At 68.7% G+C, this 55,483-nt stretch carries 57 protein-coding genes (2 of these 57 cut by a window edge); 15 read left to right on the top strand and 42 right to left on the bottom strand.

Annotated elements, in window-relative coordinates; translation table 11 throughout:
- From miaB to recA, 3 genes are all read right to left on the bottom strand, one after another.
- On the bottom strand, positions 1–303 hold the 5' portion of the coding sequence (miaB, locus tag AC5Y30_RS15185) for a tRNA (N6-isopentenyl adenosine(37)-C2)-methylthiotransferase MiaB (protein WP_499919819.1). Its footprint begins 1,251 nt before the window's first position; 303 of the gene's 1,554 nt are visible here — the first part of the coding sequence; the start codon lies at positions 301–303; its stop codon lies off the left edge, out of view.
- A gap of 61 nt (positions 304–364) precedes the next feature.
- Positions 365–886, bottom strand: coding sequence for a recombination regulator RecX (gene recX, locus AC5Y30_RS15180; protein ID WP_499919341.1), 522 nt, complete (start codon positions 884–886; stop codon positions 365–367).
- A complete protein-coding gene (gene recA, locus AC5Y30_RS15175; RefSeq protein ID WP_007774959.1) occupies positions 852–1,892 on the bottom strand; it encodes a recombinase RecA in 1,041 nt (346 codons plus the stop codon). The genes recX and recA overlap by 35 nt, the downstream gene beginning before the upstream one ends.
- Positions 1,893–2,068: 176 nt before the next feature.
- Here recA and AC5Y30_RS15170 point away from each other — a divergent pair, with 176 nt between their 5' ends.
- Both AC5Y30_RS15170 and AC5Y30_RS15165 read left to right on the top strand, forming a co-directional pair.
- Complete coding sequence (locus AC5Y30_RS15170; RefSeq protein WP_499919339.1) at positions 2,069–2,728, top strand: (2Fe-2S)-binding protein; 660 nt, start codon at positions 2,069–2,071, stop codon at positions 2,726–2,728.
- Positions 2,729–2,786: 58 nt separating this feature from the next.
- Positions 2,787–3,413, top strand: a complete 627-nt coding sequence (locus AC5Y30_RS15165) for a flavodoxin family protein (protein WP_499919337.1) — start codon at positions 2,787–2,789, stop codon at positions 3,411–3,413.
- A gap of 1 nt (position 3,414) precedes the next feature.
- Here the strand turns inward: AC5Y30_RS15165 and AC5Y30_RS15160 are convergent, their stop codons facing one another.
- The 3 genes from AC5Y30_RS15160 to AC5Y30_RS15150 are packed head-to-tail and all read right to left on the bottom strand — an operon-like array spanning position 3,415 to position 5,145.
- On the bottom strand, positions 3,415–3,609 hold the full coding sequence (locus tag AC5Y30_RS15160; protein ID WP_431602678.1) for a DUF3046 domain-containing protein: 195 nt from the start codon (positions 3,607–3,609) through the stop codon (positions 3,415–3,417).
- A 47-nt stretch (positions 3,610–3,656) separates the two neighbouring features.
- Positions 3,657–3,929 carry a hypothetical protein gene (locus tag AC5Y30_RS15155; protein WP_499919336.1) on the bottom strand — a complete coding sequence of 91 codons (273 nt, stop codon included), beginning with the start codon at positions 3,927–3,929 and terminating at the stop codon, positions 3,657–3,659.
- A 49-nt stretch (positions 3,930–3,978) separates the two neighbouring features.
- Entirely contained in the window at positions 3,979–5,145 is a 1,167-nt protein-coding gene (locus tag AC5Y30_RS15150) for a glycosyltransferase (RefSeq protein WP_499919335.1), read from the bottom strand.
- Positions 5,146–5,195: 50 nt separating this feature from the next.
- On the opposite strand from AC5Y30_RS15150, the gene AC5Y30_RS15145 reads away from it, so the two are divergent.
- Positions 5,196–5,627 (top strand): limonene-1,2-epoxide hydrolase family protein, encoded by a 432-nt coding sequence (locus AC5Y30_RS15145; RefSeq protein WP_499919334.1) that lies wholly within the window; start codon positions 5,196–5,198, stop codon positions 5,625–5,627.
- A 21-nt stretch (positions 5,628–5,648) separates the two neighbouring features.
- On the opposite strand, the gene pspM is transcribed toward AC5Y30_RS15145, so the two are convergent.
- The 4 genes from pspM to pgsA all read right to left on the bottom strand — a co-directional run bounded on the left by pspM (position 5,649) and on the right by pgsA (position 8,462).
- Positions 5,649–6,479 carry a phage shock envelope stress response protein PspM gene (gene pspM / locus AC5Y30_RS15140; protein WP_499919333.1) on the bottom strand — a complete coding sequence of 277 codons (831 nt, stop codon included), beginning with the start codon at positions 6,477–6,479 and terminating at the stop codon, positions 5,649–5,651.
- Entirely contained in the window at positions 6,469–7,296 is an 828-nt protein-coding gene (gene pspA, locus AC5Y30_RS15135; protein ID WP_499919332.1) for a phage shock protein PspA, read from the bottom strand. The genes pspM and pspA overlap by 11 nt, the downstream gene beginning before the upstream one ends.
- A 133-nt stretch (positions 7,297–7,429) precedes the next feature.
- Positions 7,430–7,756 (bottom strand): transcriptional regulator ClgR, encoded by a 327-nt coding sequence (gene clgR / locus AC5Y30_RS15130; protein WP_499919331.1) that lies wholly within the window; start codon positions 7,754–7,756, stop codon positions 7,430–7,432.
- A gap of 115 nt (positions 7,757–7,871) precedes the next feature.
- Complete coding sequence (pgsA, locus tag AC5Y30_RS15125; RefSeq protein ID WP_499919330.1) at positions 7,872–8,462, bottom strand: CDP-diacylglycerol--glycerol-3-phosphate 3-phosphatidyltransferase; 591 nt, start codon at positions 8,460–8,462, stop codon at positions 7,872–7,874.
- A 38-nt stretch (positions 8,463–8,500) separates the two neighbouring features.
- Between pgsA and AC5Y30_RS15120 the strand changes: the two genes are divergently transcribed.
- Complete coding sequence (locus AC5Y30_RS15120; protein ID WP_499919329.1) at positions 8,501–9,034, top strand: amino-acid N-acetyltransferase; 534 nt, start codon at positions 8,501–8,503, stop codon at positions 9,032–9,034.
- A gap of 77 nt (positions 9,035–9,111) precedes the next feature.
- Here the strand turns inward: AC5Y30_RS15120 and AC5Y30_RS15115 are convergent, their stop codons facing one another.
- Entirely contained in the window at positions 9,112–11,610 is a 2,499-nt protein-coding gene (locus AC5Y30_RS15115) for a DNA translocase FtsK (protein WP_499919328.1), read from the bottom strand.
- 170 nt (positions 11,611–11,780) lie between these two features.
- Here AC5Y30_RS15115 and AC5Y30_RS15110 point away from each other — a divergent pair, with 170 nt between their 5' ends.
- From AC5Y30_RS15110 to AC5Y30_RS15100, 3 genes are read left to right on the top strand one after another with little or no spacing between them, the layout of a single operon-like run.
- A complete protein-coding gene (locus AC5Y30_RS15110) occupies positions 11,781–12,095 on the top strand; it encodes a putative quinol monooxygenase (protein WP_499919327.1) in 315 nt (104 codons plus the stop codon).
- Positions 12,095–12,925, top strand: a complete 831-nt coding sequence (locus AC5Y30_RS15105) for a mycofactocin-coupled SDR family oxidoreductase (protein ID WP_499919326.1) — start codon at positions 12,095–12,097, stop codon at positions 12,923–12,925. Before AC5Y30_RS15110 ends, AC5Y30_RS15105 begins: the two co-directional genes overlap by 1 nt.
- Before the next feature lie 5 nt (positions 12,926–12,930).
- Complete coding sequence (locus AC5Y30_RS15100; protein ID WP_499919325.1) at positions 12,931–13,803, top strand: SAM-dependent methyltransferase; 873 nt, start codon at positions 12,931–12,933, stop codon at positions 13,801–13,803.
- 100 nt (positions 13,804–13,903) lie between these two features.
- Here AC5Y30_RS15100 and AC5Y30_RS15095 read toward each other — a convergent pair whose 3' ends face one another.
- The 7 genes from AC5Y30_RS15095 to AC5Y30_RS15065 form a co-directional block, all read right to left on the bottom strand.
- Entirely contained in the window at positions 13,904–15,580 is a 1,677-nt protein-coding gene (locus tag AC5Y30_RS15095) for a ribonuclease J (RefSeq protein WP_499919323.1), read from the bottom strand.
- A gap of 19 nt (positions 15,581–15,599) precedes the next feature.
- Positions 15,600–16,502, bottom strand: coding sequence for a 4-hydroxy-tetrahydrodipicolinate synthase (gene dapA, locus AC5Y30_RS15090; RefSeq protein WP_499919322.1), 903 nt, complete (start codon positions 16,500–16,502; stop codon positions 15,600–15,602).
- A 58-nt stretch (positions 16,503–16,560) separates the two neighbouring features.
- Positions 16,561–17,313 (bottom strand): FAD-dependent thymidylate synthase, encoded by a 753-nt coding sequence (thyX, locus tag AC5Y30_RS15085; RefSeq protein WP_499919321.1) that lies wholly within the window; start codon positions 17,311–17,313, stop codon positions 16,561–16,563.
- Positions 17,314–17,343: 30 nt separating this feature from the next.
- Complete coding sequence (locus AC5Y30_RS15080) at positions 17,344–18,567, bottom strand: winged helix-turn-helix domain-containing protein (protein WP_499919320.1); 1,224 nt, start codon at positions 18,565–18,567, stop codon at positions 17,344–17,346.
- Positions 18,568–18,602: 35 nt separating this feature from the next.
- Complete coding sequence (locus AC5Y30_RS15075) at positions 18,603–19,274, bottom strand: cell division protein DivIVA (protein WP_499919317.1); 672 nt, start codon at positions 19,272–19,274, stop codon at positions 18,603–18,605.
- Positions 19,275–19,382: 108 nt separating this feature from the next.
- Positions 19,383–19,901: a dihydrofolate reductase gene (locus tag AC5Y30_RS15070; RefSeq protein WP_499919316.1), complete on the bottom strand. Its 519-nt coding sequence runs from the start codon at positions 19,899–19,901 to the stop codon at positions 19,383–19,385.
- Between the two features lie 50 nt (positions 19,902–19,951).
- On the bottom strand, positions 19,952–20,752 hold the full coding sequence (locus AC5Y30_RS15065) for a thymidylate synthase (protein WP_499919315.1): 801 nt from the start codon (positions 20,750–20,752) through the stop codon (positions 19,952–19,954).
- Between the two features lie 154 nt (positions 20,753–20,906).
- Here AC5Y30_RS15065 and AC5Y30_RS15060 point away from each other — a divergent pair, with 154 nt between their 5' ends.
- Positions 20,907–21,656: a dienelactone hydrolase family protein gene (locus AC5Y30_RS15060; RefSeq protein ID WP_499919313.1), complete on the top strand. Its 750-nt coding sequence runs from the start codon at positions 20,907–20,909 to the stop codon at positions 21,654–21,656.
- On the opposite strand, the gene AC5Y30_RS15055 is transcribed toward AC5Y30_RS15060, so the two are convergent.
- Genes AC5Y30_RS15055 through AC5Y30_RS15040 form a run of 4 tightly spaced genes read right to left on the bottom strand, consistent with a single transcriptional unit; the run spans position 21,645 to position 25,954 of the window.
- Positions 21,645–22,859, bottom strand: coding sequence for a glycosyltransferase (locus AC5Y30_RS15055; protein WP_499919312.1), 1,215 nt, complete (start codon positions 22,857–22,859; stop codon positions 21,645–21,647). The two genes, AC5Y30_RS15060 and AC5Y30_RS15055, sit on opposite strands and share 12 nt — an antisense overlap.
- A 25-nt stretch (positions 22,860–22,884) precedes the next feature.
- Positions 22,885–23,988, bottom strand: coding sequence for an acyl-CoA dehydrogenase family protein (locus AC5Y30_RS15050; RefSeq protein WP_499919311.1), 1,104 nt, complete (start codon positions 23,986–23,988; stop codon positions 22,885–22,887).
- Complete coding sequence (locus tag AC5Y30_RS15045; protein ID WP_499919310.1) at positions 23,985–25,175, bottom strand: acyl-CoA dehydrogenase family protein; 1,191 nt, start codon at positions 25,173–25,175, stop codon at positions 23,985–23,987. The genes AC5Y30_RS15050 and AC5Y30_RS15045 overlap by 4 nt, the downstream gene beginning before the upstream one ends.
- The gene (locus AC5Y30_RS15040; RefSeq protein WP_499919309.1) at positions 25,172–25,954 is read right to left on the bottom strand and encodes an SDR family oxidoreductase; all 783 of its coding nucleotides are present in this window, start codon (positions 25,952–25,954) and stop codon (positions 25,172–25,174) included. Before AC5Y30_RS15040 ends, AC5Y30_RS15045 begins: the two co-directional genes overlap by 4 nt.
- Positions 25,955–26,089: 135 nt before the next feature.
- Between AC5Y30_RS15040 and AC5Y30_RS15035 the strand changes: the two genes are divergently transcribed.
- On the top strand, positions 26,090–26,407 hold the full coding sequence (locus AC5Y30_RS15035) for a PE-PGRS family protein (protein WP_499919308.1): 318 nt from the start codon (positions 26,090–26,092) through the stop codon (positions 26,405–26,407).
- Positions 26,408–26,419: 12 nt separating this feature from the next.
- On the opposite strand, the gene AC5Y30_RS15030 is transcribed toward AC5Y30_RS15035, so the two are convergent.
- Positions 26,420–29,656 carry a carboxyl transferase domain-containing protein gene (locus tag AC5Y30_RS15030; RefSeq protein ID WP_499919307.1) on the bottom strand — a complete coding sequence of 1,079 codons (3,237 nt, stop codon included), beginning with the start codon at positions 29,654–29,656 and terminating at the stop codon, positions 26,420–26,422.
- Complete coding sequence (locus AC5Y30_RS15025; RefSeq protein ID WP_499919306.1) at positions 29,653–31,185, bottom strand: class I adenylate-forming enzyme family protein; 1,533 nt, start codon at positions 31,183–31,185, stop codon at positions 29,653–29,655. Before AC5Y30_RS15025 ends, AC5Y30_RS15030 begins: the two co-directional genes overlap by 4 nt.
- Positions 31,186–31,229: 44 nt before the next feature.
- On the opposite strand from AC5Y30_RS15025, the gene AC5Y30_RS15020 reads away from it, so the two are divergent.
- Positions 31,230–32,063: an acyl-CoA thioesterase domain-containing protein gene (locus AC5Y30_RS15020; protein WP_499919305.1), complete on the top strand. Its 834-nt coding sequence runs from the start codon at positions 31,230–31,232 to the stop codon at positions 32,061–32,063.
- 45 nt (positions 32,064–32,108) lie between these two features.
- Positions 32,109–32,600, top strand: a complete 492-nt coding sequence (locus AC5Y30_RS15015; RefSeq protein ID WP_499919303.1) for a hypothetical protein — start codon at positions 32,109–32,111, stop codon at positions 32,598–32,600.
- On the opposite strand, the gene AC5Y30_RS15010 is transcribed toward AC5Y30_RS15015, so the two are convergent.
- From AC5Y30_RS15010 to AC5Y30_RS14995, 4 genes are all read right to left on the bottom strand, one after another.
- Positions 32,597–33,052 (bottom strand): flavodoxin family protein, encoded by a 456-nt coding sequence (locus AC5Y30_RS15010; RefSeq protein WP_499919301.1) that lies wholly within the window; start codon positions 33,050–33,052, stop codon positions 32,597–32,599. The genes AC5Y30_RS15015 and AC5Y30_RS15010 overlap by 4 nt on opposite strands.
- Positions 33,049–33,513: a tetratricopeptide repeat protein gene (locus tag AC5Y30_RS15005; protein WP_499919300.1), complete on the bottom strand. Its 465-nt coding sequence runs from the start codon at positions 33,511–33,513 to the stop codon at positions 33,049–33,051. Before AC5Y30_RS15005 ends, AC5Y30_RS15010 begins: the two co-directional genes overlap by 4 nt.
- Positions 33,510–34,247, bottom strand: a complete 738-nt coding sequence (gene dapB / locus AC5Y30_RS15000) for a 4-hydroxy-tetrahydrodipicolinate reductase (RefSeq protein WP_499919299.1) — start codon at positions 34,245–34,247, stop codon at positions 33,510–33,512. Before dapB ends, AC5Y30_RS15005 begins: the two co-directional genes overlap by 4 nt.
- An 81-nt stretch (positions 34,248–34,328) precedes the next feature.
- Positions 34,329–34,886, bottom strand: a complete 558-nt coding sequence (locus AC5Y30_RS14995) for a hypothetical protein (RefSeq protein ID WP_499919298.1) — start codon at positions 34,884–34,886, stop codon at positions 34,329–34,331.
- Between the two features lie 229 nt (positions 34,887–35,115).
- Here AC5Y30_RS14995 and AC5Y30_RS14990 point away from each other — a divergent pair, with 229 nt between their 5' ends.
- Positions 35,116–36,480 (top strand): HNH endonuclease signature motif containing protein, encoded by a 1,365-nt coding sequence (locus AC5Y30_RS14990; RefSeq protein WP_499919297.1) that lies wholly within the window; start codon positions 35,116–35,118, stop codon positions 36,478–36,480.
- Here AC5Y30_RS14990 and AC5Y30_RS14985 read toward each other — a convergent pair.
- A complete protein-coding gene (locus AC5Y30_RS14985; RefSeq protein WP_499919296.1) occupies positions 36,448–37,530 on the bottom strand; it encodes an NAD(P)H-dependent amine dehydrogenase family protein in 1,083 nt (360 codons plus the stop codon). The genes AC5Y30_RS14990 and AC5Y30_RS14985 overlap by 33 nt on opposite strands.
- The gene (locus AC5Y30_RS14980; protein WP_499919295.1) at positions 37,527–38,534 is read right to left on the bottom strand and encodes an aromatic ring-hydroxylating dioxygenase subunit alpha; all 1,008 of its coding nucleotides are present in this window, start codon (positions 38,532–38,534) and stop codon (positions 37,527–37,529) included. Before AC5Y30_RS14980 ends, AC5Y30_RS14985 begins: the two co-directional genes overlap by 4 nt.
- Positions 38,535–38,651: 117 nt before the next feature.
- On the opposite strand from AC5Y30_RS14980, the gene AC5Y30_RS14975 reads away from it, so the two are divergent.
- Positions 38,652–39,302 (top strand): TetR/AcrR family transcriptional regulator, encoded by a 651-nt coding sequence (locus AC5Y30_RS14975; RefSeq protein WP_499919294.1) that lies wholly within the window; start codon positions 38,652–38,654, stop codon positions 39,300–39,302.
- Between the two features lie 2 nt (positions 39,303–39,304).
- Here the strand turns inward: AC5Y30_RS14975 and AC5Y30_RS14970 are convergent, their stop codons facing one another.
- From AC5Y30_RS14970 to AC5Y30_RS14950, 5 genes are all read right to left on the bottom strand, one after another.
- On the bottom strand, positions 39,305–40,381 hold the full coding sequence (locus AC5Y30_RS14970) for a PDR/VanB family oxidoreductase (protein ID WP_499919293.1): 1,077 nt from the start codon (positions 40,379–40,381) through the stop codon (positions 39,305–39,307).
- 12 nt (positions 40,382–40,393) lie between these two features.
- Positions 40,394–42,151 (bottom strand): SDR family oxidoreductase, encoded by a 1,758-nt coding sequence (locus tag AC5Y30_RS14965; protein WP_499919292.1) that lies wholly within the window; start codon positions 42,149–42,151, stop codon positions 40,394–40,396.
- Entirely contained in the window at positions 42,151–43,059 is a 909-nt protein-coding gene (locus AC5Y30_RS14960; RefSeq protein ID WP_499919291.1) for a metal-dependent hydrolase, read from the bottom strand. Before AC5Y30_RS14960 ends, AC5Y30_RS14965 begins: the two co-directional genes overlap by 1 nt.
- A gap of 139 nt (positions 43,060–43,198) precedes the next feature.
- Positions 43,199–44,662 (bottom strand): flavin-containing monooxygenase, encoded by a 1,464-nt coding sequence (locus AC5Y30_RS14955; RefSeq protein WP_499919290.1) that lies wholly within the window; start codon positions 44,660–44,662, stop codon positions 43,199–43,201.
- A 22-nt stretch (positions 44,663–44,684) separates the two neighbouring features.
- Positions 44,685–45,146: an SRPBCC family protein gene (locus AC5Y30_RS14950; RefSeq protein WP_499919288.1), complete on the bottom strand. Its 462-nt coding sequence runs from the start codon at positions 45,144–45,146 to the stop codon at positions 44,685–44,687.
- Positions 45,147–45,236: 90 nt separating this feature from the next.
- On the opposite strand from AC5Y30_RS14950, the gene ald reads away from it, so the two are divergent.
- Positions 45,237–46,352 (top strand): alanine dehydrogenase, encoded by a 1,116-nt coding sequence (ald, locus tag AC5Y30_RS14945; protein WP_499919287.1) that lies wholly within the window; start codon positions 45,237–45,239, stop codon positions 46,350–46,352.
- Positions 46,353–46,360: 8 nt separating this feature from the next.
- On the opposite strand, the gene AC5Y30_RS14940 is transcribed toward ald, so the two are convergent.
- The 5 genes from AC5Y30_RS14940 to AC5Y30_RS14920 form a co-directional block, all read right to left on the bottom strand.
- Positions 46,361–47,386, bottom strand: a complete 1,026-nt coding sequence (locus AC5Y30_RS14940) for a nitronate monooxygenase (RefSeq protein ID WP_499919818.1) — start codon at positions 47,384–47,386, stop codon at positions 46,361–46,363.
- A gap of 75 nt (positions 47,387–47,461) precedes the next feature.
- Positions 47,462–48,844 carry a M16 family metallopeptidase gene (locus tag AC5Y30_RS14935; RefSeq protein ID WP_499919286.1) on the bottom strand — a complete coding sequence of 461 codons (1,383 nt, stop codon included), beginning with the start codon at positions 48,842–48,844 and terminating at the stop codon, positions 47,462–47,464.
- Entirely contained in the window at positions 48,822–51,086 is a 2,265-nt protein-coding gene (locus AC5Y30_RS14930; RefSeq protein ID WP_499919285.1) for a polyribonucleotide nucleotidyltransferase, read from the bottom strand. Before AC5Y30_RS14930 ends, AC5Y30_RS14935 begins: the two co-directional genes overlap by 23 nt.
- Positions 51,087–51,441: 355 nt before the next feature.
- A complete protein-coding gene (rpsO, locus tag AC5Y30_RS14925) occupies positions 51,442–51,711 on the bottom strand; it encodes a 30S ribosomal protein S15 (RefSeq protein ID WP_007775081.1) in 270 nt (89 codons plus the stop codon).
- A 144-nt stretch (positions 51,712–51,855) separates the two neighbouring features.
- Positions 51,856–52,830, bottom strand: coding sequence for a bifunctional riboflavin kinase/FAD synthetase (locus AC5Y30_RS14920; RefSeq protein ID WP_499919283.1), 975 nt, complete (start codon positions 52,828–52,830; stop codon positions 51,856–51,858).
- Positions 52,831–52,944: 114 nt separating this feature from the next.
- On the opposite strand from AC5Y30_RS14920, the gene mntR reads away from it, so the two are divergent.
- Complete coding sequence (gene mntR / locus AC5Y30_RS14915) at positions 52,945–53,637, top strand: manganese-binding transcriptional regulator MntR (protein ID WP_067127210.1); 693 nt, start codon at positions 52,945–52,947, stop codon at positions 53,635–53,637.
- A gap of 81 nt (positions 53,638–53,718) precedes the next feature.
- On the opposite strand, the gene AC5Y30_RS14910 is transcribed toward mntR, so the two are convergent.
- Together AC5Y30_RS14910 and AC5Y30_RS14905 are read right to left on the bottom strand one after the other, a co-directional pair.
- Positions 53,719–54,966, bottom strand: coding sequence for an acyl-CoA dehydrogenase family protein (locus AC5Y30_RS14910; RefSeq protein ID WP_499919282.1), 1,248 nt, complete (start codon positions 54,964–54,966; stop codon positions 53,719–53,721).
- Between the two features lie 7 nt (positions 54,967–54,973).
- Positions 54,974–55,483: the 3' end of a lipid-transfer protein gene (locus AC5Y30_RS14905; RefSeq protein ID WP_499919281.1), read on the bottom strand. The gene runs 681 nt beyond the window's last position; the window shows 510 of its 1,191 coding nt (coding positions 682–1,191); its start codon lies beyond the right edge, outside the window; its stop codon occupies positions 54,974–54,976.

The raw sequence follows: 55,483 nt of genomic DNA, 5'->3' as shown, positions 1-55,483 counted from the left end.
GCAGCCGCCGACGGCGATCTGCATCTCGGGATTGCCGCGCTTGCGCGGAGCCAGATGGCTGAGGTTGCCGTACAGCTTGTTGTCGGCGTTCTCCCGCACCGCGCAGGTGTTGAACACCACCACGTCGGCGTCTCCAAAATCCGAGCCCTCGGCGGCGCGCCGATAGCCGGCCGCTTCCAGCAGGCCGGCCAACCGCTCCGAGTCGTGGACGTTCATCTGGCAGCCATAGGTGCGGACTTGGTAGGTGCGCGCGGACACGGCATCGGCCGGCGTGTGTGCGGTCCCGGCGTCCCGCGCCACCATCGAAGTCACCCGGCCATGGTACGGCGACGGGTTGGCGCGGGAGAAACCGCACGTCAAGGGCCTAGACCCGGCGGCGCTCCCGCTCGGCGGCCAACTCGGCGAAAACGACCTCGCATGCCAAGTTCTGGCTGTAACCACGGCGCGCCAGCATCCCCACCAGCCTGCGAGTCACCCGCGCGTCGTCGCCGTCCAGCGTCTCCCGGCGCAGCTTGGACCGCACCAGCTGCTCCGCCCGGTCCCGTTCGGCACCGGCATCGATCCCGGCCAGCACCGAGGTGATCACGTCGTCGCCGACGCCCTTGGTGTGCAACTCGGCGGCCAAGGCGCGCTTGCTCTTGCCGGCGTGCGCCCGGCGGGAATGCACCCACTGCTCGGCGAAGTCGGCGTCGTCGATCAAGCCGACGGAGGCCAACCGGTCGAGCACGCGCCCGCTGACGTCGTCGGGATAGCCACGTTTGGTCAGCTGGCCGTGCAGCTCGGCCCGGGTGCGCGCTCTCGCGGTGAGCAGGCGCAGGCACAGCGCCCGCGCCTGCTCCTCGCGGGAGGGCTCAGAAGTCGACGGGGGCGGGCAAGACGTCGTCATCGGTCACGACCGCGCCAATGCCGAGCTTTTCCTTGATCATCTTCTCGATCTCGTTGGCGACTTCGTCGTTTTCCTTCAGGAAGGTGCGGGCGTTCTCCTTGCCCTGGCCGAGCTGCTCGCCCTCGTAGGTGAACCAGGAACCGGACTTGCGGATGAAGCCCTGCTCCACACCCATGTCGATCAGCGAGCCCTCCCGGCTGATCCCCTGGCCGTAGAGGATGTCGAACTCGGCCTGCTTGAAGGGTGGCGCCACCTTGTTCTTGACGATCTTGACCCGGGTGCGGTTACCGACCGCGTTGGTGCCGTCCTTGAGCGTCTCGATCCGGCGCACGTCCATGCGCACCGACGCGTAGAACTTCAAAGCCTTTCCACCCGTGGTGGTTTCGGGGCTGCCGAACATCACCCCGATCTTCTCGCGCAGCTGGTTGATGAAGATCGCGGTGGTGCCCGAATTGTTCAGCGCGCCAGTCATTTTCCGCAGGGCCTGGCTCATCAGCCGGGCCTGCAGTCCGACGTGACTGTCGCCCATCTCGCCTTCGAGCTCGGCGCGCGGCACCAGCGCGGCCACCGAGTCGATGACCAGGATGTCCAGGGCGCCGGAGCGGATCAGCATGTCGGCGATCTCGAGGGCCTGCTCCCCCGTGTCAGGCTGACTGACCAGCAGGGAATCGGTGTCCACGCCGAGCTTCTTGGCGTACTCCGGGTCCAGGGCGTGCTCGGCGTCGATGAAGGCGGCGACGCCGCCGGCGGCCTGGGCGTTGGCCACCGCGTGCAGGGCGACGGTGGTCTTACCCGAGGATTCCGGGCCGTAGATCTCCACGACCCGGCCGCGGGGCAGCCCGCCGATGCCCAAGGCCACGTCCAGTGCGATGGATCCGGTCGGAATGATCGAGATCGGCTGACGCGTCTCGTCGCCGAGACGCATCACTGAGCCTTTGCCGTAGCTCTTTTCGATCTGGGCCATCGCCAGTTCGAGAGCCTTCTCGCGGTCGGGGGCTTGCGCCATGGTGTCTCTCCTATAGTCGGTGTTCGTCTGACCGGTATCGGTCGGTTGGCGGTGACATTAGAGAAAGCCACCGACAAGTTGACTGGCCGAACGTTCACCACAGTAGCCGAACAGGTGTTCGATTCAAGTTCGACACGCCGCGCGCACCACATTGCGAAAGGCCGGCCCCAGAACAGATGGACATTTCGGCAGAGTTGTCCGAAATCTCGTCTTATGGCGGATTCTTCGCGCTAACCGTGGGTGGTGACGCGGCGGGATGGCATCCGGTCAGGCGGTCCTACGCCGACGGCTGCGCCGACCTCATCGACGCCACCGTCCGGCGCTACCGCACGAACGACCTGCGGATCGGCGCCTCGCTGGTGCACCTCGGCCACGCCGCCCGGCTGTGGTCACCGGTGCTCGCGTGCGCGGTAGGTCACGGCGTGCTGCCCGACCTCGACGATCTGCAACGCGCCGATAGCGGCGCGCAGCTACGGCTGCCCCATCCCGCCGGGGAATCCATCACCTCGCCGGCGCCCGAGGAGCTGTATCGCATCGTCGTGACCGAACACATGCGGCCGCTCGCCGCCGGCCTTCCGGTCAAGCTGGCGCCCGCCCTGCTGGCCGGCAACGTCGCCTCCGCGCTGGTCGGTGCCGCCCAGGCCCTGCTTGTGGCGCGGCCCGACCTGCGGCCGGCGATCGTGCAGACGACCCGGTCGCTACTGGACACCGGCATGATGGCCGGATCCGGGGTCCTCACCGGCCTGGACTTCAGGCGCCGCAGCTGCTGCCTTTTTTATCGTCTGCCCGGGGGCTCGTTATGCGGCGACTGCGGGCTGCACCGGACGCGGCGATAGGGCCGGTCGGACGACGCGGGCGCCGTTTGGCGTCGACGTGTCCGGGTATCTGACCGGCATGTCCTCAGCCGCAACGCAATCCTTGCGCGCCATCGCCTTGGTCTGCTCATTGAAGAAAAGCCCGGCGCCGTCCAGCAGCGAGCTGCTCGCCGATCAGCTGCTCGATCAGCTGCGAAGCGCGGGCGTCGAGGGCCAAAAGGTGCGGTGCGTCGACCTGAACCTGCTGCCGGGCGTCGAAGCCGACATGGGGCCGGGCGATGAGTGGCCGGCGCTGTTGGACAAGGTCAAGGCGGCCGACATCGTGATCGTGTCGACGCCGACCTGGGTGGGTCATATGTCCAGCGTGGCGCAGCGGGTGCTGGAGCGCCTCGACGCCGAGCTGTCCGACACGGACGACGAGGGAAGACCACGGATGGTGGGCAAGGTGGCCCTGGCCGCGGTCGTGGGCAACGAGGACGGCGCGCACAAGATCGTCGCCGACCTCTTTCAGGCGCTCAATGACATCGGATTCTCGATCGCCGCGCAGGGATGCACCTATTGGAACGGCGAGGCCATGCAGGGCAAGGACTACACCGACCTGGACGACGTGCCGGAAGCCGTCGCATCCGCTACCGGCAATGCGGTCCGTAACGCCGTGCACCTCGCCACCGTGTTGCGGCAGAACACTTACCCGGCATACGAATAGCTCACCACTGATCCCGGGGCACGTCGAAGTCCACGCACAACGCCCGCCAGACGTCGCGGGGCTCGATGCCCGCCTCGATGGCCTGAGCGGCCGTGCGTCCGTCGAAGCCGGTCAGCACGTGATCCACCAGCACCGAGGACCCATAGGTGGTGCCGAAGCGCAGTACTACCCGCTCGTGAAACTCCGTCAGCCGCACGCCAGTCAACATACCCAGCCCGCGTACATGGGACACCTGAGCGGCCGCTACCTCCAGCTGGCCGGCAGGTCGATGATGTGATTCGGGCAGTCCTCATGCACCGCAATCGACATCACGTCGCGCGCGCGTTGAGCAGACATGGTGGCGCGCAATTGCATGAAGGCGTACTCGGCAGGCGCTAGTCCCTGCTGGGCGGCGGCCGGATCGTCCATCAACTGGCACGCCTGCTGTTCCTCGGGGCTGTCGGCGTGCGCCACGGTTGCACCGCCCAGCGTCCCCGCCAGCAGGGCGCCGGCGGCGATTGTCGTGATGATCTTCATCGGCTGCCTCCCGCCGAAGCATAGGTCGGCCGGGACCGCGAGCGGCGGATCATCCGGTCACCGCGAGCGCGTCGCGGCACACCCGGACCGGATCGGCGACGTCGGCGATGCCGGCGGCCGCCGTCCGCGCCGCCGCCCGGTAGCGGGGCGATGACAGCACCTCGTTCACGGCGGCCACCAGCGCGTCGGCGGTCAGCGGCCGGATCAGCCGCGCGCCGCCCTGGCGCAGCACCCGGTTGGCGATCTCCCACTGGTCGCCGCCGCCGGGCACCACCACCAGCGGCACGCCGGCCAGCAGCGTCTTGGCCACCATGCCGTGGCCGCCACCGCAGATCACCAGGTCGGCATGCGCCAACAACTCGTCCTGACGTCCCAGCCCTACCGTCGCCCACGGCGGCACCGTCAGCTCCGGTCCGTCCAACCGCGACACCAGCAGGCGCGATCCCGCCGGCAGGGTCTCCCCCGGCGTCAAGCACCCCAGCGCGACCTCGGCGAGGCCCTCGGTCCCGATCACGGCGGTCGAGGGCGCGACGACCACGACCGGCCCGGAGCCGGCCGGGACCTCGAGGATCCGGTCGGTCGGCTCGAAATGCAGCGGCCCGACCACGACGGCCTCGGCTGGCCAGTCGGGGCGGGATACTTCCAGCGCGGGCAGCGTCGCAATCAGCCGCCGCAGCGGCCCCGGGTCGCGCGCCGGCAGCCCGATCTCGACGCGCGCGTCCGCGCGCTGCTGCAGGCCGGTGCGCACGGATCGCGCCGTCAGCGCGCGCATCGTGGCGTCGCGCAGCCGGCCCCGGATGCCGGTGCCCGGCGCCAGCCCGCTGCCAATCGGCGGCAGGCCCTTCGACGGCAGGTACAGCGGATGCGGGTTGAGCTCGATCCACGGGATGCCCAGCAGTTCGGCGGCCATGCCGCCGCCGGCGGTGATGACGTCCGACACCACCAGGTCGGGCGCCAGGTCGCGCAGCGCGGGCACGTTGAGCACGGCCATCCGCGCGGCGCGCCGGTGGATGCGGGCCCCGGCGTCGACGTCTTCGTCGGTGGCCACCAACCCGTCCAGCTCGACGGCCTTCACGCCGGCGGCACGCGCGGTGTCGAGCCATTCGGGGCCGGTGAACAGCGTGGGCTCGTCTCCGGCTGCGGCGAAGCGCCGGCACAGCGCAATGGCCGGGAACGAATGCCCGGGATCCGGCCCGGCGACCACGGCGAGGCGCATCGTGCTCACCCTGCCACAGCGCCCGATCGCCCCGCGCCTACGCTGGCAAGATGACCGAGCTGACTGGCACAACCGTTGCGAACACCCGTACGGTCGAAGGATTCCTGTACGCCCTGCAGGACGCGGATTACGACGCCGCCGACGCCGCGCTGGCCGACGACCTCGTCTACGAAAACGTCGGCCTGCCCACCATCCGTGGCCGGGCCAGGGCCATGAAGTTGTTTCGCCAGATGGAGGGCCGCGCCGCCTTCGAGGTGAAGATCCATCGCATCGCGGCCGACGGCGGCGCGGTGCTCACCGAACGCACCGACGCGCTGATCTTCGGCCCGCTGCGGCTGCAGTTCTGGGTGTGCGGCGTGTTCGAGGTCCACAACGGGCGGATCACGTTGTGGCGGGACTACTTCGACTTCTTCGACATGCTCAAGGCCACCGCCCGCGGTCTGGCGGCGCTGCTGCTGCCGTCGCTCAAAGCGTCGTTCTAGCAATATGATCCGCGCGGCACGCTAGCCCGTCCCGCGCAATCCGCCGAGTTCGTCGAACGCCTGCGCCCAGCCGACCAGGCGATCGGTCGCGCCGGCCAGCTCGACGCGATACTGCTGCGATGCCGCGGATCCATCGCCGTTCGCCGAGGACACCAATTGCGCTGCCGCGGTGACCATTTCGTTGTACTGGCGGACGCCGGCGGACAGCTGCGCGGTGAACGCGTTGATGGTGGGCACCAGATACGACCGCGATTCCTCGCTGGCCTGCGCCGCCCGCTCCATCGACACCACCTGTGCCGCGGTGGACGCCATGGCCGCCGAGGTCCTGGTGGCGGCCGCGGTCAGGTCGCGGATCTCGGCCGCGGGCAACATCGCGCCCCGCTCGATCACGGCCACCAATGACGTAAACCCTCGCTCCGAGGCCCCCAACGCGTACATCGCGGGGCGCGCCGCCGAACCCGGCGGCGGCAGCCGGCGCGCGCCCGCGGCCCGGGGTATCGGCAACGACTCGGACCGCAGCCAGCGATAGCGAAGCAGCAACAGCGTCGCGGGGATGGCCATGAAAACCGCGACGCCCCCGGTGATTTCCAGCAGCAGTGCGAACCAACCCCAGGCCGCCAGCAGCATCGTCACCGCCGCCCAGAACACACACCCGGCACTGAAGATCAGTCCCCAGCGAAGCGCGCGGCGACGGCGACGCAGCTGGCGTGCGCGCGGGTCCGCGACCGCGCTGATCCGGCGGGCCACCAAGTCGGAGAGGTCGGCCGCGGTGGCCAGCCCGCGGTGCAGCAGCGCACGCCACGGCCCGGGCTGTGCTGCTTTCACCGCAACGACGCTTCGACTACTGGCCAAGCGGCTTCTCGGCGACCGAGCCGCCCGCGCTTTCCGCGGGCGCTGGGGTGGCGGGGGTGGTGGGAGCGGCCGGCGCGCCACCGGTCGGCAGGGCCTCGCCACGCATCGAGGCGCGAATCTGCTCCAGCCGCGAATGGCCGGCCATTTGGACGCCGGCCTGCTCGACCTCGAGCATCCGGCCCTGCACCGAACCCTGCGCGAGCTCGGCCGCCCCGATCGCGTTGGCATACCGCCGCTCGATCTTATCGCGCACCTCGTCGAGGCTGGGAACGTTGCCGGGGGCGGCGAGGTCGCTCATCGACTGCAGCGACGCGCTCACCTGCTCCTGCATCTTGGCCTGCTCGAGCTGGCTGAGCAGCTTGGTGCGCTCGGCGATCTTCTGCTGAAGCACCATGGCGTTCTGCTCGACGGCCTTCTTGGCCTGCGCGGCCGCGCCCAGCGCCTGGTCGTGCAGCGTTTTTAGGTCTTCGACGCTCTGCTCGGCGGTCACCAGCTGGGCGGCGAACGCCTCGGCGGCGTTGTTGTACTCGGTGGCCTTCGCGGTGTCACCGGACGCGGTCGCCTGATCGGCCAGCGTCAACGCCTGACGGACGTTGACCTGCAGCTTCTCCACATCCGCCAGCTGACGGTTCAGCCGCATCTCCAGTTGCCGCTGGTTGCCGATGACCTGCGCGGCCTGCTGGGTCAGCGCCTGATGCGTGCGTTGCGCTTCCTCGATGGCCTGCTGGATCTGGACTTTGGGGTCTGCGTGCTCGTCGATCTTGGCGTTGAACAGCGCCGCGAGGTACTTCCACGCCTTGACGAACGGATTGGCCATGAGTGAGCTCCACCTTCGCTTCTTGAGGATCCGGAGGGTCCCCGGATGGGCCTGAACGGGCTCTGCGCCTGTCGCTCAATTTAACGGGTCGGCGCCGATCGCCCCACCCCTTACGCGGATCGGGTCCCGGCGCTCAGGCGAGCGCCAACGACGCCACCGGCGGGATGACGACCTTGATGCTGGTGCTGGCGGTCCCATCCGCGGGCGCGCCGACGGCCGCACGTTCTTCGCTGGCCATCCGCTCGCCGGCGTGGGTGAGAACCGACGACAGCGGGACGTCCAACGCGTCGCAGATCGCGTTCAGCAGCTCGCTGGATGGCTCCTTGCGGCCGCGCTCGACCTCGGACAGGTATCCGAGGCTCACCCGCGCCGAATCGGACACCTCGCGCAGCGTCCTGCCCTGTGTCGTGCGGGCCTCGCGCAGCACGTCGCCGATGACCTCGCGCACCAATGGCGGCATCCCGCCCTCCTTCGTCCAGTCGGCCCTGCGCGGCACGTACTCGCTTGCCTCCGGCAGGGGCTCTCTAGGTGAACGCCGTCGGCGGTGGTCTGGTTCCCATTTGGCGCCGCCGGAATCAGCCGGGTGTGCGGCGTACTTCCCGGACGGTCGAGACGACGTAGTCGATACCCGTGATGACGGTGAGCACGATCGCCGCGGCCATCACCACCGCCGCGGCCACCCGGAAGGGCCCCGCCAGGGGCAGTACGAACAATCCGATGGCCAGCACCTGCACCACGGTCTTGAGTTTGCCGCCCCAACTGGCCGGGATGACGCCGCGACGAATCACGGCCAGTCGCAGCACGGTGACCCCGAACTCGCGGGCCAGGATCACGACCGTGACCCACCACGGCAGTTCACCGAGCATCGACAGCCCGATCAGCGCCGACCCCACCAGTGTCTTGTCTGCGATCGGGTCGACGAAAGCGCCGAATTCGGTTGCCATGCCGTAGTTGCGGGCCAGCAGGCCGTCGAGCCGATCGGTGATGCAGGCGGCCGCGAAGATCACGAAAGCAACCACCCGGAAACCGCTTTGATGGCCGTCCCCGGCGAACAGCGCGAGCAAGAAGATCGGCACCAGGACGAGCCGCAACAGGGTCAGCGTATTGGCCAAATTGGCGATGTTCGCGCGGCCTGCCGCCGGACCCGTCTGCGGCTGCCCCGACACGGCAACAGAATAGCGGTTGACCAGCACACCCGGTTGCGATGTCGATACTGTTAGCCGTGACCCATGATCCGCAGCGTCCTCGGCCGCTGGTTCGGCGCGCGCGAACGTCCGACGTGCCGGCCATCAAACACTTGGTCGACACCTATGCGGGAAAGATCCTGCTGGAGAAGAACCTCGTGACGTTGTACGAGGCCGTCCAGGAATTCTGGGTGGCCGAACACGAGGGCCAGGTGGTCGGTTGCGGCGCGCTGCACGTGTTGTGGTCGGACCTCGGCGAGGTGCGCACCGTCGCCGTCAGCCCGGCGCTGACCGGCCACGGCATCGGCCACGCGATCGTCGACCGGCTGCTGGAGGTCGCCCGCGAGCTGCAGCTCAAGCGGCTGTTCGTGTTGACGTTCGAAACCGAGTTCTTCGCCCGGCACGGATTCACCGAGATCGAGGGCACGCCGGTCACCGCCGAGGTCTTCGAGGAGATGTGCCGCTCCTACGACATCGGTGTCGCCGAATTCCTGGACCTCAGCTACGTCAAGCCGAACATCCTCGGCAACTCGCGGATGCTGCTGGTGTTGTAGAACGCCGAGCGTGAACTGGCGGCGGGATTCCGGCCAGTTCTTCGCCTTGAGTGCACGCTCGGCGTTGAACCCGGCCGCTATTCCGGGTCGCCCCCGTCGGCGTCGCTTCCGCCCCGGATCAACGCCAGCGTTCCGGCCAGCTCGTCGGGCTTGATCAGCACCTCGCGCGCCTTGGAGCCCTCCGACGGTCCGACGATGCCGCGGGTCTCCATCAGGTCCATCAGCCGGCCGGCCTTGGCGAAGCCGACGCGCAGCTTGCGCTGCAACATCGAGGTGGAGCCGAACTGGCTGGACACCACCAGCTCGACGGCCTGCAGGAACACGTCCATGTCGTCGCCGATGTCGGGGTCGACGTCGGTGCGTTCCCCGGTGGGCTTGGCGGTCGTGACGCCCTCGGTGTACTCGGGCTCGGCCTGGTCCTTGCAGGCGGTGACGACGGCCTGGATCTCCTCGTCGGTGATGAACGCGCCCTGCAACCGGATCGGCTTGCCCGCGCCCATCGGCAGAAACAGGCCGTCGCCCATGCCGATCAGTTTTTCGGCGCCGGCCTGGTCCAGGATGACGCGGCTGTCGGTCAGCGACGACGTGGCGAACGCCAGCCGGGACGGCACGTTCGTCTTGATCAGACCGGTGACCACGTCCACCGACGGGCGCTGGGTGGCCAGCACCAGGTGAATGCCTGCGGCCCGGGCCTTTTGGGTGATCCGCACGATGGCGTCCTCGACGTCGCGCGGCGCCGTCATCATCAGGTCGGCCAGCTCGTCGACGATCGCCACCACATACGGGTAGGGCCGGTATTCACGCTGGCTGCCCAGCGGCGCGGTGATGACACCGGCGCGCACCTTCTCGTTGAAGTCGTCGATGTGCCGCACCCGGGACGCCTGCATGTCCTGGTAGCGCTGCTCCATCTCCTCGACCAGCCACGCCAGCGCGGCGGCCGCCTTCTTGGGCTGCGTGATGATCGGGGTGATCAGGTGCGGAATGCCTTCGTACGGCGTGAGTTCCACCATTTTCGGGTCGATCAGGATCATCCTGACCTCCTCCGGGGTCGCGCGCGCCAGCAGCGACACCAGCATCGAGTTGACGAAGCTGGACTTACCGGATCCGGTCGAGCCGGCCACCAGCAGGTGCGGCATCTTGGCCAGGTTGGCCGAGATGAAGTCGCCCTCGATGTCCTTGCCGAGCCCGATCACCAGCGGGTGGTGGTCGCGCCGGGTCGAGGGAGCGGTGAGCACGTCGGCCAGCCGCACCATCTCTCGGTCGGTGTTGGGCACCTCGATGCCCACAGCCGACTTGCCGGGGATCGGCGCCAGCATGCGCACGCTCTCGGTGGCCACCGCGTAGGCGATGTTCTTCTGCAGGGCGGTGATCTTCTCGACCTTCACGCCCGGTCCCAGCTCGACCTCGTAGCGGGTGACGGTCGGCCCGCGGGTGCAGCCGGTCACGGCGGCGTCGACCTTGAACTGGGTCAGCACCTCGGTGATGGCGTCGGCCATGACGTTGTTGGCGGCGCTGCGCTTCTTGGGCGGATCGCCCGCCACCAGCAGGCTGAGCGAGGGCAGCGTGTAGGGACCCTCGACGATCCGGTCGAGTTCCACGGTGTCGTGCTTGCCCGCCGACCGGCCGCGCTTGCGGCCCCGCGACGCCTGCAGGGCGGGCTGGATGGCGGGTTCGGGCACGGTCGGGATGTCGTCCTGCAGCGCGGCCTCGGCCTCGTCGTCCGGCGACCAGGCGGCCGACTCGGGAACCGAAGGAGCGTCGTCGTAGTCGTCGTCGTGGGCCGCTTCGGCGTCGTCGTCGAACTCGTCCGCGTAGTCGTACGGCTCGTCGTCGCCGACCAGCCGGGTGCCGAACATGGCCCGCACCACGTCGGGCACCTCCCGGATGGTGGTTCCGGTCAGCAGCAACAGGCCGAACATGAACCCGATGAACAACAACGGCGCGGCAATCCAGGGCGTGAGCCCGTCCGAGAGCGGGCCGCCGATGGCGAAGCCGATGAAACCGGCCGCGCGGCGGCGCGCCTCCGGGTCCCCCGGCGAGCCCGACCACAGGTGGCGCAAACCGAGGACCGACAGCGTGATCAGGCTGGTGCCGAGGATCAGCCGGGGGCGCACATCCGGGTTGGGCTCGGTGCGCATCAGGGTCACCGCCACCGCCGCGGTGGCCGCCGGCAGCGCCAGCACACCGGCGCCGATGAAGGTCCGCAGCAGCGTGTCGACCCACGTGCCGACCGGTCCGGCGGCGTGGAACCACGAGCTCGCGACGACCACCACGGAAAAGCCCAGCAGTACCAGCGCGATGCCATCGCGGCGATGCCCGGGATCGATGTCGTGGGCTCGCCCGATCGACCGGGCCGCGCCGCCGGTCCCCCGGGCGGCCATCAACCAGATCGCGCGGATGGCGCGACCACACGTCAGTCCGGCCCCGACCAGCGGGGCGTGATTGCGCCGCCGGGCGGGCTTGCTGACCTTCTTGCGGGGCGCCGCCGGGCGCGCACCCCGGGACCCGCTGGCGCGCGAAGTGGCCTTTGACCTGCTCGTTCGGCTTCCGGAGCGGGCGGCGGTCTTACTGGGCATGACGGCAAGGGTAGTCGCAACGGCATCATCTACACCACCCGCCACACTGGTAACCCTCCGGCCTTGTCAGGCACGGTGCGGCCGGGGCGCCAAATCGCGTGAGTAGGGTGACATTCGGTTGCGAGAAGTCGTGCTCGTCACCGGATCCCACAGCGCCCAGGAGGCCATCAATGCCCGTTGTCGTCGTCGCCACCATGACTGTCAAACCCGAGTCGGTCGACACCGTTCGCGACATCCTCACGCGGGCGGTCGAAGAAGTGCACGACGAGCCGGGCTGCCAGTTGTATTCGCTGCACCAGTCCGACGAGACCTTCGTCTTCGTCGAGCAGTGGGCAGACGCCGAGGCGCTCAAGGCGCACAGCACCGCGCCGGCGATCGGCAAGATGTTCACCGCGGCGGGTGAGCACCTCGTCGGCGCCCCCGACATCAAGATGCTGCAGCCGGTGTCGGCCGGCGACCCGGCCAAAGGCCAGTTGCGGCCCTGATGGCCCGCTCGCCAGAAGGCCCCCTGAAAGGCAAAGTCGCCTTCATCACCGGCGCCGCGCGCGGGCAGGGCCGCGCGCACGCGGTGCGGCTGGCCGCCGACGGCGCCGACATCATCGCCGTCGACCTGTGCGACCAGATCGCCAGCGTCCCCTACCCGCTGGCCACCCCCGAGGACTTGGCCGCCACGGTGAAGCTGGTGCAAGACACCGGCGCGCGGATCGTGGCCGCTCGCGGCGACGTCCGCGACCGCGAATCGCTGGCGGCCGCCTTGCAGGCGGGCCTGGACGAGTTCGGCCGCCTCGACATCGTGGTGGCCAACGCCGGGATCGCCCCCATGCAATCCGGTGACGACGGCTGGCACGACGTCATCGACGTCAACCTCACCGGCGTCTACCACACCATCAAGGTCGCGATACCCACGATGGTCAAGCAGGGCACCGGCGGGTCGATCGTGCTGATCAGTTCGAGCGCCGGGCTGGCCGGGGTCGGCAGCCCGGACGCCGGTTCCGTCGGCTACGCCGCCGCCAAGCACGGTGTGGTCGGGCTGATGCGTGTCTACGCGAATCTGCTTGCCGGGCAGATGATCCGGGTCAACTCGATCCACCCGTCCGGCGTCGAGACGCCGATGATCAACAACGAATTCACCCGGGAGTGGCTGGCCAAGATGGCCGCCGCGACGGACACGCCGGGCGCGATGGGCAACGCCATGCCGGTGGAGGTGCTGGACGTCGAGGACGTCGCCAACGCGGTGGCGTGGCTGGTGTCCGACCAGGCGCGCTACATCACCGGGGTAACCCTGCCCGTCGACGCGGGTTTCTTGAACAAGTAATGGCGATGGCACGAAACCCGGTCGCGCAGACGGCATTTGGCCCGATGTTACTGGCCGCGGTCGAGCAGAACGAGCCGCCCGGCCGCCGCCTGGTCGACGACGACTTCGCCGAACTCTTCCTGCCCGCGCCGCTGCGGTGGCTCGTCGGGGCGACCCGGTTCGCGCCGGTTCGGCGGTTGATGATCCGCGGCTCGGAGTTCACCGGTCCGGGACTGTGGGCGAATCTGGCGTGCCGCAAGCGTTTCATCACCGACAAGGTCCAGGAATCACTCGACGACGTCAACGCCGTCGTCATCCTCGGAGCGGGCCTGGACACCCGCGCCTACCAGTTGACGCGGCGGGTCCGCATTCCGGTGTTCGAGGTCGACCTGCCGGTCAACGTGGCGAGGAAGCTCAAGACGGTCCGCCGCGTGCTCGGCGAGCCGCCGCTGTCGGTTCGGTTGGTGGCGTTGAACCTCGAGCATGACGACCTGCTCACCTCGCTCGCCGAGCACGGTTACCGCACCGACTACCGGGCGTTCTTCATCTGCGAAGGCGTCACCCAATACCTCACCGAAGCCACCGTCCGGCGCACGCTGGACGGGCTGCGCGCAACCGCGCCGGGCAGCCGTCTGGTGTTCACCTACGTCCGTAGCGATTTCATCGACGGCACCAACCGGTATGGCACCCGGACGCTGTACCGCACCGTACGCCAGCGCCGGCAACTGTGGCATTTCGGCTTGCAGCCCGACGACGTCGCGGCGTTCCTCGCCGAGTACGGCTGGCGGCTGGTGGAGCAGGCCGGTCCCGACGAGCTCGTCGAGCGTTATGTCGAGCCCACCGGCCGCAAACTCACAGCGTCGCAACTGGAGTGGTCGGCCTACGCCGAGAAGCTCTGAGCGCAGAGTCCTGCGCGACACTTAAACGTCTGCGACGACACGCCGGCCATCATCGCAATGGTTTAAGTCTCGCGCGTCGGCCTACGCCGAGAGGTCGCCGCTAGACCTCGATGACGGTCGGCACGATCATCGGCTGCCTGCGGTAGGTTTCGCCCACCCACTTGCCGACGGTGCGCCGCACCCCCTGGGCGATGCGACTCGGATCGGTGATGTTCTCGGCCTGCAGCGCTTCCAGCTCGGCCTCTACCCTGCGCACGGCGGGCTCCAGCGCCTTCGGATCCTCGGAGAACCCGCGCGAATGCAGGTGCGGCGGGGCGACCGGGCGGCCGGTGCCGCGCGCGACCACCACGGTCACCGCCACGAAACCCGACGACAGGATGAGCCGTTCGCCCAGCGTGATGTCGCCGACGTCGCCGTTGATCAGGCCGTCGACGAACATCTTGCCGACCGGCACCGCGCCGGCGATCGAGGCCTTGCCGGCGACCAGGTCGACGCTCACCCCGTTCTCGGCCAGCAGGATCGACTCCTCCGGCACGCCGGTACGAGCCGCCAGTTTGGCGTTGGCGCGCAGCATGCGCCACGTCCCGTGCACGGGCATGACGTGGCGCGGCCGAATCCCGTTGTACAGAAACAACAGTTCCCCGGCGTAGGCGTGGCCCGAAACATGCACGCGGGCTTGCGCATTGGTCACGACGCGGGCCCCGATCTTGGCGAGCTCGTCGATGACGCCGTAGACCGCTTCCTCGTTGCCCGGGATCAGCGAGGACGCCAGCACCACCAGGTCGCCCGCGGTCAGCGTGATGCTGCGGTGCTCGCCCCGCGACATCCGCGACAGCGCCGACATCGGTTCGCCCTGGGTGCCGGTAGTAATCAGCACCACCTGCTCGGGCGGCATCATCTCGGCGGCGCCGATGTCGATCACGTCCGAGTCGGCCACCCGCAGGAATCCGAGTTCCCGGGCGATTCCCATGTTGCGCACCATCGATCGGCCGACGAACGACACCCGCCGGCCCAAAGCGACTGCGGCATCGATGATTTGCTGCACCCGGTCCACGTTGGAGGCGAAGCATGCCACGATGACCCGGCCTTCGGCACCGCGGATCAAGCGGTGCAGCGTCGGGCCCACTTCACTTTCCGAGGGCCCGACGCCGGGATGCTCGGAATTGGTTGAGTCACAAAGAAACAGGTCCACGCCGGCGTCACCGAGCCTCGACATGCCGGGCAGGTCGGTCGGGCGGCCGTCCAGAGGAAGCTGGTCGAGCTTGATGTCACCGGTGTGCAGGATCGTCCCCGCCCCGGTGTGCACGGCGATCGCCAGCGCGTCGGGAATGGAGTGGTTGACGGCGAAGTATTGACATTCGAACACGCCGTGACTGCTCTTCTGGCCCTCGGCCACCTCGACGAACACGGGCTTGAGGCGGTGCTCGCGGCACTTCGCGGCGACCAGCGCCAGCGTGAACTTCGAGCCGACCACCGGAATGTCGGGGCGCAACTTGAGCAGGAACGGAATGCCGCCGATGTGGTCCTCGTGGGCGTGCGTGAGCACCAGCGCCTCGATGTCGTCGAGCCGGTCTTCGATGTGACGCAGATCCGGCAGGATCAGATCCACCCCGGGTTCGTCATGGGTGGGGAACATCACCCCGCAGTCGATGACCAACAGGCGGCCCAGATGCTCGAAAACCGTCATGTTGCGGCCGATTTCGCTGATGCCACCCAGTGCAGTGACCCGCAACCCTCCCGTGGCCAAAGGGCCTGGCGGGGCGAGGTCTACATCCACTTCTCGGAAACTCCCCGGGTCACCGCAGCACCGAGGCCGCTCGCATGTCCGCGGCCAACTCGTCGAGTTGTTCTGGTGTCGCGGGCATTTGCGGCAGTCGCGGATCGCCGACGTCGATACCTTGCAGACGCAGACCGGCCTTCGACAGGGTCACCCCGCCCAGGCGGGCCATCGCGTCGCACAGCGGGGCGACGGTGGCGTTGATCTTGCGGGCGGTGGCGATGTCCCCGGAGCTGAAGGCGGCCAACATTTCCCGAAGTTGTCCGGCGGCCACGTGCGAAATCACGCTGATGAATCCGGTGGCGCCCATGGCCAGCCACGGCAGGTTCAGCGCGTCGTCGCCCGAGTAGTAGGCCAGGCCGGTGTCGGCGATGATCTGGCCGCCGCTGTGCAGGTCGGCCTTCGCGTCCTTGATCCCGACGATGTTGGGGTGGGCGGCCAGCGCGCGGATGGTCTCGGGCTGGATCGGTATCACCGAACGCGGCGGGATGTCGTAGAGCAGCACGGGCAGGTCGGTCGCGTCGGCGACGGTGGTGAAGTGGGCGATCAGCCCGCTCTGGGGCGGCTTCGAGTAGTACGGCGTGACCACCAGCAGCCCGTGGGCGCCCTCGGCCGCGCATGCCTTGGCCAGGCGGACGCTGTGGGCGGTGTCATAGGTGCCCGCACCGGCGATGACGCGGGCCCGGTCGCCGACCGCCTCCAGCACGACGCGCAGCAGTTCACGCTTCTCGTCGTCGGTGGTGGTCGGGGACTCGCCCGTGGTTCCGGAAACCACCAGCCCGTCACAGCCGGCGTCGATCAGGTGATTGGCCAGCTGTGCGGCGGCGGCGATGTCGACGGAGCCGTCGCGGTCAAACGGCGTGACCATCGCGGTCAGCAAGGTCCCCAACCGCGCTGGGGCGTCGAATCCGACCGTGCTCACGCTGCTAGGTTACCTGGCCCCGGCAAGGTGATTAGCATCCGCGTTGCGCGCCGGCGCATCAGGCTTCGGTCGCCAGCGGGCTGGTCGCGACCTCGGTGCCGTCGGCCAGCGTGGAGATTTCGAAGTCGGCGAACACCGCCGGCGCCACGCCGGTCAACTGCCGCAGGCACTCGATGGCGAGCCGCCGGATCTCCACGTCGGCGTGCTCGCTGGCGCGCATCGCGATGAAGTGGCGCCACGCCCGGTAGTTGCCGGTGACGACGATGCGGGTTTCAGTCGCGTTGGGCAGCACGGAGCGGGCCGCCTGGCGGGCCTGTTTGCGACGCAACACCGCGTTCGGTTGGTCCGCGAACTTCGCCTCCAGCTTCGCCAGCAGCTCGGTGTAGGTGGCGCGGCTGGCGTCCGCGGCCGCGGCCAGGATCCGCTGCAGTTCCGGATCGTCTTCCATGCCCGGCGGCAGGACGACGTGCGATTCCTTCTCGGGGACGTAGCGCTGCGACAGCTGCGAATAGGAGAAGTGCCGATGCCGAATCAGCTCATGGGTGCACGATCGCGAGATGCCGGTGATGTAGAACGACACACTCCCGTGTTCGAGCACCGAGAAGTGGCCGACATCGATGATGTGCTTGATGTAGCCGGCGTTGGTCGCGGTCTTGGGGTTCGGTTTCGACCAGCTCTGGTAGCAGGCCCGGCCGGCGAACTCGACCAGCGCGGCCCCGCCGTCGGCGTCGGTGGCCCACGGCACGTCGGGGGGTGCCAAGAAGTCGGTCTTGGCGATCAGTTGCACGCGCAGCGGCGCGATCTCGGCCACGGCGCTCACCTTAGCCCGGCGACGCTGGCCTCAACTGACCCGCTTGGCCGCCGCGCGCAGCTCGGCGGCCAGATCTCCGCGGCCGGCGACGCTCAACCCGCCCAGGCCCAGCCACGACGCCATGGACTCGCACTCACGGGCCAGCGCCGCGGCGACGCGGGGCTTGGTCACACCGGGCTCGCCGAACGCACCCAGGACCCGCAGCGAGTCGGCGGCGCGGTCGGCCTTGAGGTCGACCCGCGCCACCAGTCGTCCGTCCATGAGTAGCGGCCACACGTAGTAGCCGTACCGCCGCTTGGCGGCCGGGGTGTAAATCTCTATGCGGTAATGGAATTCGAACAATCGCTCGACGCGTGGGCGAAAGAAGATGAGTGGGTCGAACGGGCACAGCAACGCGGTGCCGCGGTCGGTGCGGGGCACCGTGCGCCCCGCCCGCAGATAGGCCGGTGCGGACCAGCCGTCGACGTCGGCCGGCTCGATGTCTCCGGCGGCCACCAGTGCGGCGATCGCCGGCTTGATCTGTTGCGCCGACAGCCGAAAGTAGTCGCGGATGTCGGCCTCGGTGCCCACGCCCAACGCGGTGGCGGCCCGCAGCGCGAGCTCGCGGATCGCCTCGTGGTCGTCGACCTCGCGGGCCAGCACGCCGGCCGGCAGCACCCGTTCCACCAAGTCGTAGTGGCGAGCGAAGCCCACCCGGGTGGCGGTGGTGAGCACGCCGGCCGAGAACAGCGCCTCGGCCACCCACTTGGTGTCGCTGCGGCTGCCCCACCAGCTTCCCCTGGGCCCGCGTGTTTCGGCTTCCAGATGGGCCTCGATCTGCCCGGCGGTGCTGGGCCCGAGTTCGGCGACGGCGGCGACGATCTTGTCGGCAAGTTCCGGGTTGGCCTTGACGATGTGGGTGCCCCACCGGCCGTGGGAGTACTGGCGCATCCGCCAGCGCAGCAGCGGCCAGTCCTCGACGGCCATCAGCGCGGCCTCGTGCGCCCAGTACTCCGCCAGCAGCCGCGACGACCGCGGGCCCCAGGCGGCGCGGTCGAGCACGTCACGGTCGTAGGGGCCGAGCCGGCTGAACACCGGCGCGTAGTGTGCGCGCACCGCCACCGAGACCGAATCCAGTTGCAGCACCTGAATTCTGGAGATCAACCGCTTCAGGTGGGCCCGGGTGACCTCGCCACCGGGCCGGGGTTCGGTAAATCCTTGGGCCGCAACGGCTATCCGCCGGGCTTGGGCGGCCGATAGCCTGCGGGTCGACACGCGCCGAGAATACCGGCCGTGTCCGACATGCCGCGTTAGGACGCTGAGCCGGCGCTGACTTTCTCGTCCAACCGCGCCATCGTGTCCGTCTCGGGCGCATTCTTTTGTTCGTCGTATGCGGCATCGAGGGCATCCGGAACCGCTTTCAGGTCGCGGTAGACGCCCATCAGCTGTTCGAGGATCCGGATCCGTTGCCGGCTCGCCTCCTCGACGGCCCGTCGGGCCTCCTCACGATCCCGGTCCGCCCTCTCCTTCGCCTCCGCGAGGAGCCGCTCACGCGCCTGCTGGGCGTCTTCGCGCAGGCTGGTCAGCTCCGCTTCGAGCTTTTCCTTGGTCACCTGGTATTCGGCTTCCATGGCTTCGCGCTCCGCGGCCATGTCCGACACCATCTGCTCGCGCTTTCGCTGGGTCTCTTCGGCCTCGGCCTCGGCCGCCGCGATCAGCGCATCCGCTTCTGCTCGCGCCTCGGCCTGCATCTCCGCCACCTCGTCGACCGCGCGGCTCAGCATTTTCGCCAACCGCTGCTGCACCGCGTGCGGCGACGGCGACGTGTCCGTCAAAGCGGCCACTTCCTTGCGCAGCGCGGCCGTTTGTTCGCCGGATTCCCGCAGCCGGGCACGTAGGCTCTCGACGTCGTCAAGCAGCAGTTGCTGCTTGGCGGTCAGCATCTCGACGTGGGCATCGACCGCGGTCGCGTCGTACCCCATGAATTTTCGCGCGAACGTCCTGGGTTCGGGTGTCACTGCCAATTCCCCCTCCTAATGCGAACGCCTGATTGACCCCGTACGACCGACCCCGGGTCCGAGTATGTCAGGTCAGGCCGTGGGCGCGACCGGGTGCGCGGCGCTGCGACGGTAGCTGTGGAAGCGATACCGCAGGCCCGAGCGGCTGGCCCGCCACTGCCCCGTTTCACCCACCCAAGTGTCGTCCAGCGTCGGCGCCAGCGCATCGTCGTCATCGCGTCGCAAATCGATTTCGATCTCGGTGACCTCACAGCGCGTGGCGTACGGCAGGGCCAGCAAATAAATCTGTGCGCCGCCGATCACCCACGTTTCGGGCCCCCCCGTGGCGAGGGCTTCGTCCAGGGTGCCGACCACGCACGCCCCGTCGGCGACGAAACCGGTGTCGCGGGACAGGACCACATTGCGCCGGCCCGGCAGGGGCCGCACCTTCGCCGGCAACGAATCCCAGGTCCGCCGGCCCATGATCACCGGGTGCCCGATGGTCACCTCTTTGAAGCGCATCAGATCTTCCGGCACTTTCCAGGGGATGTCGCCATCGCGCCCGATGACGCCGGAGGTCGACTGAGCCCACACCAGGCCCACCTCGGTCATACGCGCTACTCCTTGCAGGCCGCCCGAGCCGGCGTCGTCGCCGGCGCGCTTCATACAGCGACTGGGGCTTTGATCGCCGGATGGGGGTCGTAGTTCTTCACGACAACGTCGTCGTAGGTGTAATCGAAAATCGAATCCCGTGGCCCCAGAACGAGTTCCGGGTATGGCCGGGGGTCGCGGCTCAGCTGCAGCCGCACCTGCTCGACGTGGTTGTCGTAGATGTGGCAGTCCCCGCCCGTCCAGACGAACTCACCGACGGCGAGGCCGGACTGGGCGGCCATCATGTGCGTCAGCAGCGCGTAGCTGGCGATGTTGAACGGCACGCCCAAAAACAGGTCGGCGCTGCGCTGGTAGAGCTGGCAGCTCAGCCGGCCGTCGGCCACGTAGAACTGGAAGAACGCGTGACACGGCGGCAGCGCCATCTGCGGGATTTCGCCGACGTTCCAGGCCGACACGATGATGCGCCGCGAGTCGGGGTCGGTGCGCAGCAGGTCCAGAGCCGCACTGATCTGGTCGACGTGCTCGCCCGACGGCGTGGGCCAGGACCGCCATTGCACACCGTAGATCGGCCCGAGATCGCCTGTGCTGCTTGCCCATTCGTCCCAGATGGTAACCCCGTGCTCGTGCAGCCAGGCGACGTTGGAATCGCCGCGCAGGAACCACAGCAATTCGTAGATCACCGATTTCAGGTGCACCTTCTTGGTGGTGAGCAGCGGGAACCCGGCCGACAGGTCATAGCGCAGCTGCCGACCGAACAGGCTGCGGGTCCCGGTGCCGGTGCGGTCGGATTTGGCCGCCCCCTGGTCGAGCACCAAGCGGAGCAAGTCCTCGTAGGGGGTCGGGATCGGCACGCCGCAAGCTTAGCGGCGATCGCCAGCGCGGCGTGGCCGGGCGCGGCGGGTCGGCGCCGATTAGCCCAGCGGCGATCGCCAGCGCGGCGTGGCCGGGCGCGGCGGGTCGGCGCCGAATGATTCGGGTCGAGGCGCGCGGAGTAGAACGGGTGCCATGCCGAACATCATCGACGTCGTCACCACACCCGATGGCACCTGCACGGTGCACCTGTTCACCCCCGACGGGCCGGAATCGCAAGTCCCGTGGCCCGCGGTGGTCATGTATCCCGACGCGGGCGGCGTGCGTGACACGTTCGAGCAGATGGCGGCCAAGCTGGCCGGGTTCGGTTACGCGGTGCTGCTTCCGGATGTCTACTACCGCACCGCGGACTGGGCGCCGTTCGACATGGCGACGGTGTTCAGCGACCCGAAAGAACGCGGACGCCTGTTCTCGATGATCGGCAGCGTCACCCCGGATCGGATGGCCGCCGACGCCGGCGCGTTCTTCGACTATCTGGCCGCCCGCCCCGAGGTGGCCGGCGAACGATTCGGGGTGTGCGGCTACTGCATGGGCGGCCGGACGTCGCTCATGGTGGCCGGCCGGGTGCCGGACCGGGTGGCCGTGGCGGCGTCCTTCCACGGCGGCGGCCTGGTGACCGACACCGACGACAGCCCCCACCTGCTCGCCGACCGGATGACCGCCACTGTGTACGTGGGCGGCGCCAAGGATGATGCGTCGTTCACCGCCGATCACGCCGAACAGCTCGACAAAGCGCTGACGGCGGCCGGCGTCGAGCACACCATCGAGTGGTACCCGGCCGGCCACGGGTTCGCGGTTCCGGACAACGCGCCCTACGACGCCGCGGCGGCCGAGCGGCATTGGGCGGCGATGACGGAGGTGTTCGCGTCCGCGCTACCGCGCTAACGCGGTCATCAGCAGCGTCGCGGCCACCGAAGCGCCGTCGGTGCGGATCGTTGCGGCCACAGAACTCGCGCGTGCGCGGACCTGATCGGTCAGGACCGCCTTGAGCGCGGTCGACAGCGACTCGGTGGTGGGAGCGGGACCGTCATGGGGGGCGCCGATGCCGAGGTCGCGCACCCGGGCCGCCCAGTGGGGCTGATCGGCCCCCTGGGGCACCACCACCTGCGGGACGCCCGCCCGGGCGGCCGTCGTCGTGGTGCCCGCGCCGCCGTGGTGCACGACGGCGGCGACCCGCCCGAACAGCGCCTGGTGGTTGACCTCGCCGACGGCGAAGCAGTCGTCCCGGTCGTCGATCGGGGCCAGGCCGGCCCAGCCGCGGGACACCACGGCGCGATGGCCCAGCGCGCGCACCGCCTCGATGGCCGTGCGCGCGACGTCCCGCGAGGCGCGCATCGGCATGCTGCCGAAGCCCACATAGACCGGCGGCGCGCCCGCGTCGAGGAATGCCAGCAGGTCGGCGGGCAGCGGGCGTTCGTCGCGCAGCAGCCACGCACCGGTTTGGACGACGTCGAGGTCGGCGGCCTGCCACGGGTCCAGGATCGGGTCCGTCGCCAGCCATGGGCAGTCGGTCACCGCGTAGCCGCGCAAGTTGTCCAGCGGCGGCAGGCCGATCGCCGCACGGTGACCGTTGAGCGTCGCGCCGAACAGCTCCTGCATGTGCCGTCCATCCAGTTGCCACAGGACGCGGTTGTCGGCCATGCCGAAAGGGATAGGCCCGTTAGCGTACGCCGGCGGTGGGTGGTGCGGCGACGGCAGGATGGTGGGCTGGTAACTGACGTAGACGTAGTGGAGTCCCAGCCTTTCGGTCGCCGAGCGCGCGGCGGCCGCGGCGGCCGGGAAGCCGGCGACCACCAACGCGTCGCAGCCTTCGGCCGCGGCGGCAACGGTGTCGAATTGCGCGGCGATGAGCCGGTCCAAGTGCCCGCGCAGGTCCTCCTCCGACGGCGTCGTGCCCGTCTTCATCGCCCGCAGCGATTCGCCGAAGGGCAGCAGCGGCACGCCGGCACGGGCTAACAGCTCGACGAATTCGGCGTCCGGCGGCGCACTCACCCGCGCGTCAACGCCGAGCGTCCGCAGCTGCACCGCGAGCGCGGCGAGCGGCTCGACGCCTCCGCGCGAGTCGTACGCCGACAGCAACACTCGCATTCGTCCAGCTCCGAAAGATGTGTGGTCAGAACGCCGGCAGGTCCACCAATTCGGCCAGCCGGGCGCGGTGCCGGTAGGCGGTGCCGAACGCCAACTGGTCGCTCTTGGCCCGCTTGAGGTACAGGTGCGCGGGATATTCCCAGGTCATGCCGATTCCGCCGTGCAGCTGCACGCACTCTTCGGCGGCATGCACGGCGACGTCGCCGCAGTAGGCCTGGGCGATCGCCGCCGCTGCGTCCGCGTCCTTTGCGCCCCGGGCGCAGGTGTCGGCCGCGTAGCGCGCCGCGGCGGTCGCCGCGCCGACCTCGAACCACAGGTCCGCCAACCGATGCTTGATCGCCTGGTAGGAGCCGATCGTGCGGCCGAACTGCCTGCGTTGCCTGACGTATTCCAGCGTGGTTTCGAAGCACCATTGGGCGACCCCGAGTTGCTCGGACGCCAGCAATGCCGCTGCGGTCCGGATGGCCTCGGTGACCGGCTCGTCTCCCGCCCCGACAAGGGACGACGGAGACCCCGAAAATGACACGGCGGCAAGGGGTCTGGTCATATCCAGCGCGAGCAGCTGGGAAATCTGCACGCCCGCCGCGTCGCGCGCCACGGTGTGCAACTCGAGCCCGTCGCGCCCGGCGACCGGCACCACCAGCACGTCGGCGGCGTCGGCACCGGCGACGCTGGTGACCGACCCGCTCAGTCCGTCGGCGTCGGCGCTGACCGCGGTGACCGGGTCGCCCGGTGCGTTCGACAGCGGGACCACCAGCGCCGCCGTCAGCTCGCCCTGGGCCAGGGCCGGCAGGGTTGCGGTGTCACCGGCGCGTAGCAGCGCGATCGTGGCGAGGACCGCGCTGGACAAAAACGGCACCGGCGCAACGGCGCGGCCGATCTCCTCCATGACCACGGCGGCCTCGCGCACGCTGGCGTCGGCGCCGCCCAGCGACTCCGGAACCATCAGGCCGGCCACACCCAGTTCGGTGGCCAGCGTGTGCCACACACCCGAAAAGTCTTGTGGCTGCGGGTCGTAGAGGCGCGTCACCGATTCGGCCGGGCACCGTTCGGCGAAGAGCTGACGGACACCGGCCCGCAACGCCTCTTCGGTGTCGGAGTACAGCAGGTCCGCGGCGTGCGCGCTCATCGGGGGAGGTCCTTCCACGCGGCCTCTTTATCGACACGGTGTTCCCCCGGCAGGCCCAGGATCCGCTCGGAGATGGTGTTGCGCAGGATTTCTGACGTACCGCCCTCGATCGAGTTGCCGCGCGCCCGCAGGTAGCGGTAGCCGGGCCCGCGACCGACCAGGTCGACCGTCTCGGGCCTGCGCATGGTCCAGTCATCGTAGAGCAGCGCCGCTTCACCGTGCAGCTCGATCTCGAAGCCCGAAATCGCTTGTGCCAGCTTGGCGAACGCCACCTTCATGCCAGCGCCTTCCGGGCCGGGCTGACCGGTGGCGGCCTGTTGCCGCAACCGTTCACCGGCCAGCCGAAGGACCTCGGCCTCAACCCACAGCCGCATCAGCTGGTCGTGCATTGCGGGGTTGCGCAGCGCCGGGTCGTCGCGCCAGGCCTCGGTGACCTTGCCGATGTGGCCACTTTCCCGGGGCGCCCCGGCGCGCGACCCGATGGCGACGCGCTCGTTGTTGAGGGTGGTGGTCGCGACCCGCCAGCCACCGCCCTCCGGGCCGAGCCGATTCGCATCGGGCACCCGCACGTCGGTGAGGAACACCTCGTTGAATTCGGCCTCGCCGGTGATCTGGCGCAACGGCCGGATCTCGACGCCCGGCTGCGTCATGTCGCACAGAAAGTAGGTCAGGCCGTGGTGTTTGGGCACGGACGGATCGGTGCGGGCGACCAGGATGGCCATCTGCGCGTGCTGCGCCTGCGACGTCCACACCTTCTGCCCGTTGACAATCCAGTCGTCACCGTCGCGCACCGCACGGGTGGCCACCCCCGCCAGGTCCGATCCGGCGCCCGGCTCGCTGAACAGCTGGCAGTAGATCTGCTCACCGGTGAACAACGGGCGCAGGAACTTTCGCTTCTGCTCGTCGGTGCCGAACGCCGCGATCGTCGGCGCCGCCATGCCCATGCCGATGTAATTCTTGCGGGTGCCGCCCACCGGAGCACCGGCGGCCGCCAGCCGCGCATCGACTCGCTCCTGGGCGGTGCGCGGCAGGTCCAGCCCGCCGAAGCCGCGCGGCAGGTGCACCCAGGCCAGGCCCGCATCGTATTGCGCGCCAAGGAAATCCCGCGGGTCGCTGGTGGCCGGATCGTGCTCGTCGAGCAGCGCCTGAATCCGCGCGTCCAGGTCGGCCGCGTCGGCGGCGGTCATTGCCCGCCGCCGGGTGCGGACTGGAATCCCTGGGCGGCGCCCAGCAGCAGGCCACCGTCGATCACCATGGTCTCGCCGGTGATCCAGCTCGCCGCGTCGGAAACCAGGAAGGCGACGGCCGCGGCCACGTCGACCGGCTCCCCGATGCGACCGAGCGCGATCGACGACGCCAGCGGGTCCTCGTGGTCCTTCCACAGCGCCTCGGCCAGGCGGGTGCGCACCACGCCGGGCGCGATGGCGTTGACCCGGACGCGCGGCGAGAGTTCGAGCGCCAGTTGCTTGGTGACGTGGATCAGCGCGGCCTTGGTGGCGTTGTACATGCCCATGGCCGGTGACTGGTGCAGTCCGCCGATTGACGCGGTGTTGACGATCGCGCCGCCGTGCTCCCCCATCCACGACTTGACCGCGAGTGAGGTCCACAGCAGCGGTGCCCACAGGTTGACGTCGAAGATCTTGGTGAAACGGGCGTGATCCTGGTCGATCAGCGGACCGTAGGCGGGATTGGTTCCGGCGTTGTTGATCAGGATGTCGACGCTGCCGAAGCGCTCCAGCGTGAGGTCGACGCAGCGGCGCGCCGCGTCCTCGTCGACCGCGTGGGCGCCCACCCCGAGGGCCTGCTGCCCCACCTGGGCGGCGGCCTCGTCGGCGGCCTCCTGCTTGCGCGCGGTGAGGACCACTTTGGCGCCCGCGGCCGCCAGCTGCTGAGCTATCGAGAGGCCGATTCCGCGTGACGCGCCGGTGATGATCGCGGTGCGGCCGGTCAGATCTTGTGAGGTCATGCTGTCAGGCCTTCCGTCGCGGTCAGGAGCCGCCGGGCGGCAGCGCAGACTTGGTTTGCTGCCGAATTTTATTCACGATGTTTTGGACATGTGTTGAGGTGGTATGCCACGCGCATGTTATCGAAATTGACACTCATGAAACCGCTGGTTGTTGCCGGTGCCGTCGCCGCGGCTATCGCCGCCGCGCCCGCGGCCGCGGCTGAGGTCTACGTCGCCGGACCGGCCGCACCCACGCACGTGACCTTCAAGGACGACCCGGGCGGCGGCGGCTGCGACGCGAACGGAAACTGCGGCTCGGGCGGCCAGTTCAACGGCCCCGGCGGCGGTCCGGGCGGCCAGGGCTGCGTCCCGGGCGTCGGCTGCGGCTCCGGCGGGCAGAACGCTGGACCCGGCGGCATTCCCGGCGGGCAAGGCTGTCTGCCGGGCGTCGGCTGCGGCGGCGGCCACGCCTAATCGCTGAACCCGTCAGCCTCCCGAGAGCCTGGTGATCCAGGCCCGGGAGGCTGCTGGGTCTATGACGTCGTCCAGTTCGAATGTGGTCGCCGCCCGCAGCGCCTTGCCGTGCTCGTAGGCCGCGGCCACCAGGCGATCGAACAGGCTCTGCCGCTCGGCGGGATCGCCAGACTCCTCCGCGGCGGCCAGCTCCTTGCTGAAGCCGAGCCGCACGGCGCCTTCCAGGCCCATGCCGCCGATCTCTCCGGTCGGCCAGGCGACGGTGAAGTGCGGCGCGCGAAATGAGCCGCCGGCCATCGCCATCGCGCCGAGCCCGTATCCCTTGCGCAAGATGATCATTCCCAGCGGCACCGTCAGCCGCGCGCCCAGCACGAACATCCGACCGAAGCGGCGAACGGCCGCTTCCTTTTCCGCGTCGGGCCCGACCATGAAGCCCGGGGTGTCGCACAGCGAGATCACCGGCAGCCGAAACGATTCGCACAACGCCAGGAAGTCGCCGGTCTTGTCGGCGGCCTCGGCATCGATCGCGCCACCCAGATGGTGGGTGCTGTTGGCGATCAACCCGTACGGAACCCCCTCGACGCGCACCAGCGCGGTGACGATTCCCACGCCGTAATCCGGACGCAGCTCCAGCACCGATCCGACGTCGACGATCGCCTCGATCGCCCGGTGCACGTCGTAGGCGCGTAACCGGTTCTGCGGCACCACATGCCGGGCCAGCCGCGGATCGGGCGCGGCCCAGTCGCTGACGGAGCCCTGAAAGTACGACAGGTACTGCTTGGCCAGTGCGACAGCGTGCGCCTCATCGTGGGCGACCAGGCTGACCACGCCGTTGCGGCGCTGCACGCCGATCGGCCCGATCGCCTCGGGCGGATACACGCCAAGCCCGCCGCCCTCGATCATCGCCGGCCCGCCCATCCCGATGTTGGCGTCCGGCGTCGCGATGATCACGTCGCACACGCCGGCCAGCGCGGCATTGCCGGCGAAGCACCGGCCCGAGACGACCGACACCAGCGGCACTTCCCCACTCAGCCCCGCGAGCATCCGGAAGGTAGGGACGTCCAGCCCGGCGGCGCCGCCGACGTCGGTGTCCCCCGGCCGGCCCCCGCCGCCCTCGGCGAACAGCACCACCGGCAACCGCTTTCGCGCGGCGAGGTCGAACACGCGGTCGGTCTTGGCGTGGTTGCGCATGCCCTGCGTGCCGGCCAGCACGGTGTAGTCGTAGGACACCACGACGGCCTGCGCCGCCGCCCGGCCGAACCGATCCGCGCCGATGGTGGCCAGGCCGGCGACCAGGCCGTCGGCCGGGGTGTTGACGATCAGGTCCTCCTCCGAGCGCCGGCTGCGCTGCGCGGCGATGGCCAGCGCGCCGTATTCGACGAAGCTGTCGGGGTCGACGAGGTCGGCGATGTTCTCCCGCGCGGTGCGCCGGCCTTGGTTGTGCCGCTTGGTGACCGCGGCCTGGCGGCCCTCGTCGAGGGTCAGGGCGTGGCGGTGCACGACCTCGTCGAGATCGGCACGCGATCGGTCGAGATCAGTTCCGGCCGAGACGGATTCGCTATCACCAGCATCGGCGGTGCGGGTGAAGACCAACAGCGGGTCTCCGGTGCCGACCACCTGGCCCGGAGCCACCAGGACCCGGACAATCCGCAGCGCGTCCGGCGCGACGAGCACGTGCTGCATCTTCATCGCTTCCAGGACAACCAGCTGACCACCCGCGGGGTATTCGGTGCCCTCGGGCGCCACCTCGACCACGGTGCCGGCCAGCTGCGCGCGCAGCGCGTCCTCACCAGGGTAGAGCTCGACCGCGGCCACCCGCGTTTGCTGCCGGTGCGACAGCGCCGCCTGGGCGAGTTCGGGTAGCTTCTCATCGAGGAAACCGGTGCTCACCCAACCGGACTCGATGCGATCGTCGCGCAGCAGTTCGCGCAGGAATGCGATGTTGGTGTTGACGCCCTCGATGCTGAACTCGGCCAGGGCGGTGCGGGCTTTGCGCACCGCCGCCCGCCAGGACGACCCGTGCACATCGACGATGAGCTTGGCCAGCAGCGAATCGTACTGGGGGCTTATCACCAATCCGGCCCGGCCATAGGTGTCGACGCGCACGCCGGGACCGCTGGGCGGGGAGAACACCGTGAGCGTGCCCGCCGATCCGGAGACGGAGGAGTCGGGCCCGAAGGTCTCCGTGTTGACCCTGAGTTGCATGGCGATGCCGTGGTGCGCGGCGGGCTCGCCGATGACTTCCATTCCGTCGGAGGCGATCCCGGATGCCAGCCCCAGCTGGTAGAAGGATGCACCGCCGGCGATCGCCAGCTGGACGGCCACCAGGTCGAGTCCGGTGGTTTCCTCGGTGACGGTGTGCTCGACCTGGATTCGCGGGTTGACTTCGAGGAAGACGAATTGCTCGCCGGTGACCAGGAATTCGACCGTGGCCAGACCGCGCAGGCCCACGCGGGCGCACAGGCGCACCGCCGCCTCGTGCAGTGCTCGGCGGAGGTCGTCCGAAAGTCCTTGCGCAGGAGCGATTTCGATGACCTTCTGGTAGCGCCGCTGGATGCTGCAGTCGCGGTCGCCGACCGCGCGGGCGTGCGTCTGGTGACCCGCTGGCGCGGCGACGACCTGCACCTCGATGTGGCGCGCGTCGGTGAGCAGCGCCTCGGCGAACAGCGCGGGATCGCCGAAGCCCAGCTGCGCCTCGGCGGCGCACCGCCGATAGGCCTCGTCGATCCGATCGGCGTTGCGCACCTTGCGCATTCCGCGCCCTCCGCCACCGGCGAGGGCCTTGATCATGATGCCACCGCCGTGGGCGGCAAAGAATGCCCTGATGTCCTCGACGCTGCTCGGCCCCTCGGTCGCCGGCAGCACCGGCACCCCGGCGGCGATCGCGGCGCCGCGGGCCGACGTCTTGTTGCCGAGCAGCTCGAGCACCCCGGCGTCGGGACCTACGAACGTGTAGCCGCCCGTCGCGCAGGCATCGGCGAATGTGGCGTTCTCGCTGAGGAATCCGTAACCCGGATGGATCAGATCCGCACCGGAGTTCTTCGCCGCGGCCAGCACGGCGGACTGGTCCAGGTAGGCACGCGGGCCGGCGCCCGGCAGGCCGATCGCCTCGTCGGCCGCGTGCACATGCGGGCTCTCCGCATCGTCCTCGGCATAGACCGCGATCGTGCGCATCCCCAGTTCGGTTGCCGTGCGGATGATTCTAAGGGCGATCTCGCCGCGGTTGGCGACCAGCACGCTCGGGCTCATCGCAGCGGGTCTCCCCACTGGACCTGCTCGCGGAGTCTGGCCTTGAGCAGTTTTCCGCCGGCATTGCGCGGCAGCGCACTGTCTACCACCGTGACGTATTGCGGCACTTTGAAGTCGGCCAGCTGGCTGCGGCAGTGGTCGAGCACCGCCGGCACGTCGATTTCGTCGTCGCCGCCGAACAACACCGCCCCCACCTTCTCGCCCATGACCTCGTCGGAGACCCCGAGCACGCAGGCGTCGGCCACGTGCGGCGCCGCCAGCAGCACGGCCTCCACCTCGACGCTGGAGACGTTCTCACCACCGCGGTTGATGATGTCCTTGAGCCGGTCCACGATGTGCACCCGGCCCGCATCGTCGACGCGCACCACGTCGCCGGTGTGCAGCCAGCCGTCCGCAAACGTCGCGGCGGTGGCCGCGGAGGTCCTAGCCCGATTCCAGTAGCCGGTGGTCACATTGGCGCCCCGCGCCACCAACTCCCCCACACCCGGGTCGTCGCCGAACGGGATCACCCCCAGGTCCACCGATGGAACCGCGTAGCCGACGGAGTCGGCGTGCTCGACGGCCTCGCTGTCGGGCAGCACGGTCATCAGTGACGCCGTCTCCGTCATGCCATAGCCGTTGAACACCGTGGCGCAGGGGAACGCGTTCTTCACCGACCGCACCAGCGACGGGGCGATCGGTGCACCGCCGTAGCCCACCCACCGCACGTTCGACACGTCGAGGTCGGCAAAACCGCTGTGCCGCAACAACAGCGAATATATCGCCGGGACGGTGACCATGACCGAGATGCGTTCGGCGGTCAGCGTGGCGAGCAACGCGTCCAGATTGAGCGTGGGCATGATCACCGAGGCGCCCCCGAGCCGGGCGGCGGCCAGCAGCTGGGTATTGCAACCCGTCACATGAAACAGCGGCACGGAGATGAGCGTGCGCATCGCTTCGCCGAGGTCCCGCGGCTGTTGCAGACAGCGGATCGCATTCTCTGTGTTGGTCAGGAACGCCTCGTGCGTGGTCGGAACGCCCTTGGGGTGGCCGGTGGTGCCCGACGTGTAGAACAGGGCCGCCGTGTCGGCGCGGCCGCGTTGCTCGGTGACGTAGGGCCGCCCGTCGGGCAGCGCGGCGTCCGGCGCCAGATCCACTCGCGCACCGGAGTCCGACAGGACGAACTCGACCTCGGGCTGCGCCGATCGCGTATTGACCGCCACCACAACGCCAGCGGCCATCACGGTGCCCCAGAACGCCAGTGCCCAGTCGATTCCGGCGGGGTAACGCACCGCGACGCGGTCGCCCGGCTTCAGGCCGTCCGCGCGCAGCCCCCCGGCGACCCGCGCCGCGCGATCCCAGAGCTGCCGGTATGTGAGACGCCCGGCCCCCAGCTCGACCAGGGCTTCTGCGCCCGGACGGGCGTCGACCTGTTCGGCGAGCATGTCCAGCAGGGACGCGGGCAGCTCGTCGAAGCGCGGAATACCATCGCGACCCCGGGACACGCCGGTCAGCGGGAACGGGTTACGGTCGCGCGGAATTTCGATCACAGCATGCCCGGTCCTTGCTAATCCGGTGTCCTATCGTGATAGCGGTGACCATCGACGATTCCGCCATCATGCCCGAGGCGTTCTTCACTGTAGACGGCGACTCCTATGTTCCGGGCCCGATGACGCAAGGCCCGTGGGGCTCGGCGATGGGCGGCCAGATCGTCGGGGGTCTGTTGGGTTGGGGCATAGAGCAATCCGGCATCGATCCGGACCTGCAGCCCGCCCGCTTCACGGTTGACCTGTTGCGCCCGGCCCTGATGGAGCCGGTGCAGATCCGGACCGCGGTGCAGCGCGAGGGCAGGCGCATCAAACTGGTCGACGGCAGCCTGGTCCAGAACGGCACCGTCGTCGCCCGGGCCAGCGCGCTGTTTTTGCGCCGCGGCGATCATCCCGAGGGTCAGGTGTGGTCGTCGCCGGCGCAGATGCCGCCGCTCCCGACATCCTCGGACGGCTTCGGAGACGGGATGCCGTTTCTCATCTGGGGGTATGGTGCGACGCTGCAAGGCAGTCCGGGAATCGCGGCCGGCGAATGGGAGCAGACCCACTCCCAGAAGTTCGCCTGGGCGCGGCTGTTTCGCCCGATGGTGCACGGACATCCGCTCACACCGTTCACCCGCCTGGCCTTCGTCGGTGACATCACGAGTTCGCTCACCCATTGGGGCACCGGTGGATTGCGCTACATCAACGCCGACTACACCGTGACGGCGAGCCGATTGCCCGACGGCGAATTCCTCGGTCTGGCCGCCCAGAGCCACTACGGCGCGGCCGGTGTCGCCACCGGCGCCGCGACCCTGTTCGACCAGCACGGGCCGATCGGCACCAGCTCGGCGCTGGCCCTGGCTCAACCGGCCGACGCCTTCAAACCGACCTACGCCTAGGCGGCCGGCCTGGACTCCCGAGCCGTTCCACGGGAACCTTGAGTGGTGAGCCAGCGCCTAACGGACAATCGCCTCGCGGCCGCCGCCGTCGCCTTCCTCGGCTACACGGCGCTGATGCTCGTGTTGGAACGTCGCATGCGCCGCAGCGGCGGGCCCGGGATCATCGCATTCGAGTTGGCCGGCAATGCATCTCGGGCTGAAGACATCATGACGCGGTGGGGCGGCGACGGCCGGCGGGCCGCGCGCCTGTCCCTGTGGCTCGATTTCGGCTACATGGCCACCTATGGCGTGCTGACGGCACTGCTCGTCGACCGCGCGCGCCGGCGGCATGGCCACCCGGCAGGTCTGCCCGCCGCCGTGCTCGTCGCCGTCGCCGGTGATGCGGCGGAGGGAGTTTCACTGCTGAGGGTGCTGCGCGGGACACGGATCGGCGTCCATGCCCGGCGCGCACAGGTCGCCGCGCTGATCAAGTTCGCGGTCCTCGTGGGGGCACTGGGATACGCCGTTACCGGATCGGGCCGTCCGGTCGCCGGTTAGTCCATCAGCTGCGCGGCGACCGTCGCCCCGAGCTCCCAGCACGCCTGCAGCTCGTCCTTGCCGGGTTTGCCCGACACGATCACGGTCTCCGCTGCTTTGACCCAGCCCAGCCCGGTGGTGATGGTGTCGACGGCGCGCTCGGCGCCCTCCGTGCCCTCGTTGCCGTGCAGGTACAGCCCGAAAGGTCGCCCACGGGTCGAGTCGAGAAGCTGGTAGTAGGCGCAGTCGAACGCGTGCTTGAGAGCGCCCGAGATGTAGCCGAGGTTTGCCGGGGTGCCCAGCAGGTAGCCGTCGGCGGCCAGCATCTCGGCCGGCGAGACCGTCAGCGCCGGGCGCCGCAGCACCTCGACGCCCTCGATGTCGGGGTCGGTGGCGCCGGAGACCACGGCCTCGAACATCTCCTGGGTGTGCGGTGACAGCGTGTGGTGCACGATCAGCAGCGTCTTGCTCATGGGCGGCCCTGCAGCTCGACCGCCGTCTTCATGGCCTCGCGGGCGCGGCGGCGATCGCCCGCGTAGTCATAGGCGCGGGCCAGCCGGTACCAGCGCCGCCAGTCCTCCGGGTGGTCCTCCACCTCGGTTCGGACCGCGGCGAACAGTTCGTCGGCCGCGTCGCGCCGGATGCGGCCCGACGGGCGGCGCGGCAGCGCGCTGGTGTCCAGCTCCATTCCGTCGGCCGCGATCAGCCGGGCCAGCTTCTGGTGCGCGAACCCGGCGCGCAGGGTGGCGATCATGGCCCACAGCCCGATCACCGGCAGGATCAGCACCGCGAGTCCGAGGCCGACGGCGGCGGCCCGGCCGGAGCCGATCATCGCGACGGCCACGCGCCCCAGCAGCACGAAGTACACCAGCAGCGCGACGCACATGAAGGCGACGAGCAATTGGGTGCGCACCACCCGCGCGGTGTCGCTCATTGCAGATTGAGCAGGGCCTCGAGACCCACCGTCAGGCCGGGGTGTTCCTTGATCCTCCGCACGGCCAGCAGCACGCCGGGCAAGAACGAGGTCCGGTCGATGCTGTCGTGGCGGATGGTCAGCGTCTCCCCCTCGGTGCCGAACAGGATCTCCTGATGGGCGACCAGCCCGGCCAGCCGCACCGAGTGCACCGGGATGCCGTCGACGTCGGCGCCGCGCGCGCCCGCCAGGCTGGTGCTGGTGGCATCGGGGTTGGGCGGCAAGCCCTTTCGCGACTCGGCGATCAGTTTCGCGGTGCGGGTCGCGGTTCCCGACGGGGCGTCGGCCTTGTGCGGGTGATGCAGCTCGATCACCTCGGCCGAGTCGAAGAAGGGCGCGGCCTGCTTGGCGAAATGCATCGAAAGCACCGCCCCGATGGCGAAGTTCGGCGCGATCAACACCGACGCGCCGGGGCCGTCGGCGAGCCAATCCTGCACCTGCCGCAGCCGCTCGGCGGTGAAGCCCGTGGTCCCCACGACCGCGTGAATTCCGTTGCCTATCACGTACTTCAGATTGTCCATCACCACGTCGGGGTGGGTGAAGTCGATGACGACCTCGGTGTCGCCCTCGGTCAGCAGGCTCATCGGATCGCCGGCGTCCACTTCGGCCGACAGGGTCAAATCCTCGGCGGCCTGCACGCCCGCCACCATCGCCGATCCGACCTTGCCCTTGGCTCCCAGCACTCCTACCCGCATGGCCTTCACCCTAGACCGGGTCGATTCTGCGCCGCGCGTGCGTCTTTCCACGACAACTCGGATGGCGCTGATTCGCGGCGATCAGGTGTGGACGATCCAGCCCGCTTCGGTATAGGGAGCGGGTTGCTTGGGATCGTTGATCGTGATGTACAGGTCGCCTGGCGTCGGCATAGCGAAGCCGACGAATCCGTGGGCGGTCTGCCCGTCGTGAAGGCCGCCCGATTGCAGCGCGGGCAGCTTGTCGAGCCGCCGGTAGTCGACCGCCAACGTTGACGGCTCGGGCGCGTCGTCGGGATGAGTCCAAGGCTGAGGGCCGCCGCCGTATCCGGCGAACATGTAGCGCTGGTCGAACTGGAAGAACTGGTGGGACGTCGCGGTGACAGTCATTTCCACTACGTTGCATCCGGGGCCACTCGGAGCCGCGAAATGAGAGGCGCACCCTGGCGGAAACCACGTGGCACTGTTGACCGTGATGTCGGCGGTCGCGCCGCTAGCCGTCTGCACATGCACGGGCACGCCCATCTGACCGATCGGGAACGGTGGACTCTCCGGCATGGAATCGGCCGAACCGGAGGGACACGACCATCCGGCGATGACGACGGTGACCGCCGTTGCCGCACTGACGAATCCCGCGCGCACCAGAACAGGCTACCGCAGCGCTGCCCCGAAAACCGCGGAATCGTTTCGATCCAGCGCGTTTGCTGTATCCCCTTGCGGCTGAGGTTGAATCGTCAAAATGATCCGGCAGGGTGACCGCCGTCTGCGTGCCGCGCGGGCGTGGCGGGTTGGCTTGTCCACAGTTCGGGGTTCATCCCCAGCTGCCGCGCGGTCCGCTTTCTTCGCTGTTCCCCGGGCATAAAATTCGAACATGCATTCGATCGCGTTCCCGGCCGAGGTATCCGCCGCCCTGGCCGCGCAGGATGCCGCCGACGCGGCCATCCGCGAGCTGAACTTCGATGCGCTGCGCCCCGCCGTCCGGCTGCGCGTCCTCGAACGGATCGAGGCGTCGCGGCGCCGACAGGTGGCGGTGAGCCATGACGTCATTGCCGACCTGGCGGCGGAGGATCCCGCCGACATCGGCGGCCCGGTGCACAAAGTTGTCGCCGACTGGCTGCGCATCAGCTACGCCGAGGCGTGCCGCCGGGTTCGCGACGCCAAAGAGCTATCGCCGCGCTCGGCCCTCACCGGCGCGGAGCTGCCACCGCAGTTGCCGGCCACGGCCGTCGCGTGGCGTGAAGGCGCTCTCGACGGTCACCACCTACGAGTCATTCAAACGTTCGTCCGGGATCTTCCGGAGTCCATACCCGCTGCCACGGTGGAGAACGCCGAACGATTCCTGGCCCGGCAGGCGCGGACGTTACGGCCGGATCAGCTGCAGAAGCTCGCGCACCAGTGCGCGCTACGGATCAATCCCGACGGCAAGTTCTCCGACGCCGACCGGGCCCGCCAGCGCGGCTTCATCTGGTGCGGCCAACGGCCCGACGGGATGAGCGTGGGGAAGCTGATCGCCTCGCCGGAGCTGCGGGCCAACCTCGACGCCTGGCTGGCCCGGTTCGCGGCCCCCGGGATGTGCAATCCCGGTGACCAAACCCCTTGCATCGCAGATGAACCCGACGACGAGCGCGTGCGCAGCGATCTGCGCAGCCCCGCGCAACGCCGGCACGACGCACTCAACGCCCTGGTGCGCGGCCAGCTCGGCGACCCGAAGCTCGGCCAGCACAACGGACTGCCGGTCGCGGTCATCGTGTCGACCACCCTGCAGGAGCTGACCTCGGGCACCGGGCGGGCGGTGACCGGTGGCGGGACGCTGCTACCGATGCGCGATGTGATCCGGATGGCCCGCCACGCCTACCACTATCTCGCTGTGTTCGACGAACACTCCAGCCGCCCACTGTATCTCGGACGGTCGCGACGCATCGCGACACCGGATCAGCGCATCGTGTTGTACGCCCACGACCGCGGCTGCACCCACCCCGGCTGCGACGCACCGGGCTACTGGTGCGAGGCGCACCACCTCGCCGAGTGGGCGACCGGCGGCACGACCGACGCGGATAATCTCACGTTCGCCTGCGTGCCACACCACAAGCTCGCCGAAAAGGGCTGGCGGACAACGAAAACACGCCGGGGTGACACCGAGTGGATACCGCCGCCCGAGCTAGACCGCGGTGCGCGCACCAACGAGTTTCACCATCCCGAACGCCTACTTCCGGAACCGCCCGGCGAATCCGCGTAGCGGTAGGTCGGCGCTGGTGATCAGTCCCGGTGGCGCCGCGACCACCGACTTGATGGAAGCCAGCGCCGGCATGCCGGTGACGGTCATGCCGATCGAGGCGAAGTTGTCCGGGTTGGACAGGTCTACGCCGGGCTTGGGGAAGATCATGTGCTTGTTGTAGATGCAGGGGTCGCCTTGAATCTGAGTGATGTAGCAGCCCTTGATGTTCCAGCTCGGGTCGGTGTGCGGGGTCATCTGCCATTCGAGGTGCGTCTCGACCCGCGGCACGCCGTCGACCATGCCCTGGTACTTGATGTAGTTACCGCCCAGCGAACCTTTGGGCAGCGTGTACCAGCCTAGGTCGACGTCCTTGGTGCACGCGCCCAGCTCGTAGCTGAACTTGACCTCGTCGAGCCGCAGGTCGAAGCAGTCGGCCATCATGTACACGCTGTCGGCGAACACCCGTGTGTATTTCTCCAGCTTCGAGGGAATCTCGGGGTCGTCGACCGGCTGGCCGTAGCCCACCTCGATCCAGGTGTCTTTGGAGTGGTGGCACGACACGTCGACCGATTCGATCGTGGTGACGTTTTCGATGTCGGCGACGTCGGCCGAGCACACCACGCCCAGGATCTGGTTCAGACCCGGGTTCATCCCGGTGCCGTAGAACGTCGCGCCACCCAACTCAGCGGCCTCGGCCAATAGCTGGCTGACCGGCTTGCCCGACGGATGTGGGTGGTTCGTGTCGCGGTGCCAGCCGGTGATCCAGTCGGCGGTGGTGACGATATTGATGCCCGCCTCGAGCACCTGTAAGTAGAGGTCCTCGTCGGGAAACACGCCGTGGAACGTCAGCACGTCCGGCTTGGCGGCGATGATCTCCTCGATCGTGCCGGTGAACGCCACCCCGTTGGGCGCCAGGCCCGCGAACTCTCCGGTATCCTTGCCCACCTTCTCCGGCGAATAGCAGTGCACGCCAACGAGTTCGATGTCGGGCTGGGTGGCGATCCGCTTGATCATCTCGGTGCCGACGTTTCCGCTTCCGACCTGAAAGACGCGAACCGGTGCTGTACTCACTGCCTTGAGCCTTCCTGCGCTACCAACGCTTTGGGATAGAACTGCTTGGCCCACTTGCGAATTGCGGTGAAGCCTTCGTACTCGTCGGTGGCCAGGGCCGGCGGATCCGAATAGCGCTGGTGCTGCCAGATCTCGATGTCCTGCTCGAACTGGCGGATGACCTCGCGCCCGAATTCGTCCGCCTTGAGTTCGGCACGGGCCGAATCGTTTCCGGGGATCCGGCCGATGTAGACCATGAAGCGCACATCGGAGGTGAACTCGTCGATCGGCGTGATCGCCGAGATGGTGCGGTTGTCGATCATGCCCCAGCTCTTGGTCACGGCGATGCCCAGTCCACCGTTGATGGCCTGCACGCCGCTGTTGACGTCGTCGATCAACTGGGCGTCGTCGCCCTCGAAGGTGATGGTGAAGTCGACGTAGGACACCGGCTCGTCGAAATCGTGGCGGGTGAACACCGGCACGATCGGGGTGTTGTGCACGTACTTGAAGTGCGCGAAGTCCACCCCGTTCTCCAGCACGTATTGCGGGTGCATCTCCAAACCCTCGCGGTACAACCGCTGTTGCGGGTAATAGTCGTCAGCGCAGCTGCGGTCGTCGAACGCGGCGAACACGTCCGGCGCATCGAAATAGGGCTCGCGGCGGTGCAGGTCGTGCCAGATGTACACCGATGCGTTGCGCTCGACCACCGGGTAGGTGCGAATGCGGCGGCCGCGGTTGGGCCGATCCTGGTACGGGATGCAGACGTTGCGGCCCTCGTGGCTCCACTGCCACCCGTGGAAGGGACACTGCAGAACCTCGCCGACGACCTTTCCGCCATATCCCAGGTGCGCGCCCAGGTGCTCGCAGTAGGCGTTCATCACCGTGAGCTCGCCGGATTCGGCGCGCCAGGCGACCATCTCCTGGCCGAAGTACTTCATCTTGTGCACGTCGCCGACGCCGACCTCGTCGGACCACGCGACCTGGAACCAGCCGGTCGGTGTCATCGACAACGGTGGCTTAGCCATCGATCCCTGCCATGTGAGCCGCCCTCCCGGATGAATGATAGGCCGCGCCGCGACAAAATCAAAGTACCCTCTATGAAACCCTGCGGTGCAACCGGCGTCAGTGGATAAGATCGGCGAATGACCCGCGCACGCACCGGCGCCGGCGTGGACGGCCGGCGGCCGAACCGGCGGGGCAACGCGACTCGCGAAAGCATGCTCGAGGCGGCGTTGCGCTCGCTGGCGTCCGGCGAGCCGGGCTCGGTCTCGGCCAACCGCATCGCCAAGGACATCGGCGCCACCTGGGGCGCGGTGCAGTACCAGTTCGGCGACACCGACGGGTTCTGGGCCGCCGTGCTGCACCGCACCGCCGAACGTCGCGCGGCGACGTTCTCGACGCTGTCGACGCCGATCTCGCCAGACGCTCCGCTGCGCGAGCGTGTCGGCGCCATCATCGATACCCTCTACCGCGGCCTCGCGTCCCCGGATTCACGTGCGATCGAAAACCTGCGGGCCGCGTTGCCGCGCGACCCCGAGGAGCTCGAGCGGCTCTACCCGCGCACCGCCGCCGAGATGTTTTCCTGGGGCAAAAGCTGGCTGGAGACCTGCCAGCACGCCTTCTCAGGTCTGGCGGTCGACCCCGATCGGGTTCGCGAGGTCGCCGCCCTGATTCCCGGCGCGATGCGCGGCCTGGTGTCGGAGCGTCAGCTGGGTTCCTATGCCGACCTCGACATGGCACGGCGGGGTCTGACCAACGCCCTGGCCGCCTACCTGGAGCAGTCCCGGCCTTAACCTCAGGCGTCGATGACGACGCGGTCGCCGTCGGCCCGCGAGACGCACACGAGCATGCCGTCGTCGCCCGGGTCGGTGCGGCCACGGTGATCCACTTGTCCGGCAAGCACTTTGACCCGGCACGTCCCGCAGAATCCCTGCCGGCACGAGTACGGAGTGGTCGGGTCCCTGTCGAGCATGACCTCGAGCGCGGTCCGATTCGCCGGTATCGCGAGCACCTGCCGTGATCGCGCGAGCTCCAACTCGAACGGCACCCCATCGACGACGGGCGCCGGGCTGAACCGCTCGTAATGCAATGGCGCACCGGCATGCTCGTTGCGGGCGACGCGGACCGCCTCCAGCATGGCGCTCGGCCCGCACACGTAAACAGCGGTCGCCGGTCCCGCTCCGTCCAGCAGCTCCGCCACGGTGGCGAAGCGGCCGCGCTCGTCGTCGGCCCAGACCGTCACCCGGTCCGGCCCGAGCGACACGACCTCGTCGAGCAGCGGCATGTACTCGCGGCTGCGGCCGGTATAGATTGCGCGCCAATCGATCCCGCGCTGCGCGGCCACCTGGAGCATCGGCAGGATGGGCGTCACCCCGATGCCCCCGATGACGAACAGCGCCTGCTGCTCGGCGGTGCCGAGGTAGAACGCGTTGCGCGGACCTTCGAACGACAGCGTGTCACCGACGTCGAAAGTCTCATGCATCTCGATGGATCCGCCTCCGCCGTCGGCGATCCGCCGAATGGCGATGCGGTAGTCGGTGCGCCGCCCGGGCGCGCCGCACAACGAGTACTGCCGGCGCCGGCCCGAGGGCAACAGGACGTCGATGTGGCCACCCGGTGTCCAGGACGGAAGCAAACCGCCGTCGGGGTCGGCCAGGGTCAACGCGACGACGTCCGGCGCGACGACCTCGCGCTTGGTCACCACCGCGGTCAGCTTGCGCTGCACCGGCTGCACCCGCGACGGCGACCACCGTGACACCGTGGCGAAGCCCTCGAACACCGCCCGCACGCCCCACAGCAACGACCCGAAGCGATCGCGCTCGCGCCGTCCGTACAGGTCGGCGGGTCTGCTGGACCAAATGCTCTCCGGCACCGAAACCGCCCCTTACTTCTGCCGAATGTCGAAGCGCGCGAACAGCCGGATCGCTCCCGGGCTGATGCGCCGCATCGCGTAGCCGATCCGCGACTCCGCGGCGATCGGCAACACGGCCGGAGCGGTCTTGACGGACTTGACGATTGCCTTGGCGGTCGCTTCGGGGGTGAAGTTGCGGCGCCGATAGGCGGCGTCGGCCTTGCCCCGCGCCCGCTCCTGCTGGTCCGCGCTCATGCCCGCGTAGATCGTGTTCTTTGCGATGTTGGTGTTGACGAATCCCGGGCACACCGCCGTGACGCTGATCCCCTCGTCGGCGAAGTCGGCGCGCAACGATTCGCTCAGTGCCAGCACCGCCGCCTTGGTGGTGCTGTAGGCGACCATGGACTTCGAGGGCAGGTAAGCCGCCGCCGACGCCACGTTGATGATCGTGCCGCCCTCGCCACGTTCGACCATCTGCGCCCCGAACGCCCTGCTGCCCGAGATGACGCCGTGGACGTTGACGCCCATGATGTTCTCCCAGTTCGCCGAGCTCGTCTCCAGGAACCGGCCCGCCATCCCGATGCCGGCGTTGTTCACCAGGATGTCGACCACCCCGTGCTCGTTGCGCACTTGGGCCGCAAGCTCATTCATGGCGGCCTCGTCGCTGACGTCGACCTGGTACACCGCTGCCTCGGCGCACGCGGCGCGTACGGCGTCGGCGGTTTCCTTGGCGGCGGCCAGATCACGGTCGACGAGGACGATCTTTCGGGCGCCGTTTCGGGCCAGCTCCACCGCCGTGGCCCGGCCGATTCCGGCTCCGGCGCCGGTGACCAGGGCGAGTTTTCCGCGCACGTCACGCCGCTCGCCGCGCACCTCGGCCGGCCCGGCGGCGGGGGCGCCATCGACGTTGCGGTCGACCCACTCGGCGGTCAACCGGGCGATGACGTCCGGACGCGACGTCACCACCCAGTGGCCGCCCTCGATCTCGATCACCCTGCCGCCTAACGGAATCGCTCCGGTGAATCGTTGCAGCGCGGGCGTGACGAACATGTCGCGGCGCGGCACCAGCGTCTGGACGGGAACCTTGGTCTCGGGCAGCCGGCGACCCGGCGCCAGCATCGGCGCCGGCATGTTCTGCCGGTACAGGTTGAGCCCGTGCACATAATCGGTGACCGAGCGCAGCGTGTCGTGGTGCTGGCTGCGCGTGCTCGATCGGCCGATGCGCTCAAGCGCCTCAATGACTTTCACGCCGACGCGCGAGCGAAACGACAGTTCCGGCACGCCCGGGCACAAGAAGAAGCCGATATAGCCCGACGCGATCAGTTGCCTGAGCACCTGGGCCACGGCTCGCGGCGTGCGCGCCGAGCGCAGAAATGCGCCGGCATAGTTCAGGTGCGGGCCCGAGATCGAGGTGAAGGACGCGACTTTGCCCATCACCGAGTCGTCGGTGACCGCCGCCCACGCCTGGATCGACCCCCAGTCGTGGGCCAGCAGGTGCACCCGCCCCACACCCAGGCTGTCGATCACCGCACCGATGTCGGAGATCAGTTGCGCGAACAGGTATCCGGATCTCTTTGCGGGACACGATGATTCACCGGCGCCCCGCACGTCGTAGGCCACCACGTTGTAGGGCTTGCCGGTCAGTTCGTGGGCCACGCCGTCCCAGACGTGGTGGTTGTCCGGAAATCCGTGAATTGCCAGGATGGTTGGCCGCGCCGGGTCGATGTCGGTGTACCGGTGCACGGCCAGCGTGACGCCGTCGCCGGTGGTGAAGGTCGATGTGCCGGTCATCAGTGCGAGGCGCGCGCGGCCGGTGAGATGGCCAGGTAGTCGACGGCCAGCCCCAGCCCACCGAGCTGCGAGGGGTGAAAGCCCGGCCGGTAGTAGTTGGCGACCGCCCGGACGAAGCGCATCGGCCCGGGCACCAGGCCGCGGCGCGCCGCCGAGAAGTAGTTCCGCCAGCGCGGCTTGGTGCCCGGTGGCAGCTGGGGATCCAGCGAGTACATGAACCGCACGCCGCGGATCCACAACAGCAGCATGGCGGGCGTCACGACCAGCTGGGCGCGCGCCTGGCGCCAGTAACCGGCCCGCAGATGCTTCATGGTGTCGAACGCCACCGCCTTGTGCTCGACCTCCTCGGCGCCGTGCCAGCGCAGCATGTCCAGCATCACCGGATCGGTGCCGATCTGGTCGTGGGCCGGCGAGTCGAGGATCCACTCGCCCAGGATGGCGGTGTAGTGCTCGATGGCCGAGACCAGCGAAACCTGCTCGAGCAGCCAGCTCTGCCGGCGACGCTGGCTCCAGGTGGGCCGGGGCCCCAGCAGCTTGTCGAACAGCCACTTGATCTGGCCGGTGTAGGGGGTCAGGTCGATGCCGCGCGCGGCAAAGTGCGCCAGCACGTTCGCGTGCGCCTGCGAATGCACGGCCTCCTGGCCGATGAAGCCCTGCACGTCGAGCCGCAGCTGGTCGTCCTTGATCAGCGGCAGCGTCTGCTTGAAGACCTCGACGAAGAACTCTTCCCCGGCGGGCAGCAGCAGGTGCAGCACGTTGAGGACGTGGGTGGCAAACGGTTCGCCGGGCACGTAGTGGAACGGCAGCTGAGTCCAGTCGAAGTCCACGTCGCGGGCTTCCAGCACCAGGCGCTCGTGATCCAGGGAGGCATCGTGGGGACCCGCTGCTTGGTTGTCGACGGTCAGCATCGTGCCCCCTACCTCGGCTTTTAGCCCTCGATCACGGTCTTGTGGTGGACGTCGCGCGTCCCAAGTATAAGTACGCGGCGCAGATATGCGAAACCGCCGGTACTGGGTTCTTCCGCGATGAATTCTTGCGTGATCGTCTTCAGCCGGCCGCGACGTGGCGGCGCAGTTCGTACTGGCCGGGGTCGGGGTTGGCCAGCATCCGGCGGTGTTCGGCCGGCGTCAGGGGCCACACCTCGGGCACACCGTCGTTGTTGAGGTACCAGCTGTTACAGCCGGTGGTCCACACCGTGTCCGGCATCGCGGCGCGCAGCTTCGCGTTGAAACGCTCGGTCGCGGCGGCCGTCGGCTCGACCGTGTCGAATTCGCGTCGGCGCCAGCGCTCGATCCAGCCCAGGATGTGCTCGGCCTGCGATTCGGCCACGGTCGTCAGCGCGAGGTTTCCCACGGGGCTGTGCGGCCCCAGCATCATGAAGAAGTTGGGAAAGCCCGACAGCGCCACGGTTTGGTAGGCCCGAGGCCCGTCGCGCCAGACGTCATTGGCGTGGATGCCGTCGCGGCCGATCAGCTCCATCGGCCGGAAAAACGCGTGGGTGTCGAATCCGGTGGCGAGCACGATGATGTCCACCTCGTGCAGGACGCCGTCGGCGGTGACGATGCCGCGCCGTTCCACGTGGTCGATGCTCGCCGTCACCAGCTCGACGTCGTCGCGCTGCATCGCCCGGTAGAAACCGTTCGACATCACCAGGCGCTTGCAGGCCGGCGTGTAGTCGGGCGTCAGCGACCGCCGCAACTCGGGATCGCGGATCTCCCAGAGGCTGGCGCGGCACAGCGCCGCCATGATCTTTCGGCGCAGGCCCGGCTTGGTCAGCCCGACCGCGAAGAAGTCGAACGCGAGGCTGTAGAGGCGGTACGCCACCTTATCCAGCCACGGCATCTTGCGCCGGGTGATCCCAGTGAAGCCGCTGTAGCGCGGATTCGCCAGGCGCAGCACCCATTGCGCGGTCCGCTGGAACAGCGCGACGTGGCCGGCCACCCCGGCCAGACCGCACACCAGCTGCACGCCCGTCGACCCGTTGCCGACGATCGCGACGCGCCGACCCCGCACGTCCACGCCGTGATCCCACCGCGCGGAGTGAAAAACATTGCCGCCGAAGTCATCCAAGCCCGAAATCGACGGCAGTCGCGGGTGATGCAGGACGCCGGTGGCCGAGATCAAGAAGTCGACCGTTAATTCCTCGCCGGCGTCGGTGCGCAGCACCCAGCGGCCGTCGTCGAAACGCGCGTGGGTGACTTCGGCGCCGAACCGGATGCGTTTCCGCAACCCGTAGCGGTCGGCGACGTCCCGGAAGTAGGCCTGGATTTCGCCGCCGGGTGAGAACAGGTGCGACCAGTCGGGATTCCTGGCGAAGCTGTACTGGTAGATGCGCGACGGGATGTCACAGACCAGACCCGGGTAGGTGTTCTCCCGCCAGGTGCCGCCCACCTCGTCGGCCTTCTCGTAGATGGTCACGTCGGTGATACCGCTGCGCAGCAAGGCAATTGCGACGCACAGCCCCGACATGCCTGCTCCGACGACGGCTACGGCGGGATCGCGTCGCGTCATCGGTACTCCCGTGGGGTTCTGGCTACTCGGCCTCGGCGCGCTGCTTGAGGCGCTGCAACGTGAGCCGGATGTGCTCGGTGTTGGCGGCCGCGCGATCGGCGACGCCGGTGGCCCTGCCGGCGACCTTGCGAAACCACCCAGGCCTGCGGTCCCAGGTGCGTTCGGTCACCTCACACCCGTCGCCGGCCGCGGCGATGTCGTATTGCCAGCGGGCGATCGGAAAGACCGTATGGCTCACGTCGAACGCAAAGCGGCGGCCCGGTTCCGCGTCGGTGACCGTGCACTTGGTGCTCCAGCTGCGGCTGCCGCTCTTGTTCTGGCCGGTGAACACCGCGCCGGGCGTCACCGCGTCGCCCTTGCGCCATTCCATCGCGACCGCCTCCTCGGCCAGCTCGGCCAGCGTGGGCAGGTCGGTGATGAGCCGGTACACCACGTCGGGCTGGGCGTCGATCTGCACGGTGGCCTGCACGCACGGGTCCGTCATTCGCCGATCATAGCCAGCAAACAGCCAGCCTTTGCGGCTCCCGCGAAGTTTCTTCACACTTGAACGTGAACCGGCAATCTAGGGGCGATCATGCGAGTCGGCGTACCGACCGAGACCAAGACCAATGAGTTTCGGGTCGCCCTCACCCCCGCCGGTGTCGCCGAGCTGACCCGCCGCGGCCACGACGTACTTGTGCAGGCCGGCGCCGGAGAAGGGTCGGCGATCCCCGACTCGGAGTTCAAGGCGGCGGGCGCCCAGCTGACCGAGACGGCCGACCAGGTCTGGGCCGACGCGGACCTGCTGCTCAAGGTCAAGGAGCCGGTGCCGGCCGAGTATGACCTGTTGCGGCGCAACCAGATCCTGTTCACCTTTCTGCACCTGGCGGCCTCGCGGGCGTGCACCGAGGCGCTGTTGGCATCCGCAACGACGTCGATCGCCTACGAGACGGTCCAGACCGCCGACGGCACACTGCCGCTGCTGGCCCCGATGAGCGAGGTCGCCGGCCGGTTGTCCGCTCAGGTCGGGGCCTATCACCTGATGCGCACCCATGGTGGGCGCGGCGTGTTGATGGGCGGTGTGCCCGGCGTCAAGCCCGCCGACGTCGTGGTGGTGGGCGCGGGGACGGCCGGGTACAACGCGGCGCGGGTCGCCGGCGGCATGGGGGCGTCGGTCACGGTGCTCGACGTCAACATCAACAAGCTTCGCCTGCTCGACGCGGAGTTCGGTGGCCAGGTCCGCACCCGCTACTCGTCGGCCTACGACCTGGAGGGCACCGTCAAGCGCGCCGATCTGGTCATCGGCGCCGTGCTGCTGCCCGGCGCGAAGGCCCCCAATTTGATCCCGAATTCCCTTGTCTCACAGATGAAATCGGGCGCCGTGCTGGTCGACATCTCGATCGATCAGGGGGGATGCTTCGAAGACTCCCGGCCCACCACGCACGACGACCCCACCTTCGGCGTGCACGACACGCTGTTCTACTGCGTGACGAACATGCCCAGCGCGGTGCCCAAGACGTCGACGGTGGCGCTGACCAACGCGACCATGCCGTACGTGCTCGCGCTCGCCGATCGCGGCTGGCGGACGGCCTGCCGCTCGGATCATGCTCTGGCCAAAGGCCTTTCGACCCACGACGGCTGGCTGCTGTCGGAACAGGTGGCCACCGACCTCGGCCTGCCGTTCACCGACCCGGCGGCCGTTCTGGGCTGAGCGGAGCGTTAACTTGTCGCCGCGAGACTGGCGATGATGTCGGCCGCGGGGCCCGCGCACGCGTTCTTGAACGACGTTCCGGCCCACAGCGGCATCCCGTTGGGATCCTCCATGGCGGCGGCCGCTTCCCGTATCGGCGAGGTCATCTGGTTGACCTCGGGGTAGCCCAACGGCGCGACGTGATCGAGCATGCGGGTGAAATCGTTTTCCAGGCCGCGCGCGTAGCGGCCCGAGAACGCCCGCGTGACAACGGTCGTGGCGAACAGCGGGTTCTTCAGGGCGACCCGGTGCGCGGCGTTGGTGCCCGCCTCGTCGGCGAGCAGTAGCGCGGTGCCGACCTGCGCCGCCACCGCTCCCCTGCGCAGCGCGGCCCCCACTTCATCGGCGGTGCCCAGTCCGCCCGCCGCGATGATCGGCACGTCGTGCGCGTTGCGGATGCGGTCGATGAGCTGATGCAGCGACTCGTTGGCCGGTTCCATGTCCGGTGCGAAGGTGCCGCGGTGCCCGCCGGCCGCAGGCCCCTGAACCACGAGGCTGTCCGCGCCGGCGGCGACCGCGATTCCCGCCTCATAGGCCGACGTTACGGTGACCATCACCAGCAGGCCCAGCGCGCCCAGCCGCCGGATCACGTCGGGTGGCGGCACGCCGAACGTGAAGGACACCAGCTCGGGCCGAAGGTCGGCGACCACCTCGAGCTTCTGCTCCCACTCGTCGTCGTCGCCGTGCTGCGGCTGACCGACCTCCACCTGGTAGTGCTCGGCGATTTCTTCGAGTTCGGCCGCGTAGTAGTGCAGGGCCACCCAGTCGGCGACGCTGGGCTGGGGCACGAACAAGTTCACCCCGAGCGGGCCGGTGGTGGCCTTGCGCGCCGCGGCGATGTCGTCGGCGAGTTGCTCGGCGCTGCGATGCCCGCCGGGCACGAAACCGAGCCCACCGGCATTGGTCACCGCGGCCGCCAACGCGGGAGTCCCGGGCCCGCCGGCCATGGGCGCGCCGACGATGGGCACGGGGATGTCCCAAAAGCCCAGCACCATCTGGCCCAGTACCATTCGGCTAGTCCGTCGACGGCGAGCGCCGGCACGGCGCGAGTGTGGAGGCGGACATGCGAGCTACGTTACCATCGCCCGAAGTTGTTGGGGCAGTGACCGTTTGGCGGCATAGGGGCCAAGGACCGCGGCGCCGTAGCGCTGCCCGAGCAGCTTGTGCGCCACCGCGTTGACCTCGTCGACGGTCACCTGGTCGATCTGGCGCAGGGTGTGCTCGATGCTGCGGTGTTTGCCGTAGTTGAGTTCGTTGCGGCCCAACCGGCTCATCCGCGAGCTGGAATCCTCCAGGCCGAGCACCAGACCGCCGCGCAAGGATCCCTTGGCGATGCGGCATTCCGATTCGGTGATGCCGTCGCGTGTCACCGAGTCGAGCACGTCGCGCGTCACCGCCATCACTTCGGCGAAGCGTTCGGGTTGGCAGGCCGCATAGACGGACAGCGCGCCGCTGTCGGCGAAGACGTCCACCGTCGAGTACACCGAGTAGGCCAGCCCGCGCAGCTCTCGAACCTGCTGGAACAACCGCGAGCTCAGGCCGCCGCCCAGCGCGGTGTTGAGCACCGACAGCGCCCAGCGATGCTCCCAGCCACGCCCGGGCGTGCGGACGCCCAACGACACGTGAGCCTGCTCGGCGTCCCGGTTGCCCAGCAGCAGAACGGGGCGACCTGTGACCCGTCCGGCACCCTTGCGCGGCGCGATGGGTTCGCGGCCGCGAACCAGATGCGGCCCAAAATGCCTGCGCACCAACGCGACCACCTCGTCGTGGTCGACATTGCCGGCCACCGCCACCACCATCCGCTCAGGCGTGTAGCGCCGGACGTGAAACGAGTGCAGCTGATTTCGGGTCATCGACGCCACCGACCGTGCGGTGCCGATGACGGGACGGCCCACCGGGTGGTCGCCGAAGAGCGCGCTCAGGAACATGTCACCGAGCGCGTCCTCGGGGTCGTCGTCGCGCATCGCGATCTCTTCGAGGACCACGTCGCGTTCCAGCTCGACATCGCCTGCCGCACAGCACCCGTTGAGCACCACGTCGGCGACCAGGTCGACGGCCAGCGCCAGGTCGCTGTCGAGCACGTGCGCGTAGTAGCAGGTGTGTTCCTTGGCGGTGAACGCGTTCAGCTCTCCCCCGACGGCGTCCATCGCCTGGGCGATGTCCACCGCGGTGCGGCTGGGAGTGGACTTGAACAGCAGGTGCTCGAGGAAGTGCGCGGCCCCGGCGACGGTGGCACCCTCGTCGCGCGAGCCGACACCGACCCACACCCCGACCGATGCGGAGCGCACCGAGGGCAGGTACTCGGTGACCACCCGCAAGCCACCCGGCAGCGTGGTACGCCGCAGCGCGGCCTGGGGTGCCAATTCCGCCTCGGCGGCCTTGCCCCGGCGCAGGGCGCCGGCCCGACCGGGACGCGTCCCGGCCGGCGAGTCAGCTGCTCGCCGTTGCGGCATCGGCAGGGGCGGCCGCCGGAGCGTCGGCGGAAGCCGCGTTGTCTTCCTCCACCAGGACCAGCGAGATCTTGCCACGCTTGTCGATGTCGGCGATTTCGACGCGCAGCTTGTCGCCGACGTTCACCACGTCCTCGACCTTGGCGATCCGCTTGCCCTTACCGAGCTTGGAGATGTGCACCAGGCCGTCACGCCCGGGCAGCAGCGACACGAACGCACCGAAATCCGTTGTCTTGACCACGGTTCCGAGGAACCGTTCGCCGACCGTGGGCAGCTGCGGGTTCGCGATGGCATTGATGCGGTCGATCGCGGCCTGCGCCGAGGGCCCGTCGGTGGCGCCGACGAACACGGTGCCGTCGTCTTCGATGGAGATCTGCGCGCCGGTCTCCTCGGTGATGCCGTTGATCACCTTGCCCTTGGGCCCGATGACCTCACCGATCTTGTCCACCGGAACCTTGATGGTGGTGACCCGCGGTGCGTACGGGCTCATCTCGTCGGGCTGGTCGATCGCCTCGGCCATGACCTCCAGGATGGTCAGCCGCGCATCCTTGGCCTGCCCCAGCGCGCCCGCCAGCACCTGCGACGGAATGCCGTCGAGCTTGGTGTCCAGCTGCAGCGCGGTGACGAAGTCCTTGGTGCCGGCGCACTTGAAGTCCATGTCGCCGAACGCGTCCTCGGCGCCCAGGATGTCGGTCAAGGTGACGAAGCGACGCTCGGTCTTGCCGTCGACCTCGACGTCATCGGAGACCAGACCCATCGCGATGCCGGCCACCGGAGCCTTCAGCGGCACACCGGCATTCAGCAGCGACAGGGTGGACGCACAGACCGACCCCATCGACGTCGAGCCGTTGGAGCCCAACGCCTCCGACACCTGACGGATGGCGTACGGGAACTCCTCGACGCCGGGCAACACCGGGATCAGGGCACGCTCGGCCAGCGCGCCGTGCCCGATCTCGCGCCGCTTGGGCGAGCCCACGCGGCCGGTCTCACCGGTGGAAAACGGCGGGAAGTTGTAGTGATGCATGTAGCGCTTCGCGGTTTCCGGTCCCAGCGAGTCGATCTGCTGAGCCATCTTGACCATGTCGAGCGTGGTCACACCCAGGATCTGGGTCTCTCCGCGCTGGAACAGGGCGCTGCCGTGCGCCCGCGGCACCACGGCGACCTCGGCCGACAACGCGCGGATGTCGGTGATGCCGCGGCCGTCGATGCGGAAATGGTCGGTCAGGATGCGCTGGCGCACCAGCTTCTTGGTCAGTGACCGGTAGGCGGCGCTGACCTCCTTCTCGCGACCCTCGTAGGTCCCAGAGTCTCCAGTGAGCCGCGCCAGCACCTCGGCCTTGAGCTCGTCGGTGCGCGCGTCGCGCTCGGCCTTGCCGCCGATGGTCAGCGCCTTGGCCAGCTCGTCGGTGGCCACCGAGGCCACCGAGTAGTAGACGTCTTCCTGGTAGTCCGGGAACGTCGGGTACTCGCCGACGGGCTTGGCGGCTGCCCCGGCCAACTCCTCCTGCGCGGTGCACAACACCGCGATGAACGGCTTGGCCGCCTCGAGTCCCTCGGCCACAACGGTTTCCGTCGGCGCCTGGGCACCGCCTTCGACGAGCTCGATGACCTTGTCGGTGGCCTCGGCCTCGACCATCATGATCGCGACGTCACCGTCGACCTTGCGGCCGGCCACCACCATGTCGAACACCGCCCGCTCGAGTTGCTCGACCGTCGGGAACGCCACCCAGGTGCCGTCGATCAGCGCGACCCGCACGCCCCCGATCGGACCCGAGAACGGCAGGCCGCTCAGCTGGGTCGAGGCCGACGCGGCGTTGATCGCCAGCACGTCGTACAGGTCATTGGGGTCCAGGCTCATGACCGTGACCACGACCTGGATCTCGTTGCGCAGGCCGGAGACGAACGACGGGCGCAGCGGCCGGTCGATGAGCCGGCAGGTCAGGATCGCGTCGGTGGAGGGACGGCCCTCGCGACGGAAGAACGAACCGGGGATGCGACCGGCGGCATACATCCGCTCCTCGACATCCACGGTCAGCGGGAAGAAGTCGAAGTGCTCCTTGGGGCTCTTGCTGGCGGTGGTCGCCGACAACAGCATGTTCTCCTCATCGAGGTACGCGACCACGGCGCCAGCTGCCTGCTGGGCCAACCGGCCGGTCTCGAAACGGATGGTGCGGGTGCCGAAGCTCCCGTTATCGATGGTGGCGGTCGCCTCGAACACGCCCTCTTCAATTTCAGCGACAGACATAGACGTCCGTACGGCCTCTCTTGTATTCAGCTTTTTCGCGTGACCACGCGCGAACCGCAGGCCGACGGCCACGGGTCACCCGCGGGAGGCGCTGAGTCTGAATACGGCTACGGCCATCGATCGAAGCGGCCGACCTGCCCCAGATCCGGAGAGCCCGGCAGCCACTACCGAAGACCGCCCGATGCAGACTGGGCTGCTCCCTCGGGGGTGCGTAGTGACACGCTGGAACGGCACACGCGGATCTGCGTGACCGCACCGTTTGCTCGGGCCGAACCGGCCCAGAACGTCCTTACTCTACACGGGCGACCTCTGCCCGCGATATTGCTCGATTTCGCCGGCGCTGGCGCCGCCTGCCTCAGCGACGCAGGCCCAGCCGCTCGACCAGCGAGCGGTACCGCTCGACGTCGATCTGCGCGACGTACTTGAGCAGCCGGCGCCGGCGTCCGACCAGCAGCAGCAGCCCGCGCCGCGAGTGGTGATCGTGCTTGTGCACCTTCAGGTGCTCGGTCAGGTCGGCGATCCGCTTGGTCAGCAGCGCGACCTGCGCCTCGGGCGACCCGGTGTCGGTTCCGTGCAGGCCGTAGTTGCCCAGGATTTCTTTTTTCTGCTCGGCTGTAAGCGCCACGAACTATCTCCATCAATCGGTCCGCGAAAGGTAAATGTTCAAGGCGCGGCCACCGCGAACCGCAGCACGCGCCGATGTCGTCCGGCAGTTTAGCAGCGGTGCCGGTGCCGGGCACAAACCGCGGGGCACCCCTGCCGCAGCGCCTCAACCCGCCGACAGCAAGCCCCGGGCCCGCTCCGTGTCCTTGCCCATCGCAACCACGAGCTCCTCGATGGAGTCGAACTTCTGCTGGCCGCGGATGCGGGCGACGAAATCCAGGGCGACATGCTGACCGTAGAGATCGGCGGTGGTGTCCAGGACGAAGGCCTCGACCGTCCGGGTGCGCCCGGAGAACGTCGGATTGGTGCCGACGGAGACCGCCGCTTGGTAACGCTCACCGGGGACGACGGTGCCGGTGGCCGGTCCGTGGCCGAGCACGGTGAACCACGCGGCGTACACGCCGTCGGCCGGAATCGCCGAGTACATCGGCGGCGCCACGTTGGCGGTCGGGTAACCCAGCTCGACGCCGCGTCCGTGGCCGCGGACCACGACACCTTCGACGCGGTGCGGGCGGCCCAGCGCCTCGGTGGCCGCCACCATGTCGCCGGCGTCCACGCAGGACCGGATGTAGGTGGACGAGAAGGTCACGGTCTCGTTGCTGTGATGCTCGGACAGCAGCGACATCGACTCGACGGCGAACCCGAAGCGGTCGCCGGCGCGCCGCAGGGTCTCGACGTTGCCGGCCGCCTTCTTTCCGAAGGTGAAGTTCTCCCCCACCACGACCTCCACGACGTGCAGGTGCTCCACCAGCAGCTCGTGCACGTAACGCTCCGGGGTGAGCTTCATGAAATCGGTCGTGAACGGCATCACCAGGAAGACGTCGATGCCCAGCTCTTCGACCAGTTCGGCGCGCCGGGTCAGCGTCGTCAACTGCGCGGGATGGCTGCCGGGGTAGACGACTTCCATGGGATGCGGGTCGAACGTCATCAACACGGTCGGGACGTTGCGGGCCCGCGCCGCCTTTACCGCATGGGCGATCAGCTCGGCGTGGCCGCGATGCACGCCATCGAACACACCGATGGTGAGCACACACCTGCCCCAGTCCGTGGGTATCTCGTCTTGGCCGCGCCACCGCTGCACGCCCGCAAGCCTACGGCGCCGGGTCGTCCGCCGGGAGATGGGAGAGGGGCTAAGCCCGGCCACGGTTTCGGGGAACGCGCCGGATCAGGCGTGGGTTGCCTAAACTTTCTGGTTGTGAGGGCTGACGAAGAGCGTGGCGGTATCACCGCGGTCGGCCAGGACTACCTCAAGGTCATCTGGAATGCCCAGGAGTGGTCGCTGGAGAAGGTCAGCACCAAGATGCTGGCCGAGAAGATCGGGGTGTCGGCCAGCACGGCCTCGGAGTCCATCCGCAAGCTCGCCGAGCAGGGCCTCGTCGACCACGAGAAATACGGTGCGGTGACGCTGACGGAGGCGGGGCGGCGGGCGGCGCTGGAGATGGTGCGCCGGCACCGGTTGTTGGAGACCTTCCTGGTCAACGAGCTCGGTTACGCCTGGGACGAGGTGCACGACGAGGCCGAGGTGCTCGAGCACGCGGTGTCCGATCGCCTGGTGGCCCGCATCGACGCGAAGCTGGGCTTCCCGCGCCGCGACCCGCACGGTGACCCGATCCCGGCCTCCGACGGGCAGGTGCCGACCCCGCCGGCCCGCCAGCTGTGGGCGTGCGACGACGGTGATTCCGGCACGGTGGCGCGCATCTCCGACGCCGACCCCGAGATGCTGCGCTACTTCACCGACGTCGGCATCAATCTCGACTCCCGGCTGCGGGTCCTGACCCGGCGCGAATTCGCCGGCATGATCTCGGTCGCGATCGACTCCGGCGACGGCGCCGAGACGACGGTCGACCTGGGCAGCCCCGCCGCCCGGGCCATCTGGGTGACGGCCTAGCTATTTCGGCTCGCCGAGCGTGACGTCACGGCGAAATTCCGCGACTTTTCCCGCCCTCAGTGCACGTTCGGCGAACGAAGGTCAGGTGCTCAAGAGCCCCTTGGCGATGTGGGTGACCTGCACCTCGTTGCTGCCCGCGTAGATCATCAGCGACTTGGCGTCGCGGGCCAGCTGCTCCACCCGGTACTCGGCCATGTACCCGTTGCCGCCGAACAGCTGTACGGCCTCCATCGCCACCTCGGTGGCGGCCTCCGACGAATACAACTTGATCGCCGAGGCCTCGGCCAGTGTCAGCGGCTTGCCGGCCTGTTGGCGCTCGACGGTGTGAAAGACCATGTTCTGCACGTTCATTCGGGCGATCTCCATCTTCGCAAGCTTCAGCTGGATCAGTTGGAATTGCCCGATGTTCTTGCCCCACAACGTCCGGCTCTTGGCGTAGTCCACGCACAGCCGGTGGCATTCGTCGATGATGCCCAGCGCCATCATCGCGATGCCGATCCGCTCGGCGGCGAAGTTGGCGCGCGCGCTGTCGCGGCCGTCGCCGTCGGCGTGCTGTTCGCTCTCGCCGAGCAGCCGGTCCGGGCTCAGCCGCACGTTGTCGAAGAACAGCTCGCCGGTCGGCGAGGACATCATGCCCATCTTCTTGAACGGCTTGCCTTGGGTCAGGCCCGGCATGCCGGCATCGAGCACGAACACCAGCACTGGCCGGTTGCGCTTGTCGTCCGTCGAGCCGTCGTCGAGCTTGGCGTACACGACCAGGACGTCGGCGCAGGGTCCGTTGGTGATGAACGTCTTCTGCCCGTTGAGGATGTAGTCCTCGCCGTCGCGCTTGACGTAGGTCTTCATGCCGCCGAACGCGTCCGAGCCCGACTCGGGCTCGGTAATCGCCCACGCCGCAATCTTTTCCAGCGTCATCAGCTCGGGCAGCCAGCGTTCCTTCTGGGCCAGCGTCCCCCGGCTCATGATGGTCGCCGCGCCCAGGCCCAGGCTCACCGACGCGGTGCTGAGCAGACCGATGCTGACCCGGGCGATCTCGGACACCAACACCGCGATCATCGACCCCTGCGCGCCGCCCCCGAAACCGCTTGAGTCATCCGGATTTTCGTCGAGCTGCTCGCCGTTCTGCTTGGCGTGCTCGCGGTCCAGCATCTTCTTGACCGACTCGGCGGCCATGGCGTCGAGACCGAACTGGCTGAACAGCTTTCGCACGATCGGATACGGCGACATTTCGCCGGTTTCCAATTCGTCCAGATGCGGGCGAATCTCTTTGTCCACGAACTGCCGAACGGCGTTCTGGACCATCAGGTCGGTGTCGGACCACTCGATCACGGCACCCCTACCGCTCGGCGCGCTGGTAGGCGGTGACAACGGCGGCGCCACCCAGCCCGATGTTGTGTTGCAGTGCGGCGCTGACGTTGTCGACCTGACGCTTGTCGGCCGTCCCGCGCAGCTGCCAGGTCAGCTCCGCGCATTGCGCCAGCCCGGTCGCGCCCAGCGGGTGTCCCTTCGAGATCAGGCCGCCGGACGGGTTGACCACCCAGCGGCCGCCGTAGGTGGTGTCGTTGTTGTCGATCAGCTTGGGCGCCTCACCGGGACCGCACAGGCCGAGGGCCTCATAGAGCAGCAGTTCGTTGGCCGAGAAGCAGTCGTGCAGCTCGATCACCTGGAAGTCCTGCGGCCCGAGTCCGGATTGCTCGTAAACCTGTTGTGCGGCTTGAACATTCATGTCATAGCCGATGAGATTCTTCGCGCTGCCGTCGAACGTCGACGCGAAGTCGGTGGTCATGGCCTGGCCGACGATCTGGACCGCCTGGCCGGCCAGCCCGTGGCTTTCGACGAAGCTTTC

It is taken from the genome of Mycobacterium sp. NGS27 (assembly GCF_059813005.1).
Note: the sequence above shows the minus strand (reverse complement) of the source record. Positions and strands in the feature narration are given on the sequence as shown.

Bases quoted from the DNA above. Each gene is read 5' to 3' on its own strand.
- AC5Y30_RS14930 (WP_499919285.1), bottom strand. From the start codon at position 51,086: ATGTCTGTCGCTGAAATTGAAGAGGGCGTGTTCGAGGCGACCGCCACC.
- AC5Y30_RS15035 (WP_499919308.1), top strand. From the start codon at position 26,090: ATGAAACCGCTGGTTGTTGCCGGTGCCGTCGCCGCGGCTATCGCCGCC.
- pspA (WP_499919332.1), bottom strand. From the start codon at position 7,296: ATGGCCAATCCGTTCGTCAAGGCGTGGAAGTACCTCGCGGCGCTGTTC.
- AC5Y30_RS15105 (WP_499919326.1), top strand. From the start codon at position 12,095: ATGGCCCGCTCGCCAGAAGGCCCCCTGAAAGGCAAAGTCGCCTTCATC.
- AC5Y30_RS15060 (WP_499919313.1), top strand. From the start codon at position 20,907: ATGCCGAACATCATCGACGTCGTCACCACACCCGATGGCACCTGCACG.
- AC5Y30_RS15030 (WP_499919307.1), bottom strand. From the start codon at position 29,656: ATGAGCCCGAGCGTGCTGGTCGCCAACCGCGGCGAGATCGCCCTTAGA.
- AC5Y30_RS15150 (WP_499919335.1), bottom strand. From the start codon at position 5,145: ATGCGCCTCGCCGTGGTCGCCGGGCCGGATCCCGGGCATTCGTTCCCG.
- AC5Y30_RS14960 (WP_499919291.1), bottom strand. From the start codon at position 43,059: ATGCTGACCGTCGACAACCAAGCAGCGGGTCCCCACGATGCCTCCCTG.
- AC5Y30_RS15055 (WP_499919312.1), bottom strand. From the start codon at position 22,859: ATGCGAGTGTTGCTGTCGGCGTACGACTCGCGCGGAGGCGTCGAGCCG.
- AC5Y30_RS15145 (WP_499919334.1), top strand. From the start codon at position 5,196: ATGACCGAGCTGACTGGCACAACCGTTGCGAACACCCGTACGGTCGAA.
- AC5Y30_RS14935 (WP_499919286.1), bottom strand. From the start codon at position 48,844: ATGCCGCAACGGCGAGCAGCTGACTCGCCGGCCGGGACGCGTCCCGGT.
- AC5Y30_RS14975 (WP_499919294.1), top strand. From the start codon at position 38,652: ATGACCCGCGCACGCACCGGCGCCGGCGTGGACGGCCGGCGGCCGAAC.
- AC5Y30_RS14940 (WP_499919818.1), bottom strand. From the start codon at position 47,386: ATGGTGCTGGGCTTTTGGGACATCCCCGTGCCCATCGTCGGCGCGCCC.
- AC5Y30_RS15100 (WP_499919325.1), top strand. From the start codon at position 12,931: ATGGCACGAAACCCGGTCGCGCAGACGGCATTTGGCCCGATGTTACTG.
- AC5Y30_RS15110 (WP_499919327.1), top strand. From the start codon at position 11,781: ATGCCCGTTGTCGTCGTCGCCACCATGACTGTCAAACCCGAGTCGGTC.
- AC5Y30_RS15050 (WP_499919311.1), bottom strand. From the start codon at position 23,988: ATGAGCGCGCACGCCGCGGACCTGCTGTACTCCGACACCGAAGAGGCG.
- AC5Y30_RS15045 (WP_499919310.1), bottom strand. From the start codon at position 25,175: ATGACCGCCGCCGACGCGGCCGACCTGGACGCGCGGATTCAGGCGCTG.
- recA (WP_007774959.1), bottom strand. From the start codon at position 1,892: ATGGCGCAAGCCCCCGACCGCGAGAAGGCTCTCGAACTGGCGATGGCC.
- recX (WP_499919341.1), bottom strand. From the start codon at position 886: ATGACGACGTCTTGCCCGCCCCCGTCGACTTCTGAGCCCTCCCGCGAG.
- AC5Y30_RS14965 (WP_499919292.1), bottom strand. From the start codon at position 42,151: ATGACCGGCACATCGACCTTCACCACCGGCGACGGCGTCACGCTGGCC.
- AC5Y30_RS15040 (WP_499919309.1), bottom strand. From the start codon at position 25,954: ATGACCTCACAAGATCTGACCGGCCGCACCGCGATCATCACCGGCGCG.
- AC5Y30_RS15170 (WP_499919339.1), top strand. From the start codon at position 2,069: ATGGACATTTCGGCAGAGTTGTCCGAAATCTCGTCTTATGGCGGATTC.
- AC5Y30_RS15010 (WP_499919301.1), bottom strand. From the start codon at position 33,052: ATGAGCAAGACGCTGCTGATCGTGCACCACACGCTGTCACCGCACACC.
- AC5Y30_RS15070 (WP_499919316.1), bottom strand. From the start codon at position 19,901: ATGACCGAGGTGGGCCTGGTGTGGGCTCAGTCGACCTCCGGCGTCATC.
- ald (WP_499919287.1), top strand. From the start codon at position 45,237: ATGCGAGTCGGCGTACCGACCGAGACCAAGACCAATGAGTTTCGGGTC.
- AC5Y30_RS15155 (WP_499919336.1), bottom strand. From the start codon at position 3,929: ATGAAGATCATCACGACAATCGCCGCCGGCGCCCTGCTGGCGGGGACG.
- AC5Y30_RS15120 (WP_499919329.1), top strand. From the start codon at position 8,501: ATGTCGATACTGTTAGCCGTGACCCATGATCCGCAGCGTCCTCGGCCG.
- AC5Y30_RS15005 (WP_499919300.1), bottom strand. From the start codon at position 33,513: ATGAGCGACACCGCGCGGGTGGTGCGCACCCAATTGCTCGTCGCCTTC.
- AC5Y30_RS14980 (WP_499919295.1), bottom strand. From the start codon at position 38,534: ATGGCTAAGCCACCGTTGTCGATGACACCGACCGGCTGGTTCCAGGTC.
- AC5Y30_RS15115 (WP_499919328.1), bottom strand. From the start codon at position 11,610: ATGCCCAGTAAGACCGCCGCCCGCTCCGGAAGCCGAACGAGCAGGTCA.
- AC5Y30_RS14990 (WP_499919297.1), top strand. From the start codon at position 35,116: ATGCATTCGATCGCGTTCCCGGCCGAGGTATCCGCCGCCCTGGCCGCG.
- AC5Y30_RS14950 (WP_499919288.1), bottom strand. From the start codon at position 45,146: ATGACGGACCCGTGCGTGCAGGCCACCGTGCAGATCGACGCCCAGCCC.
- AC5Y30_RS14955 (WP_499919290.1), bottom strand. From the start codon at position 44,662: ATGACGCGACGCGATCCCGCCGTAGCCGTCGTCGGAGCAGGCATGTCG.
- AC5Y30_RS15075 (WP_499919317.1), bottom strand. From the start codon at position 19,274: ATGGGGTACGACGCGACCGCGGTCGATGCCCACGTCGAGATGCTGACC.
- clgR (WP_499919331.1), bottom strand. From the start codon at position 7,756: ATGCCGCCATTGGTGCGCGAGGTCATCGGCGACGTGCTGCGCGAGGCC.
- AC5Y30_RS15165 (WP_499919337.1), top strand. From the start codon at position 2,787: ATGTCCTCAGCCGCAACGCAATCCTTGCGCGCCATCGCCTTGGTCTGC.
- dapB (WP_499919299.1), bottom strand. From the start codon at position 34,247: ATGCGGGTAGGAGTGCTGGGAGCCAAGGGCAAGGTCGGATCGGCGATG.